Source organism: Vibrio sp. NC2, from assembly GCF_025195005.1.
Taxonomy (GTDB): Bacteria; Pseudomonadota; Gammaproteobacteria; order Enterobacterales; family Vibrionaceae; genus Vibrio; species Vibrio splendidus.
The window spans coordinates 57672-115342 of sequence record NZ_JANVFC010000002.1 but is presented as its reverse complement, the minus strand read 5'-3'; the positions used below and the strand labels follow the sequence as shown (position 1 = coordinate 115342).

Genomic DNA, 57671 nt, shown 5'->3' with positions numbered 1-57671 from the left:
CACACCTTGTTCCTTACGAACCACCACAAACGCGATTTCTCTATCAAAATCAATCTGAGTAAAATTCGCCAACGCCTCATGATTGAATTCTCCAACATCACTAAAGAAACGCTTATACAGATCCTCTTTAGAGACGCGATTAATAAAGTCAGCATGAAGCGGTTCATCTTCAGGAAGAATAGGGCGTAGCAACACTTCGGTGCCGTCCTTGAGTACTATATTCTCTTCAAGCTCGACCGGATAAGGGCGAATCGCAAGACGTTCTTGTGGATCGCCTTCGTACGCTTTCAAGATGATATCGGCATCTAATATCGTGAACTTGTCACCATTGGCCAGTACTGGATGGATATCCAAATCATGTATTTCAGGGCAATCGACTACCATTTGCGATATACGAACCAGCAACTCAGAGAGCCCTTCAATGTCGATTGGGTTAGGCAGTTTTTGCAGGCGAATCTTGCCACTTTTTATCGCCCTAATGATCAAGTAACGCGCCAGTGTCATGTTAAGCGGTGGGAAAGCAGCCGCGGCATCAATCGATTCATCCCACTCAGAGCCACCTTGGCCAAGTAAAATGATAGGGCCAAAGGTTTCGTCCGTTGTGACCTTAACTCGCAATTCTTGGCCGCCCGCAAGCTTAGCCATACCTTGAATCAACAAGCCATGGATATGAGCAGTAGGGAACGACAATTGAGATCGATCGAGAATTGCCTGAGCGGCATTCGCGACTTCACTACTGTTTCGTAAATTGAGCATCACACCTTGAACGTCCGACTTATGCGCAATGTCTGGCGAGCGAAGTTTTACGGCGACCGGGTAACCGATCGTTTCAGCAATGTGCACCGCTTCACTTGGGTCGGAAGCAATCCAAGTTGGCAACACATCAAGATTGAAGTGCTTGAAAAACTGACTATTTTGGTGAGTATCAAGACTAACTGTATCTTTATCCAGTAGTTGGCGTTCTATCCAACTTTTCGCATCTGCCAAGTCTTCAATGTGCACTTTTTCTGCCGTGGTCGGCGTTTCCATTAACTGACGTTGGTTGCGTCTGTACTCGACCAAGTGCATGAATGCAACCACTGAACTTTCAGGCGTTCGATAGGTTGGGAAACCCGCTTCAGTAAACAGCTTTCTCGCCGGCCTTGCGGTTAACTCCCCAGACCAATTCGTTAAGATATTAAAGCGCTTGTGGCGAGGATGCTTTTTAATCGCTTCAATAATTCGCTCTGCTGTTCTGGCTGAATGTGCGACTGCAGAAGGGCTGTGCATGATAAGAATCGCGTCCGCTTCGTCGCCATCGAGTAAGATGTTTATGGTGTCGATATAGCGTTGATCGCCGGCGTCGCCAACAATATCGATAGGGTTGCTATGAGACCAACTCGATGGCAAAACCTTACTGAGTTTATCGAGCGTATCTTCAGAGAATTCTGCGAGCTTGCCGCCGCGGTCAAATAGGGTGTCCACGGCCATAATTGCTGGGCCGCCACCATTGGTAACAATAGCCAAGCGCTCGCCACGCAAGGGCACTGAATGAGTCAGTGTCTCTACCGCAGCAAACAGTTCATGTAAGTTCTTAACTCGCAACATACCGCTGCGTCGGATCGCAGAGTCATAGATAATGTCTAAGGTATCGGCACCACCGGTATGTGCCATTGCCGCTGCTCGGCCTTTCGCTGTTCGTCCGCCTTTGAGCACTAGAATTCGTCGGTTGCGTGACGCTGCACGCGCTGCAGAGATAAAGCGCCTCGCATCAGTAATGCTATCGACATAAAGCAATATCGCTTCGGTGTGAGAATCGGTACTCAGATAATCCAAGAGTTCCGAGAATTCAATGTCACTGCCATTGCCTATTGAGATAAACGCTGAGAAGCCAATCTCTTTGTCGTTCGCCCAATCGAGAATCGTAGTACACACTGCAGCAGACTGAGAAACAAACGCGATTTTACCTGGCAGCGCAGTCACTGGAGAGAAAGAGGCGTTTAAATTTAACCATGGGACAATAATCCCCAAGCTATTGGAGCCAAGCACCCGAATGTTGTGTTTTTTAGCAATCGCTAGGCATCGTGCATCATACGTTTCGCCATTATCGCTTTGTTGCTGCATGTCGGAAGAAAGCACGATGACAGAGGCTATGCCTTTCTCGGCCAGCTCTTCAAAAATGGCCACATTAAGGGTCGCATTGGTACAGAGAATCGCAAGGTCAGGCACGATAGGCAGTGACAAAATGTTCTTGTATGAGAGTACGCCTGCCACCGAGTCATATTTTAGCGTAACGGGCATCACCGCACCTTTAAAATCCCCGTGCAACAAATTATTCATGACGATATATCCCGCGCGCGTTTCTCGTTGAGAAGCACCAACAACAGCGATTGAACGGGGTTTAAGGAGGGGATCAAGATGATTCATAGACATATCCTAGCAATGCACGTAAGTTCATCGTAACTTACTTTTCACTCACGGGTTGATGGCAAATTCACCGAATTCAGATGAATAAGCAAACACTGCATAAAGTTTGTGAAATAGGTCACCCACTAATGGTGTATAATCTCAAAGTTAACTTGATTCTAAACCGACGTATCGGCATGATTTATAGTAATTATTATTAAGGATATAGAGCTTTCCATGAAAAAATTTGCAATTGTGACTTTGCCACTGCTCTTGGCTGCATGTGTATCGGACGACTACGTTACAAATGTAACTTCAGATAGTTATCAAGAAGAGTACAAAACGGCAAAAGTTGAAGCTCCAGTTGTATCTCAATCTGAGCAAACAGGCGTTGTTGAAGAAAACGTTGTTAACGTGATCAGAACCGAACCTGTTGAGCAGAAAGTCACTCAAACGACTAAAGCTAAGCCAGTTGCAGTAGTGACAGGCCCAACGAAGAAACAACAAGATATGAACCAGCGCTTTGGTTACACGGTTCAAGTTGTTGCTGTTGGCAGCCAGAGTAAAGTCGATTCTTTCGTGAAAATGCTACCTACGACTTCTCAACCAGTTTGGGAAAACTACAAAATGGTTAACGGCACTAAGTGGTTCACAGTACTTTACGGTGATTACGCAACGCGCTTAGAAGCTAAAAAGGCAATCTCAACGCTGCCAACCACTTTCCAAAACTTGAAGCCGTTTGTTAAGAGCATTGATGACATCAAGAACTCTGAATACCCAACGCTTAACAAGTTGAACTAAGTTTTAATTCAGAAAGAGGGAGCAAATGCTCCTTCTTTTGTTTTAAGACCAGCAGTTTTGTTTAATAGTTAATCGCTCGATCTTTCGAACACAATTTTAACGTTCAAAACACTGTACCTATTTCGACTTTTGTTTATCATTGAAGTCAGTATTCCTAGTTTCAAGGACCGAATTTACCCATGAACACCATTAACATCCTTCTACTTTGTGGCGGTGGATCTTCAGAGCATGAAGTATCTTTAGTTTCAGCCAATTACCTTTTTGAACAACTGAATAGCGTTGCAGATTTTAACGTTGTCAGAGTTGAAATTAAAAACGAAGGCTGGTGTCTTGATTCAGGTGAATTGGTTTATCTAGATATCAATAATCAAACCTTACGTGGCGACAACCTAGAGTCTAAAGTCGATTTCATTGTGCCTTGTATTCACGGCTTCCCGGGTGAAACAGGTGACATTCAATCATTGTTTGAAATGGCTAAGATTCCGTACTTAGGCTGTGGCTCTGAAGCGAGCAACAACAGCTTCAACAAAATCACGTCAAAGCTTTGGTACGACGCACTTGGCATCCCAAATACACCGTATCTGTTTTTATCAGATAACAACGACCAAGCGCATTCACAAGCGACTCAAGCTTTTGAAAATTGGGGTAAAGTGTTCGTGAAGGCGGCTCGTCAAGGTTCTTCTGTAGGTTGTTACCAAGTTAACCAAGTGGAAGACTTAAGCGAAGCGATCAATAAGGCGTTTACCTTCTCTGATCAAGTGCTGGTTGAGAAATCAGTTGTGCCTAGAGAGCTAGAAATTGCCGCTTATGAAATCGATGGTGAGCTACACATCAGTAAACCGGGCGAGGTGATTGCACCTAACGGCGCATTTTACTCTTACGAAGAGAAATACAGCTCAGACAGCCACTCAATTACCGAAGTTGAAGCAAATAACTTAACAGACGAACAACTAGAGTTAATTGCAGACAGTGCTCGTAAAGTATTCACCCAAATGAAGCTTCGTCACTTGTCTCGTATCGATTTCTTCTTAACACAAGACAACGAGATCTACCTGAATGAAGTCAACACCTTCCCAGGTATGACACCAATTTCCATGTTCCCTAAAATGGTAGAACATGATGGCCACAAATTCAGCCAGTTCCTAGAGAACTGTGTGAGAACGAGCATTTCTTAGTTCTTCCAAAATATCTTAGCGAGTCTTACACTACTGGCTAAATAAAAAATAGCGCCTTGAGCTTACCCGCCAAGGCGCTATTTTTTTAAGAGTCCGAGCTTTTTTTAGAGTCAAAGATTTTTGTTTTTAAAGTCAGTCGTCTATTGATCACGCCGTTTTTTAGCTAGCAGTCTATTAAAAGCTAACTATTAACACGCGGTCTATAAACAAGCTAACTGTCAACAAAAAGGCCATCAGCTTACAGCCAAGGAACTATTGGTTTAATGCCAACAGATAGTCAGCTTATTGCCAAGGGATCAGTGCTTTAAACTTCATCTTCTCAGTCTCAGCAGTCCCCGAATAACCGACATATTGCGCAGGCATTGCAGGGCTGAGCCAACGACCAAAATCCTGAATCTCCCTTACCTTAAGGCCTTGTTTTGACAACTCTTGTGCGGCTCCCACACGAATCGAATTCCCTGAAAAATGGTGGCTTTCTGCGAGTTGAAGTAAGTCGCTTGCACTTCTTAATATCCTATAGATCGACGAATCATCTAAAGGTTGCAGACTGATATTCTCATGCTTGTCTATCGCACGAAACACCGGCAATTCGTCTTGAGTCCCAGTAAACGCAAACCAACGCTGAAGTGCAGCACTTGCTACTTGCGACAGCCGATACACTGAATCTTTTACTGTAATCTGGTAATCATTTTCAACGCACTCGACATTACCCATTGATAACGCCTTAAGTTCTGATCGTTTTAAAGCACACTCAAACATCACATTATAAATGGCGATATCTCTGATCTCTTTTAAGCTCGACTTCTCATTTGAAAGTAACGTGTTTAATTCAGCGAGGTGTGCAGATGTCATGGCATTGGTTTGTTTAGCGTCGCCGGCCATTTGAGCTTGCAAGTGGAGCAGGGCAAAACGAACTTGTCTATGCTTGATTGGGTTGGCAAAGCTCAACACAGTATGTAACAAACTAAGCGTTGCAGTGTAACGTTTTAAAGATGCGTATTTTCTGTCACTGGATTCAGTCTCAAGAAAACGACGAACAGCAGTAATAGAGGCTGGGAGTGTGTTGATACGGTTTTTAGTACAGAACGCATGGTAGCGATTCCAATCACTGTAGATACCCAGCAGTGAGTTACGAGAGTACTGGTATCCTGTTAACTCATCTATAATTTCAATTGTCGCGTGCCTGTTCAATTTTTCAACAAATGAATTAATTGTCACAGAGTCGGTTAAAATAGGGACTTTTTTTCGCAAATTACCGTACCTCGACAGGTGTTTTTACCATATTATGCTTGATATCATTATAAGTATACTTATGATTAATACAGTGAAAACAAAAAGATGATTAATAGATATGGCTAATTCAATTTACCGTAGCGTCCATCTGCAATCGATGGATGCGAATAACACCATTTGGCGTGCTAAGTTAAAAAACAATGTGATTCAGGGCAACCTAGCTGCCGTGAAGAAGAGTATTGATTGGTGGATTGACACCGCGTCTATTATTGACCCTAAAGAGTTCACTGCATTAAATAAGTCGAGAGGAACTGGTGGCCTAACTGAAAACTTCAACGGCTATCAGATCAAGAATGACACCGGTGAGCCTAACGCGTGGTATTGCATGTTTAACGGGCGTCTTATCAAAGGCGGCAAGATTGCAATCCAACGTCATATAGAAGCTTACTTACTCGCAAAACAAAAAGCAGAGCAACAAAAGAAGTAATTTATGAGCCTAGTATATTCAACAGAAACAGGTCGCATTAAACCTGAAGAAGAGAAAGTCCAACGTCCTAAAGGCGATGGTATCGTTCGAATCCAAAAAGAAACCAAAGGCCGTAAAGGCAAAGGCGTTTCTATCGTAACGGGCTTAGACCTAGATGACGCACCATTAAAACTAATGGCAGCGGAACTCAAAAAAGTGTGTGGCTGCGGCGGCTCAGTAAAAGATGGCAACATCGAGATTCAAGGCGACGCTCGTGACAAGCTCAAAGCGCATCTTGAAAAGAAAGGCTACAAAGTTAAATTTGCTGGCGGTTAAGCTCTAACTAATGCCAGGGGTAAAATCGAAGATTATTATCACTGGTTATTAGGTATTTTATGGTAAATAGCCAATATGGTTAAATACACAGTATAAATCAGAGAATATCGACACCAAATAAAGGCAGGGCATCACATAAAGATACCTGCCTTATAAACGCCAAAACCAATTTAACATAACGTACATAATACGCACTTAGTATGTAAGCCCCAGATAGTAATGTCACTATTTTCTAAAGCTATTCTTTTCATCGTTTCCCCTTAAAACCCTTATTACAACTGGTGTCTCAAGCATATTGAGTTCACCAGCATTCTCTAAACGCTCTTTTAACCCAATGGCCAACATCTACATGATTCGTTTGCATAAAGCCGATCAACGTGAACATTTGTTCCATCTGTCTGACTTACATCTTCTTGTACTCATGATTCAGCGCGCTGTGTGTAAACCTTGTGGGCATTGCTGTCGTTTCTTTTTCAGATTTCACACACGCCACCGTGTTTCTTGTTCGCTACACACGTTGAATTCTGTTTTGTGTTATCCACTAAGCCAGTTAAGTTTTCTCACACGAGCTCGTCTGTAAGTTTCCATGCTGAATTTTTTTAACTCAACTTACAACTCGCAACAAAGCTTGTGTTTGTTGGTTAGATTATTGGATTACTCTGTGTTCTTCAGATCTACGTAATGTCACGAACAGACATGTTCACATCGGTTAAGTCACTTTACCGAAACTCACAAATATTCACGCTCGCGGTTATTTGCCCTTAGATCATCGTTGGAACGGATTTCGAATTAACGTTTATCGCGCGATCCTCATTACCTCTGAAGATCGGGAATTCAATCCCAAGGAATTGCTCAGTTTTGCGTACTGGCGTGACGAGCACCGGCAACTGGTTGAACGACACGGCAAAATTGAGTCCCCGAAATACTATCCAGCTAAGGAGCATCCCTTGCCATTTCGTGGTGGTCGTCGTATGCCGCCTAAGCCCTGGATCCCAGCCAAATTCAAATAATAATCAAGATAAATAGGATTAGCGATGAAAGTGAGTGTCTATATCGATCAAGCGCTGTTCAACCAAGCACTCAAAGCCGCCAAAGGCTCTGGAATGACGCCGTCCCAAAAAATCGCCCATTGGGCAGAAATGGGTCAATTCATGGAAACCAAATCCCTTGGCTCACTAAGGCTGATACAAAGTGGTCGTAAAAAGACATGACTCGCCTACCCGCTTTCATTGATTTAGCGCAAGCACGGAGATTTACATAAAAGTATGGATGTGAACTCAATCTTTAGCAGTCGAGATTAAAAGTTTTAGCACCAATGGAGAGCGACAATATGGCAGCACAACTTCCTCACTCTACAAACCGCACAGCGCCGGCACCAAACGCGCCAAAGCGACACCTGAGCGCATGAAAGCAATACTCGAAGCGTTACGAAAAAACAGACGGAAAAATAAGAAGAAACCGCCTAATTTTGATAAACAATACTTAGAACTAGTAACTTTGAGGTATGCTTTTGATCTGAAAGCACTTATTATAGGCGGAAAGCAAAAACCCGAGAGGGACTATCTTGTAGTCTGTCTCGGGTTTTCATATAGATTGCTGCAGGCGCTTGAATAATCAGTGGGGCCTAACAACTGCTATAAAAAGGATTATAGGTAATAATGGCGGAAAGTCAAGAAGCATACCCATACAAAGACATTATCGTAAATACAACAAAAAGTAGAGCTGAACAGATAGAAGTAGATCTATCTAACGAAAGACTATTGCCATACTTTAATGACGGTAAACACGATTGGCATATCGCTTTCAACCTGTACCTATATAATGCACGGTTATCAAAAGCGTTCTTGTACCCACTTCATATATTAGAAGTGGCTTTGAGGAATAAGTTACATGAACTATTTTGCTCAGTTTTCAATGATAACTGGCCTAATGATCCTGCTTTTCAAGCTATGTTAAATCAACATAGTTCGAACTCATTGAACAAAGCAAGGCAAAAAGTAAACAATCGAAGTACCGAGGACATAGTAGCTGCTCTTTCGTTTGATTTTTGGTCTAACTTCCTTTTTAGATCTAATTACGAAGCGTTTTGGCGTAGTAATTACTCTAAGCTAAATATTAATGGACCTAAATTCCGACAATTTAAAACTAGAATTAATGAAGCAAATGACTTGAGAAACCGTATTGCTCACCATGAACCTATTTTAAGATTAGACTGTTCAAGTATCCATACAGAGATTTTAACTGCCATTCAGTGGCTTTCTTTTGAAATATATAGATGGACTAAAGAACACACTACTGTACCAGTGATTCTTCGTACTAAACCGGCCCCTACAGGAAACCCTCAACCATTACTAGGCGCCAAAGCTGATGATGATTTTGCTTCAGTTTCAAGTACCTTAACATTAGATTTATTACCCAATGAGACTTTTATTATTTGTGAAGATAAAGGAATCATCATTACAATGACAGATATAGGAAAGTACCTATTATCAAAAAAAGATAACCAAGATTTAATGCTTGAGTTACAAGATCACACTCTAGATATGGTGATAAGAACTAACCAACTAAATAAGAATTACATTGAGTGCAGCGAACACGAAAGTTACGCACATACAAAGAAAATCTTCAACAAGAAAAGGAATAAGTTTATAGTTGTCAAAGAATCAAAGATGGCGACGCTTGGTGTAATCCAGCAACCCCACAGACAGTTGTAAAAGTCAGAAGCTCGATGTTAAGCGACGATGTATGTAGGATCCAGATAACGCCAAAAGTTAAACTCTTGACGCTATGATCTCATGCTTAGCAGAATGACTTTCTTTGCGGTCTAGTCTGCCATAAAAGTAGCTTTACTATGTGCGTCAGCGTCTGCTTGAGCTTGGCAACTTTCACAGTAACCACCTTGCTCTTGATAGTATTCAACTAAGTCATCATCATCTAAAACATTATCGCATTCACTATGATACTCTTCTAATTCATGTGTATAACCAGAGCATTGAACATCTTCGATTAAATGACGAATAGAGTTTTCAAAATGGTACTTCTGGTTTGATGATAATGCATCGTACCCATTACCGATAGCAAATCTAGCAATTCCTAAAACAACACCTTCATCTGCGTTGTTATCACGAGCTGATTGCTCAAGGATTTCTGGACTATTTGTGATGATTTCGTCTAAAGCACTTAGATTCATTTTTACCTACTTATTTTTTCTAACGTTGATTTTTGATATTACTGAACGCTCTTTAAGGTTTTAGCCTTGTGCCCCCTATCCACTAAGCCAACCTACGGTAAGAGCACCAAGGTATTGGGAATCAATAGTAAACAGTTGTTAACTTTTATTGCGCGGTCAATAAAAGGGTCTGGACATGGGCTAGTGCAGCCTGATCTCTCTTTCCAAAATACTTAGGTGCTTGAACTGGTAACCAAATTTCATTGAAATGTCTTCGAAAATCCTGATATAGTTCAATAGGGTATAGTTTGGCAGGAACTATACGCCCATCAGGGTACTTATGTTGATACATATCGAAATCATTCGGCTCAATTCCCTTGTTGTCTCTCAGCCATTTACAAAACATTCTACCTTCAGATATATCAGGAACCATATTCTCAGGAAGAGTGTAGCCAGCTTGCTCAAGAGGAGCGATGAGGTTCAAGGTCAACTCATTTAACATAGAAAATCGGTCATAAGGTACTTTACTTCGATTTTGAATATACCGATCAATATGAGCAGGCATTACTGCCTTTGCTCCCCCTTGTTGCCACTCCGTTACCCATTGTGAAACTTTAACCGCGAATTTTGCAGAGAGCCACTGACCTAAATTTATAGCTAAATAAGGATGAACCCATGTCCCCTGAGATTTAGGATCGCCCCCGCGAATCACATGAATTAATTGCTCTTCACTTAATTTAGTTTGTGCTGACAACTCATTAATAAATTCTTGTGTACCTTTTAGAGTTCGGTAATCAGTGAATCGCTTCCCTACTGATTGACATAGAGCTGTCGCGCTAATATAACCATCAGCTAGTCTTTGAGGAATGATCTCTCCTTCCTCAACTCGAGGAATTAATGCTAATTGTTCCAACTTACATCTCCTAATTGTAAAAAGTTATTGATTTGTTAACCACTACGACACCAAACTAAAACCACCAACTTTGAGTGGTTTGCTTGAAACATTATATTCTTGTGCCTTTAAAGCCTTTTTCTAGCTTCTGGCCAAGAGAAATGATCAGCGCGCGCTTTGGTTTTAGGTCACCGGACTTTGTATCACGCCCATATACAATCGTAATGTTAGCTTTATAATTTCGGTCAAGAGCAATTTGTTCAAGGTTCTCATCTGAGTTAAAGCTAATTGGAATCCTTTTGCTCTCTGAAATTGAGGGGATATGAGCTGCCCAACCTGTTTTATGACGTTCTAAGTCCATACTAGTAATATAAACATCGACGTTATTTTTAGGGATTGTTACATCACCTTCGTTGAAGTCATAACTTGGCAAAGCCTCTACTAACTCGGTATCAAAAGTAACTATTGGAGTATCAGATTTATTTGCACCTGAGAAAAACTTAACTTCAGCTCCCTGCTCCAATTTAGCTGGTGCAATGATTTTTCTTGCTTCTCTAGCTACTTTTTTTTGCCCATGGACTTCGATTGCATGGGCAATTGCAGACTGAATAGCATCTGGAGTTGTACTGTATGCCTCTGCACCTATATTGATGAATATATTATTATTGGCTTGAATTGTTGCAGTACTCTCATCTCGACCACCAAGCAACTTTTTCATATGATCAAGAGCCATCGAAGCTCCTGTTACGGCTAGTATTGCTACCAGAACGATCAATCCCTTACGAATATTTTTGTTAGTGATTCCAGCATTCATAAGCTTTTCATGGGTCCATTCGTTTACACCGGTTAAATGGCAGTCTAACGATTGCTGACTACCAAAAGCTAAACCAATTACTAAAACTTCCCAAAGACTTCCTTTGCTGACTTCATCAACGAAAACCTTAATGTCTTCGATCACAAGGTTATCATCAAGATGTTCAAGTACAGTTGGGAGCATTTTGATTAGCTCGGAATACCCTTGTAATGATCCAATAACATCATCTAATGGTATTGGCTCTTTATTGCTATAGTAAATTTTTTCTTGTGACTCAATATACATTGTGACCCTCAGAGCCTAACCATATAGCGCCATCAGACGGGAAATTTTACACTTAGAAAAAGGACTTTTCTGTCTGAGTTGATTTTAGGAAGTGATTATACCCATTAACCCTAGTTATAACAGTGATTTAAATCATTAGCTCTAAAACTAGGTGCTGATAGCTCAGTCTCTTATAGAGAGGATAAAAAAGGAGCCACTTTTATAACAAAGTGGCTCTTTGGATTGGTCTGTCTTATCGGTGATTCTTGTAGCGCTGCGTGTAGTATTCGCCCTCACCACGCGCCCGTTCTTGACCGTGTATCCTTTCTTAAGTTGGCCGTTTGGTCGGCGGCCTTTGCACTTGTTTCCTTTCATTCGGTATCTCCAGTTTTCGTATCCGTTGCTCTTGGTCTTGTTGCACTCGCTTTATCCAATTGATGTCCGTTTTCAAAGCTGCAATCGTGCCAAGGCTTGAGACTCCACCGTTAATCAATGCAATGATTAACGCCTCAAGAAACGCCATCACTTCGTTTTCCATCTAGATGCGCAGTATTCAAGTAGGTATCGCACCATAGCGCGCATACCTAGCGTATCGACCACAACGGCTCCTACGACAAACCAGTAAGGATTTGGGATGTTCTGTAGTGCATTGAACCCTTGTTCGACATATGACGCGTAATTGGGAATGAAAGACAAGATGAGTGCTACGAAAGATTAAATAGCTAACAAAGTGTTTCGATAAAACTGAGCCCCAAAAAGTGACACTGCAACATAACTGCCCCCACTTTAATTGATGAACAGTAAACAGTGGCCTCGTGTCTCGTCATGAAGCTCGCACACACCGCTCTGATTACACAAACCGAGCCACTTTAAATTTAACTGTATAAATATACAGTTAAATTATTCCCCCCGTAAAAACCGCACTTATTGAGCAAATAACATTCAGAATCAAGGGTCTGCGTTCAATATTTAAACTTGAATTTGGTCTAATGGTGCGCTTTCCTGTATAACCGTCAGTTCTGGATCAGTTTTGGGTATAGCTCTTTTATCAATGCTAATACTCTAATCTCTGATTGCGCCAACTCTAAGGCATTGCGCATTACATTCGAATCACGTGTACGGGTTAGTATCATGAGCGACAAAGCATTCCGAAAACTCAACATATTCCTTTCGATTTTTTGCCTAGCAATCACGCTAGTGTCGTTGATCTCTTTTAATACGCTCATGAATAAAAGCTACGTTATTACACCCGACAAATACCCTACACGCGTTAACACAGACAGAGACCACGATGGTGGCACCGTAGGCTCGTTACACAGATCAAAAGATGGCATTGAGTTACAGTGTGACTTTGAACGGACCTATAGCTTACCCTTCTGTGAAATTGAATTCGTTATATCGACACAAGATAAAGGGCTCGATCTCTCTACGTTCGATTCGGTCACCATTAATATGGATTACCAAGGCCAAGAAGACCCAAGGTTTCGCTTCTACATTCGTAATTACAACAAGAATTACAGCGTGAAAGGCGATGCTATGTCGAACAAGTTCAATCGCTTAGACTTCTCGCTACCAGATAAAAACCACATCGACTTAAACTACTTCAACGTCCCGTTTTGGTGGATTGACCATTACAACCAACCTATTACTAGTAGCGCGGTAGACATTACAAACGCGGTGTCTGTTGAGCTCGGGCTTGGATCCAGCACGCTCGATGGGCACCATTCACTTAAGATCTCGAGCATTGTTTTCCACGGTAAAGTCATCAGCAAAGCTTTGTTAGCTGAGCTTTTGGTTGGATTATGGGTGACGTATGCCATCTATTATATAGGTTGCGCATTACATATCGCACAGCGAAGCAAAACGCGTGCAGCAGAGCAACAACGCTATTTAACCCAAGAAATTGAAGAGTTAAAGGTAAAGGCAACAACCGATCCGTTGACCGGATGTAGAAACCGAACCGAAGCGTTAGATACCTTCTATGATTTCGAATGGCTGGTGCAACAAGGAAAAACCATTCACATCGCGTTGTTTGATTTAGACTATTTTAAGCAGATCAATGATCAACATGGCCATGAAGTGGGTGACAAAGTACTTATTCAGTTTGTCGCAACGGCGAACGAGAGCCTTGGTGAGCAGTACTTGCTTTATCGCTGGGGTGGTGAGGAGTTTCTACTCGTTTGCCTGGAACAAACTGCGCTACGGTGTAACGAATCTATCGATGATTTTTACCTAGCAATGGACCAAAGCCCTTGGCCTAAAGCGCTTAAAGTAACGGCTTCGACCGGAGTAACGCAGCTTAAGGAGCATGAATCGATACGTACTGCCATCAAACGTGCAGACAAAGCGCTCTACAAAGCTAAAGACAACGGACGAAACCAAGTCGTTACGTTTTATTAAGCCTCGCTAGACTGGACTGCAGTTACACATTCAACTCTCGGCCAGTACTCAATCACACGCCATTAATGCCCTGTCGATATCTACTCTCCACTTAAGCACCCGTTAAATTTTTAACCGCAGACCAAACAACCTCATAAGCTTTAGTGTCTCATCAGCATTCTAATCGATTCGTATGCCTATAAGCGCGCTCTCGCCATCTGCTATAACACCATCTGTAATAACACCGTTTGCTATAACACCATCGATAGCATTCTCAGGTTGATACTTATCGTTCCTGAATCGCTCTATAAACAGCTCTTCTGTACGCCTCTAGCTTCCTAAGCACTTGTTTTAAAATGCACAAATTTGGCTAGTAAAGCGCGCTCTAACCAGTGGTTAATCACTCGCGGTATCGGTTTTAAACATTACCGTCGTTATTTATCTCGCACTGTTTTTAGATGAAATCCTCATTTGTCTGCTTCTGAACATTCATACACTCGTATCCGCTAAAAATAGAAGTCACAACGTCACTAGCCTTAAAAAACTCCATATATTTAACCACTTAGACGTGGTGACACAAATGCTGACAGCTAAAATGGCGATTGTTTTACTTTCAGATCTTGCTGTAATTTAATTACAAACCAAAGCCAAGGAAAGCTTGAAAAGTGGATTACTCCGACGTAACTTACTGAATAAACGGAATTTAAGGGGTTTGGGTAGGTTGGGATTTAGGGTAGCTAAAGAGTTGGTATGTACGAGATAATATACTAGATGGTAATATATTTAGTTATAGTGCACTATGGTGTTAAAAAAGAAGGGCTGATGCCCTACTCTTCTTTATTACTCATTTCTTCACGAATTTGCTCAGCAACAATTTTGATCGCTTGTCCTGTGCTGATACCCTGAGTCATCATTTCTTGAATTCGTTCAACAGCTTTCTGTTGTTCTTCGTGAGAAAGGGTTGGTAAGTCGTTTAGCATGCTCTGCTCCTTTATTTAGGAGCAGCACTATATAAGGACTGTTAGTAACTAGCAAGGAAATTGATTGAAGCACCCATTGCATTTTCGTTTGTGTAGTTTGCACTTAGATCCAACTGGAACAAGTTGAGTGGCGAGATACCAATACCGGCTGTGACTGTTCCTTCTGAATCAGAGTAAGCCAGGTTCTTGTAGTACCCTCCCCTTAACTTAAGCTGACGCAGAAGATCGACTTCAGTACCAACACGAATCATCTGTTCGTTATCAGCAAACGAAGTAAACTTCTCAGTCTCGTTTAGGTCGTAATCAACACTGAAAGAAAAGTAATCCGATACAATGCCGGCACCCACTGTGTATACCGGTTCAAGTTGGTAAGTGTATTTACCGCCAACTTGGTGTGTCGCACTACTTGTGCTGCTGTTTAGCGTTCTCGTCGTATCTTTGGTTTCGATGTCTCGAGAGATTAAGTTAGTTGCTGCAACACCCACTCGGAATGGGCCGAAGAACCAAAGCGCACCTGCATCCATGTTAAATGCCGTTTCACCGTCACTGTTTTCTCTTACATCAGATAAATCGTAATCATCAACCGATGCAACATAGTTGTACGTGTAAATACGTTGGATTTTAGGTGTGATACCAAATGAGATGTGTTGGCCCATAAAGGTTTGGTATTTTGCTAAAGATAGGCCGACTTCTGCGACACCGATTGAAACAGCTTCAACGGTAGACAGTTCCACTTTATCTGCATCTGAACCTGTCGTGTAAACGTTAGGTGTCGCAAATGATTCTGTGTAGGCTTTAGCGAAAAGGTTTGCCGCGACAAATTGATTAGGAAGTGCGAAGGCGACTACACCACCCAGTTCAACATTGGCTTGGTTGCCATCCAATTTGTTCAGCGCCGCATCGAGTTCTGCGGTGTTTGATGCATCAACAACACTATCGATGTTCGATTTCATGTCGTTGGGGTCGTTATAGCTACCACCAAAACTTGGCGTGATCATACCCATATCATCGTTACGACGATAAATGGCAACAAGTGCTGGGTTATAGAATGGAGCGGTTAGGAAGTTTGCTGAAACAACACCAACACCACCCATCGCATCACCACGAGCTTCAATGGCGTAGTTTGCTGCTGAAAGAGGAAGACTGGCGAATGCAATTGATGCTGCGAGTAGTTTAGTCGTATTTTTCATGCCGTTTATCTTTGTTAGATCCCTTACATAGTTAACGGCTCAATTCTAAATTACTTTAACTCTTCTTCGCTAGAAATATCATAAGTTTTACTGATAGTTTGTGCTTGTTCTATCGCTATGTCACCTTGCCAGCGTGAATGCACCATTGAAACCGCTAAAACGTAGCGATCATTGGGAAGTTCTTCGCCAGTGAGGTTCATTGGATAATCAGATTCATAGCTCTTACCCCACACCTGCTCATAGTGTTCATCGACGTAATCGTACAAACCAATTTCGAGCTTAGGAAGCGGACAATAAGGATTCAGCAGTTCTTTTTTATCGATGCGCCACGTGTCTTTTGATGCCCAACGAACTTGCTGGCGAAAAGCAACGTCACCAAGAATAATCCAAGTACTCCATGAATTACCGCCATCACCTTTCACACTTAAACGATACAGGCCTGATTCAAGTTGAGATGCTAAATTGTAACGCTTGCGGTATAGGCTCACCGATGCGTTGTTTACCACTTCACTGTCTTTGGTTAGCTCACTGTCCGATGAAACGATCTTATCGACCCACTTCTCGAAGGTAATATCTTGAATGTTGTTTTCGGATTCAACATCAATCGATACGCGAAAAGTATCTCGGCCAGGGCTTTGAATAATGTGTCTTTTAACGACGACTGAACTGATCCAATCTGGGAGTGTTTTTCTGGTGAGGGTTTTACCACAATCTTTGTTCAATGCTTGATCGAACAGCTCATTGAGGTGGTCTTCTCGTGATTGAGAAGAGTTGATTTGCCAAACTTCCACTAGTGAATCAAACATCTGAGGTAAGTCATTATCCAACAGGTGTTTATGAACTTGAGTTAGAGTATCGCTACTCTTAAACCAATCTGCAGCTTGCGCGGTATTCACCACGCAAGACAACAATAATAGTGGAAGTAAGGCTTTTTTCATTACGCTTTCATCTTGTAACCAACGCCACGTAGCGTTTCGATTTCTAGACCCGGCAGTTTCTGTCTTAGTTGCAGAACGTGCGTGTCTACCGTACGTGTTGTTGGGAAATGGTTGTAACCCCATACATGGTCAAGCAGCTCATCACGTGTGAAAACACGGCCAAGGTTGCTTGCTAAAAATAGCAGTAGGTCAAACTCAGTACGCGTTAGGGTGACTTCCAGTTCATTGAAAAACACTTCACGTGTCGCTTTATCGATAACTAGATTTTGAGCCATCACTTTTGATGCGTCTTGATCTTCAGCATCAGGCAGGCGTAACTGCGCGCGAATTCGAGCAAACAATTCAGCTTCAGCGAAAGGCTTAGTTAGGTAGTCGTTTGCACCTGAGTCTAGGCCCGCAACTTTGTCTTTTACTGTGACGAGAGCCGTTAGCAAAATAACTGGGATGTCTTTCTTTTTCTTCCAACCTGGAAGTGAATCTACTGAGTCACCATCAGGAAGTTGACGGTCTAGAATCACTAGGTCCGCTTGTTCCCAGTAGCCTTCAACTTCAGAGATCAGTTCTGCATGCAAACATTCATATCCAGCTTGCTCAAGGCTAACTAATAAACCGTCAGCTAAATTTTTATCATCTTCAACGAGAAGCAATGTCTGTTTCACAAGGTATCTCCAAAATAAATGTTGTTGGGGGGCCGATAAGCGTCATGTGACCGCCCATTTTTCCGACCATAGATTCCACTATCGTCAGGCCTAAACCGAGTCCACTCTTACTTACGAATGGCTTTCTTAGTTGCCCCCAATCTTTGCGAGACAAGTCTCCATTATCTATAACTTTGAATGTCAGCTTCTTGTCAGAAGTATTCAGTTCTAGTATCACTGGTGCGACACCGTATTTAACGGCGTTTCTGATCAGGTTGTCGATGCACGTTCCTAACCAATATACGTTTATTTTTGCAGCAATGTCTTTGTTTACACGGAGTTCAATACCCGGGGCAAATTCTTCTTCAACTTTGTATTGAAGCCACTCTTCAACGCTTGGTACCCACTCTGTTGCGAGCGGTTGGTTGTCTGATTGCAAATAGTCTTTACTTGCTTCTGCCAACTGTCTTAAACGGCGAGTATCTTCACACAGCCTACGAAACTCATCATATACCGATTCTGGTAAGTGTTCGAACTCGCGTCTGAACCCTTCAACCGTCAATGACAAACTTGCAATCGGCGTTCTTAATTCGTGCGTTAGAATTTGAAGCACCAGCATGCGGCTCTTCATCTCTTGTTTCTTACTGTTCCAACGGTAAACTGCCCACCCCAAAACAAGCATGATGTTGGCGAGCACCAAGATAAACATGGCGACTTGCAGAAGCTCTGAATGATCTTCTATTTCCCAACATACATTACCGCGCTGAACAAAACAGCTTTTGCCTTCTGAAGACAAACTGAACGATAATCCAGCAAGTGTCGCGTTTTCATTCCAGTCTGATTCTTTGTACAGGTAATATCTGTCGCCGCGTTTTACCCACATTTCGTCAAGCTCGACAAACATGCTCGAACCGGCTAGTAGTGCCGTGATGGCCTCACTGTCCATGTTTTGTAAACGAGATAACAGTTCATCATGCTCAGTGTTTGGACGCTCTTGAATATGCATAAAGCGTTTCAAAGAGTCGAACTTGTCCGGGTACTTCTCTACGTATCGCGCCGCATAGGAACCACCGCCAGGGTGAATTAGGCCACTACGGCTGAACCAACGATCAGAAAGCTTGGTTCCTTTACACATTGCACGAGTAAAGACCAAAGGCTCGGTGATCAACGGGCTTAACGGTAATTTCCCGCTACAGGTTTTTGATAACTGGTATAAACGCTGTATGTCTTTTAATGGGTACTCTGCGGTTTGTGGCAGCATAGAAGACGGCATGATCAAACGTGTTGGATAATCAGCCTGCAACAATCGAATATCATAAGATTCGATTGCGGTTTCATGATCAAAGAGTTTGGTGAAATTATCGATACGCTCAGGTAAAGAGTCAGCAAGTGCGTTTGCAGACACAGATAACGTAGCGATAAGAAGAGTAAATGTTCTTTTGATGATCACAAACCAACGCAAATTCATATAGATCAAACAAATATATACCATTCGCTATCAAAGATAAATTTTTAACCGCATGAAAAACAGTGGGAATGGTGAGTTATAGCGATAAATTCCATCATATTAGGATTGTGTTGCACAGGCGTACTCGCTAGCTGATTGATGAATCCAGCCATCATTCGAATGGGTTTTGCTTTGGTTTCTTTACCCCATTCGTTGTGGGTTTGGGTTAAGACACGTTCTGAGGATCAAAAAAAGGAGCTCAAATGAGCTCCTTATCGAGAGTTATTACAGATTTCTTAGAGGTGATCTCTATAGATGCTCTAAGATGCTTAGACAGCTCTTTTTAGCATCACCAAACAGCATCTGCGTATTCTCTTTGAAGAACAGTGGGTTTTGCACACCAGCGTAACCTGTGTTCATCGAACGTTTGAATACGATAACATTCTGAGCATTCCAAACTTCAAGTACTGGCATACCAGCAATTGGGCTGTTTGGATCTTCAAGTGCTGCAGGGTTCACGGTGTCATTTGCACCAATAACCAATACAGTATCTGTCTCATCGAAGTCGTCATTGATTTCGTCCATTTCAAGAACGATATCGTAAGGCACTTTTGCTTCAGCAAGCAGTACATTCATGTGACCCGGTAACCTACCAGCCACTGGGTGGATACCAAATCGAACTTTGATGCCCTGCTCTCTTAGCTTGTCCGTGATTTCATGCACTGGGTATTGAGCTTGAGCTACTGCCATGCCGTACCCTGGAGTGATGATGACTGACTTTGAGTTTTTCAGCATGTCTGCCACATCTTCAGCTGATGTTTCGCGGTGTTCACCCTGCTCTTCATCGCCGTCAGACACAACGACGTCTTGGCCGAATCCACCAGCGATAACACTAATGAACGAACGGTTCATCGCCTTACACATGATGTAAGACAGAATCGCACCTGATGAACCTACCAACGCACCCGTTACGATAAGCAGATCGTTCGCAAGCATGAAACCTGCTGCCGCTGCTGCCCAACCAGAGTACGAGTTCAGCATAGAAACAACCACTGGCATATCTGCGCCGCCAATCGATGCCACTAGGTGGTAACCGAATGCGAATGCGATAAGAGTCATCACCATTAATGCGAACATGCTGCCGTCAGCTTTAACGAACATGATCATGAGCAATGTAGAAGCAACGATAGCCGCTAGGTTCCACTTATGCTTATGAGGGATGTTCAGTGCTGACGAAGAGATAACGCCGCGAAGTTTACCAAATGCAACAATAGAACCGGTGAAGGTTACCGCACCGATAAACACGCCTAGGAACACTTCCACTAAGTGGATAACGTGCTCTGCATGCGTTGCCGCTTCTGGTGCATCAATGTAGCTGTTGTAACCAACAAGTACCGCCGCCATACCTACGAAGCTGTGCAGAATTGCCACCAGCTCTGGCATTTCTGTCATTTCTACTTTCTTCGCGAAGTGGATACCAATACCACCACCGATCACCATAGCAATGATGATCCACACAATTCCAGCAGAATGAGGGCCAAAGATCGTCGCGATCAGCGCGATTGCCATACCAGTGATACCGTAATAGTTACCTGCACGTGCAGATTCCTGTTTCGATAACCCGGCCAAGCTCATTATAAAGAATACAGCAGCAACAATATAAGCTGCTTGTACTAATCCTTCAGACATCTGTTACTCCTTAGTCTTTACGGAACATTTCAAGCATACGTTTGGTCACGGTAAAGCCACCAAAGATATTGATACTTGCAATTAATACGGCAATAAATGATAAGAATGTGACGACGCCACTTCCTTGTCCTATCTGTAACAGTGCACCTACTACAATGATCCCTGAAATCGCGTTAGTTACGGACATCAGAGGTGTATGCAGTGAATGGCTTACATTCCAAACTACGTAATAACCCACCACACAAGCGAGAACAAAAACGGTAAAGTGAGATAAGAACGCAGCAGGAGCAACCGAAGCTATCCAAGCGAAAGCACCTACAGCAACTGCCATACCCGCCGCTTTCTTAATTGGAGAGACAGGTTCTTGAACTTTTGGTTCAGGTCTCACCGCTTTAGGCTTAGCTTGTTGTTGTGGTTGAGCAGAAACTTGAATTGGTGGAGCTGGCCAAGTCACTTCGCCCTCTTTAACCACCGTTACGCCACGTAAGACGACATCTTCAAAGTCGATATTGATGTTGCCATCTTTCTCTTTGCAAAGCAGTTTCAGCAGGTTAACTAAGTTAGTCGCATATAGCTGAGATGATTGAGTCGGCAGTCGACCAACCATATCGGTGTAACCAACCACTTTCACACCATTAGCGGTTGTGATCACTTGATCTGCAACCGTGTATTCACAGTTACCGCCATTCGCAGCGGCAAGATCCACAATGACGCTACCTGCACTCATGCTGTCTACCATCTCTTTGGTAATCAGCTTAGGTGCCGGGCGACCTGGGATAAGTGCCGTTGTAATAATGATATCGACGTCTTTTGCTTGAGCCGCATAAAGCTCTTCCGCTTTCTTGTTGAATGCTTCAGACATCTCTTTTGCGTAGCCATCACCCGCGCTGGTATCTTCCTTGAAATCGACTTCCAAGAATTCAGCGCCCATAGATTCGACTTGCTCTTTTACTTCAGGACGAACATCGAATGAACGAACGATCGCACCCAAGCTACCTGCAGCGCCAATCGCCGCTAGGCCAGCAACACCCGCACCAGCAACCAATACTTTCGCTGGTGGAACTTTACCTGCCGCCGTAATTTGACCCGTGAAGAATCGACCAAACTCATGCGCGGCTTCAACAACGGCACGATAACCGGCAATGTTTGCCATAGAACTCAATGCATCTAGCGCCTGAGCTCTCGAAATTCGTGGAACAGAATCCATCGCCATCACGTTGATGCTACGAGTAGACAATTGTTCCATTAATTCAGGATTTTGAGCAGGCCAAATAAAGCTGACCAATGTTGCGCCATCTTTAAGTAGATCGATTTCGTTTTTAGACTCGTCAACGATCGGAGCGTTAACTTTAAAGATAATATCGGATTTCCAAGCTTCATCTGCGGTAACAACTTTTGCTCCAGCTTGTTCATAAGCTGCATCTTCAAAACTTGCTAACGCACCTGCTTGTGATTCAACACAAACTTCAAACCCTAATTTTAGAAGCTGTTCTACCGATTTCGGCGAAGCAGCGACTCGCGTTTCACCTGCGAGTGTTTCTCTTGGTACACCAATTTGCATAGCTATTCCTTGACTATTGGCACGAATGACTTATTCGTTTGTATCTAACGACAACTAATACTTCAAGCGTTTTGTTCAAAGAACAGGAAAAGTTATTACTTATAACGATTTGGATGGAATTTGAGCGCTTCATTTGAAGAAATGACGACCGTCTCGAACTAAGAGGTCAAACCACTTGCAAATAATCCTTTAAATAACAACTTACTAGCTGTTCTTTGTCCCTAAAACTAAAAAGAGCTTTCAGCATATACACTGAAAGCTCTCTAAATTATGACCAACATCAATTCTAACCCTATTTGGTTAGCTAAATATATTGTCGCCCATTTGGTCGATGAACATCTGCGATTTTTTTAGCATCAATTCATCGGCATCTTGTTTGTTTGAAACAACATCTGAACGAATAAAACGATGAGTTTTGATTTCACCGTCGAATTCTTTCTCGATTCGCCCAGCAACACGGTATTGACCAGATTCTGCAATGGCATCTTGATAGATATTGAAACCTTTATATTCGACTGGCTCAATCTCTACTTTTTGTTCGGTTTTTTCTTTGCCACCAAATAATCTAGAAAAGAATCCCACGTTTTTTACTCCTTAAATGACCGTATTAACCCTAAACTATCACGACTGTTTACGGTTCAACAATGGCTTTTCATACCATTGCAATTCTACGTCATCATCAAAATTGTGTTGACTAAATATAACGGGCACATTGTCGTCACGTTCGCGTCTTCTATCGTCAATAATCATACTTTCAGCATTCTTGACCGCGATCTCACTATTTCGTTTATAGAGTACCAATTTGTCTTCTGGCAATGCCGAAAGAAAATCGATATCGAAACGAATATAGATGGGCTTAAGTTGACCTAAAGCCAAACACGCGAGATCAGCCAACTGTTCGTTGTTATAACTAGACACATATTCCTCGGTAGCCAAAACCTGACCCACCAGAGTTTCCATATAGTTGTGAACATCAACACTAATTTGCATACCACACCTCCATTTGTAGCTATCACGACAGATCGAGTTCTAACCTGATTGGCAACGACCTACATATTGTTACCTTACTATACCCTACTCATTACTACAGATTTACTAACTGCATGTTAACTAACTATAACGACTAATTAATTTCTCATATATACTGTGTAGTTGGTTCTATGGTTAATAGCAACTCAAATACATATAAAAATGGTTGCATCATTAGCGACCTATGACTATGTTTTTGCTCTGATTTAAGCAAAAAGCTTGGCATTCGCTTGTTTAACCGTATCCTACGTATAAAATTAAATTACAAGATCATCAGTATAATTAGGCTCACCACGTAAATGGCATCTTCTTTTGTAACGTCGAGCATGTTTCGATTTTGCTTCCCTCTATTTTTATTGGCAATTTTATTCGCTGGTATGAACAACGTCATTCTCGTGACGGATTCAAACCTAGGGTTTGCTAGCAACCTTCCATATATCTTATTGAGCGTTGCCGTTTTGCTATGCCATACATTCAGACAAGGACGCATGGCCATGGTGTCATTAACCATGCTAGTAGCCTACCTGATCATCCAAGTTCGCTTGCAAACCCCTTTGAACACTGGAACCACCTTATTAGAGCTGTCGTTACTTGCGGCATTAGTACCGGTCACTTGCTTATTGGTGTATGCCTTCCCGGATAACGGTGTCAATTCAAAGTCGATGCTTCTCTACGCCATCGTTCTCGTGCTGTTTATGGTTTGGGCGCAATTGATCGTTTCTCATTTCCATGCTGGCGGTTTTGAATCATGGAGTGAAGGCCTACTGTTCATTGTTAGAGACTTCTCCAAACTGCCTTTTGTTTTGGTGTTGTATAGCCTTTGCTTGCTTGGCCTTACAGCCATCCTAGTGCTGGTGTACAACCGTTCTATTGATGTTGTCGTTTATAGCACTATCTTGCTGTCCTCTTGTACGTTCATCTTCTTTGACGTGCAGTACATCTCTAGCACTATGTTCTCCTTATCAGGCACGCTGATCATCGTCTATGTGATGTCTGCTAGCCACGATATGGCTTTTAATGACCAACTGACTAACATCCCAGGTCGACACGCCTTAGAAGTCGATATGAAGCACTTAGGCCGTAAATATTCGATGGCGATGGTTGATATCGACCACTTCAAGACATTTAACGATACCTATGGCCATGACATTGGCGACGATGTGCTGAAACTGGTGGCTCGTATTCTTAGAGAAACCACCGGTGGTGCGAAAGCGTATCGCTATGGTGGAGAAGAGTTCACGATTATTTTTAAAGGCAAATACAAGGAACAGGCTAAAGAGCACCTTCAAGTTCTGATTTCAGAGATCCAAAACTACGACATGACCATTCGTAATAGCCACGAGCGTCCTGATGACCATGAAGTGGGTATCAAAAATCGTGGTCAGAACGGCAAACCATCGGAAGTGGTGAATGTGACGGTGAGTATTGGGCTGTCTGATAGCACAACCACCAAGCATCCTGAAGAAGTATTGAAGCTTGCTGACAAGGCACTCTACAAAGCGAAAGAAACCGGCCGAAACAAGCTGTGTGTTGATAGCTAAACGTAAGTGTCGATAGCTTAAGTGTCGATAACTCGACTAGAGGGAGCTTAATCTTGGTTAAAGAAAATAACTAAGCTCCCGCCTTTCAAACTGCTTCCGTAATTGATCGTAAACCCTATTCCCACATTATCGACCCAGTCATTAAACAGATTTGGGTTAAGCAACCAACCTACGCTGCCCTCGTAGTAAGATGTTGTCCCCATAGAAGCCACGGTGTCACCACCTATATCAATTCTTCTTATACTCGAGTACATCGATGTGATGTTTTTATCCCAACGAACTAGATCATAGAAAATCTTGGCTTCATTGGCGATATACCAACCTTCAGGGTGACCAATATCGCCGTTATTGGCTTCTCCCCATCCGAAGCCATTAAAGTAATGCCAACTGGTACTGAGTTTGTATCTTCCCCAATCATTTTTGTCTTCAAAGGTCAGCTTGATCTTGGGCTCAATTATGTATGCCCATGCATCGGTATTGTAATAGACCCCGTCCAACTGTTCTTGAATAGGCTCAAGTAATGGAGATCGATATTCGAAGTCATTGCGGTAATAAGAAATATGATTACCAATTGCAGAGCTGAAACTCCAATATTCGTCTAACTGAGATACATTCGCGAATTCCACGTAGCCAGACACTACCGACTCTTTTTGCAAATCAGATTTTGTTGTTGAAGCATATTCAACATCTTTCTCGATCCGTAATGCCGACAACCGTAGAGTGACTTCTTGATGGTTATCTTCAATATATTCAGGAAGCTCGAATGTGTACGGAAGGCTGATTGAAGCAATATCTTTTCTTCGACTCACCGAATCGTTCGAACCAATCTCTTCATTATCTAAACGAAAAACTTTGTTTGGGTCAAAGTTATTAATACCAAACGTAAACACGTCAGTATCATTGAGCAGAACGCTTGTTGCGAAGGTTTGCTCTAGTTCCTTTCTGAAAAGATCAGACACGGAGTTGGCATTAGCGGTGGTTGGCACTACCGTTAAAAATAGAGGAGCCGCGGTTAAAAATAGAGGAACCGCTAGCGTCCAGCATGTTTTAGTCACATAAAATGACTTTGAATCTGGCATTTCTCTTATCACTTAAAGTACTTCCTAGCTAAAACGCCAGTAAAGTATAAATTCAAATATTTCAAAGAGCTCACCAACTAACGAGCAAGCTCCAAAATGTTGCGTTGTATGAAGGTATTTCTGCCACTTTGTTTCGCTTGGTAAAGCGCTTGATCGACCTTTTCGTAAATAGAGGCGGTAGATTCTCCCCCATCAGGCACGAATGAGAGCACACCTTGTGACGCTGTCACTCTATCGGAAGCCGTTGAGTGATCATGGGCGTAATTCATTTCATGTAGAGCTTCTTTGACTCGAGTCGCATGTACCTTAGCGGCTTCACTGTCTGTATCGCTAAGAATCAAAACAAACTCTTCACCGCCATAGCGACCGACAAACTCTCCCGCACGCACAAAAAGCTGCTTCAAGGTACTGGCAAGCCCTTGCAAACACTTATCCCCTTGAATATGACCGTAATTATCGTTGTAAGGCTTAAAGAAGTCTACATCAAGAAGTATGACAGTCATGGGTATATTACGTCTTCCGTGCCACGCAATGCTCTCTTCAAGTTTAGTATCCATATATCGACGGTTATACAATTTAGTCAGACCATCTTCATTGGCTTGTTGCTGCAGGAGAATATTCAGTTCTTCGAGCTTGGCGGTACTCTGTTTTAGCTCTCGTCTCATGTGCGCAATACGCTGCATCGCAATCAACTTAGAGTTCAAAACAACTTTGTTTACCGGTTTGATTAGATAATCATCACCACCAGCATCAATCGCTTTCGCAATCATCTCCGGTTCTTCATGACCACTCAAAAAGATGATGGGAACCCATTCTGGGAATTGGCCACGAACCTCATTAGCCACTTCAAATCCATCCATGTCTGGCATGCTAATATCAAGTAACACGAGTTCAGGATCAAAATCAGAATAAACATTCAGGGCTTCTTTTCCGCTACCAACAGCTTCTACAACATGACCCAATTGCTTGAGTCGAATAGCGAGTTGCATCCTGTCTAGTTGAACGTCATCAACCAGCAATATGCGCATCGAAGATCCCTTTTCTATCATCACATCACCTTTATCTAGTGTTGAATATTCAAAGTAGCTCAAATTTGGGCTTAAATCATGCCCTAATCTCTATATTATATTGACTTTTTTACAGATCTTTTTAGCATTGTTTCTTTTTAAAGAGAAATACTATGTCAGACGCTACAAACAACGAAGTACAAGAAATCGATTTAACCACTATCTCACCAGAGCTTCGCCAAGTTATCGAATTTGATGAAGTGCCTAAAGAGATGCACAACATGGTTACTTCTATTCATGAGGTGTCTGAAGAAGCAGTGCGTGAAACTTGGAGCAGTCTTCCAGCAAGCGCACAAAATGTTTTGGACAACTTTGAGCAATTCCACGCTCTAATCTCTGTTAGCCAAGCTTTCGCTGGCGTAAACATGATGGAGGAGTTCCCTACTCTTAAACTTCCAGAAGGCATGTCTGATGAAGAAAAAGAAGAGTACCGAGCTCAACTGCTTGACCAAATTTTACATAACTGTGTAAAAGACATGGCTAAGCAAATCAAGAAAGCGCGCCGTGATGCTATCTTGAAGCGTGATTTCAAAGAAGTTTTCATCCGCTAAGCTATTCATCGCACCTAAATTTAGGTTGAATGCTTAACGAAAAATTAATGATTAAGCCGTATGTTATTTAAAACATGCGGCTTTTTTGTACCTGCAGCTTTTTCTGTTCGTTGCTTGAGAGCTTCGCTCACCATATGTTTGTGTTTTTGCCACTGAAGCTCTTGTCAGTGTCGCTTTTGACATTCGACAAATAAGCAATATGCCTTAACACTCATACAGTGTGGCGCAAAACTGGCAGTTATACCGTAAAAAAATGACGCATGTATCCATTCATGGAATCAAGATCAATATTCATATCGCGGACAAGTATTCATATTGCAGACAAGCATCACACTCGCTCGCAAGCAGCAAGCATCAAGCATCAAGCATCAAGCATCACTGACAAACGTTAGACTCGCTGACAAGCAGTAAGCATCACTGAAAAGCAATAAACATAGAAAAGACAATGATCGAATTTATTTCACTCATTGCCTCAAAGGTCGTGCTCGAATCAGTGCGTGACGGCAATATCTCGCTGAGCGACACTCACGCCTTTAATTTGAGCGTAGACTTGCTGACCGATTTCCAAACTCAACTCGTCCAGAGCCCACAAGGTTATAGTGGCCCACAAGTAACAACCAGGCTCTAGCTCCAGTTCTACTGCAACACTCTGCTTGTTTGAGCCTTGCTGGTGCGTCTCTACGCTTTTAATGGTCACAGGGAGGATATTACGTATAGAAGTGCCTTGCGGCTGTTCTAGCGTGATAGAGACATCATTTGCCCTAACTTGTAACCTTACCGCAGCTCCAATGTCGCTCGACACCTTCTGAACCCATAACGATGTCGATTTACCAAGCTTCAGTCGAGATAACGCGTAATCGTCATTGTGCTCAGCCAACGTCCCCTCAAACAATGAACTTTGTTCTGAGAATGATTGCCACGGTTGCATAGCTCTCGAAGCCCACACTTCTTCCGTCACACCCGACGAAATGACTTTACCTTGCTCTATGATCACAAGGTGATTCGCTAAGCGTAGGATCTCATTAAGGCTGTGCGTCACGTAGATGATTGGAATATTCACTGTTTCAGAGAGGTTTTCCAGAAACGGCATCACTTCACGCTTACGAGGTAAGTCGAGAGAGGCCAATGGCTCATCCATCAACAAAATACTCGGCTTAGACAACAAAGCACGTCCAATTGCCACACGTTGCTTCTCACCGCCAGACAGGCGAGCTGGATAGCGATCAAGCAATGAGCCCAAAGACAACAGCGAGACTATTTGCTCAAAGTGCGCTTTGTCAGCACCTTTCATGCCGTACTTAAGATTCGCCGCGACTTTCATGTGCGGGAACAATCGCGATTCTTGGAACACATAACCAACGTTGCGTTTGTGGGTTGGCAAATTAATGCCATTACGACTATCAAACAGAATGGTTCCAGAAACGCTGATCAAGCCTTTGTCTGGCTGTTTAAGGCCACTAATCGCATTGATAAGAGAAGTTTTCCCCGCACCAGAACGACCAAAAATCGCTGTAATTCCGCTGCTAGGGAGTTCTAAGTCGATATCGAAAAAGGTTTCACCCAACTGTTGCTGATATTGGAGGATCAAAGCACTCATGCATTTCCTCCCAAGCGTTTTGCTGACTTTTTGTTGAGCCACTCAGATAGCATTAATGAACCAAGCGCTATCACAATTGAAATGACACACAAACGCGCCGCTTCCATCTCCGCGCCAGGGGTTTCGATAAAGGTATACATGGCCAATGGAATGGTTTGAGTTTCACCGGGAATATTTGAAACAAAACTGATGGTCGCACCAAACTCACCTAGGCTTCTTGCGAATGAAAGCATGGTGCCGGTAATGATCCCAGGGATCATCAAAGGTAAAGTGATGGTGAAAAACACACGAAGAGGTGAAGCGCCCAATGTGGCTGCGGCCTCTTCCAGTTTACTGTCTACGGTTTCTAGGCTCAGGCGAATAGAGCGAACCATCAATGGCAGCGCGACAGCAACACACGCGAGTGCCGCGCCCTTCCAGCTAAAACTGAATACGATACCAAACACGTCATTAAGCCAAGAGCCAATAACGCCTTGTCTGCCCATCATCACTAGCAACAAGTAACCGATGACCACAGGTGGAAGCACCAAAGGCAAATGGACAATACTTTCTACAATGCTTTTGCCCACAAATTGTTTCTTAGCAAGCAACCATGCCAAGCCGATGCCGATAGGAATAAGCCACAATATGGCAAACCCAGCGACTTTCAAGCTCAGCATTAAGGCTTGGTATTCGTATTCCGATAAATACATCATTTAACGCACTTCAAATCCAAAACTGTTCAAGGTGTCCTTCGCTTTTTCGCTATTTAGGAAAGTATAAAACTCTTCTGCGACGACTTTATCGCTCAACTTCGCTACAGGGTAACGTATTGGCGTATGTAAATTTGATGGGAACGTCGACACGAGGTTCACTTCTTTAGAAAGCAACGCATCTGTTTTGTAAACAATGCCAAGCTTAGCTTCACTACGTTCTACCAAAGCCAATGCCATACGAACATTGTTACTTGGTGCCAATCGAGTCTTCACATCGTCCCAGACACCTAACGTTTCTAGCGCTTCTTTCGCATAGATACCCGCAGGAACCGACATGGTGTTGCCAACCGCAAGTCTTTCATTCGTTAGCAGTTTAGCCCATTGGTCACCGTTTGAGAGATCTAAAGATATTGGCGACTCTTTCGGGGAAATCAACACCAGTTCGTTTTCGCACAAGTTTGTGACATTGTCACTAGAAACCAATTGACGATCGACTAAATGCGTCATCCATTTTTCGTTTGCCGAGATAAAGATGTCTGCTGGCGCGCCTCTTTCGATTTGGCGTACCAAAGATGACGTGCTCGCATAGACTGGAATAACATCGACAGAATGATCTTTCTCAAACTCTTTGACCAACAAGTTAACCGCATTCGTCATCGACGATGCAGCGTAAACTCGTAGCTTTTCCGCAGCCAAAAGATGACTAGAACTCAATGCCGATGTTAAGGCGATGGTTAAAAGGATGACTCGCTTTTTCATTGTGATCACTTATCTATTATTCGTTTCAGTTCTTGAGATCGCTTTTAAGTCAGACTCAACGGTTTAACGAAAGCTAAAGCTATTAACTCAGCTAAAGCTTTTAAATTCAGACCTAAATGGTTAATTCAGGCCAAAGCAAGTCAAGATTTAAATACTCTTCGATGGCATCAGCGATTCGATTGATACCCAGCTCTTTAAGCTGTTCATGGTCAATCGCTGTTACATCGTTGGCTCCTGCCCATTCGCAAATAAGCGACAACGCATCGCTGTTATCGAATACGCCATGCAGGTAAGTACCAAAAATCGAGTTATCTTGATTCACAGCGCCATCAAGGCAGCCTGATTCTAACTGAACCGGTAATGCTATTTCTTTGACATCAGTCCTACCTACGTGGATCTCATACCCTTTTACTTGTGCTGTTTTACCATCAAGTGTCATGGTGCCGCGCACGTTTGTTAAGGTTTTCTGTTGTGTTAGCGTCGTTTCAGTATCCAGATATCCTAAACCTTCGCTGCTTCCTGGCTCACCTTCAACGCCATCTGGATCGTGGATGATATTTCCTAGCATCTGGTAACCACCACAAATACCCATCACTTTGCCGCCCAAGCGTAAATGACGCTGAATATCTTTATCCCAGCCTTGTTGTTTTAGGTAATCCAAATCTGCTCTTACCGATTTTGTACCCGGCAAGATAATCAAATCTGCATTGTTTACACGTTCACCTTTACCGACATAACGTAAATCAATGGAAGGATTAAGTCTTAACGCGTCGAAGTCCGTATGGTTGCTGATTCGGGTTAGCACTGGCACCACGACTTTAAGTTTAGCTTCTCCGTCAGACTCTTGGGCTGAGGTAATGGCATCTTCCGCTTCTAGGTTAAAACCATGCAGATATGGCAATACACCAATCACAGGCTTGCCGGTTTTCTCTTCTAACCAATCAAGTCCAGATTCAAGCAGCGCGATATCGCCTCTAAAGCGGTTTATCACAAAGCCTTTTACGCGAGCTTGTTCAGATTCAGATAACAACTCTAATGTGCCGTAGAGGTGCGCAAAAACGCCACCACGGTCAATATCGGCAACGATGATCACTGGGATGTCCGCTTTCTCGGCAAATCCCATGTTAGCGATATCATTTTCGCGAAGATTGATTTCGGCTGGGCTACCCGCACCTTCAATCATCACGCTTTCATATTCTTCAGAAAGTCGGTCAAACGAATCAATAACCGTATCCATCGCCACTTTCTTGTAATCATGATAGCCCGTAGCTTCCATATTACTGATCGCTCGGCCTTGCAGAATAACTTGTGCGCCAGTATCTGAATTGGGTTTTAGCAATACCGGATTCATGTGAACAGTGGGTTCAATGTTACAAGCTTGCGCCTGAACGGCTTGAGCGCGGCCAATTTCGCCGCCATCTTTTGTCACCGCACTGTTTAACGCCATGTTTTGTGGCTTAAAAGGTGCCACTTTGATTCCTTTCCTTGCCAAAACACGGCATAAACCTGCCACCAAAACACTTTTTCCGGCATCTGACGTTGTTCCTTGAACCATAAGGGCGTTTAACGGTGATCGCATCTGTACTTAAATCCTTAATTTCTTAATTTCTTAATTTCTTAATTTTCAATTTATAGCTGTAGGCAATATTTCTCTGCCTCCATCTTAACGTCATTGCCGAGTAGATGCTCAATAAAATGAATGGAAAATGAATGTGTTACTCACTCTGGATTCAACCCCAGTGTTGTTTAATAGCTCCATCGAAACGAAGCTTATGAACGATAAGCAGCGCATCAACAAATAAAACGTACTAACGAAAAGAAACGTTTCAAATTCAGAAAAACGTTTCTACTAAAAACAACATTAAGGGATTCACCATGAAAAAAACTGTATTAGCTATCGCATCTACTATTATCCTTGCCCCTACTTTCGCAATGGCTAGTGACCACCACAGCAACAACAGCAATAGCAATAGCAAGCACGAGAGCGCTATCGCTTACACAGGGCCGATTGAAACCGTTTCTGTTGCGACACTACTTGCAGACACAAGCATGTTCGCAGAGCAAGAAGCGATTGTAGATGGCAAGATTGTTCGTCAGCTAAAGAATGATACATTTGTCTTCTCTGATGGACAGAGTGAAATTCAAATCGAATTGGATGATGATATCCGCCTAGCACAACCGCTAACTGCTGATACTAAAGTACGTATCTTCGGCGAATACGAAGGCGGCAAGACACCGGAAATCGAAGTGGATCATATCCAAGTTCTATAAGCGATAAATATAAAACATACTGACTTCAAATAATTGGCCTGCATATTGCAGGCTTTTTTGTATTATACTGCCGAAAAATACAATTTATATGGAGTCACCATGCTAGGTTGCACGAATAAGACTGTCCTTTTAGGACTAGCTGCACTGTGTTCATTCTCTGCGTCTGCAAACAACTTTAACTACAACACATTCGAGCTACGCATGGGGGCTAGCCCTAGTACGTTTGGTGGTGAGTTCACAACACTATTTACTCAAAATGCTCATTTTATCGGTCGTATTGATAGTGGTTTCGAAAGTGACTGGGATGCTGCAGCTGGTGTTGGCTTTAATGGTCCGATTGGACAGTTTGCCGATATCTATGGCCAGATGCTGTTACACAACATCGAGCGAAACGATGAAAACGACATTAAAACGGAAGTAAACATCGGCGTAAAAGCCTGGATCATTGCAAATGTTGAAGTCAACGCACGCCTTGGTCAACTGATTGATAACGATAACAGCAACTCAATTGTTGGTTTTGGTGCTCGTTTTCACTCAACCGATCAACTTTCTGTTGGTGTAGATCTGCGAAACAACGGTACTTATGGCCATCAAATCTTAATGTCTGCTCGATTCGGCTTCTAAACTGAATTAGCTGCCTAGGTGTTATTGATAAGCTAAGGTTTCGTCACTAAGTAATAAATAGCTGTACAAATTACATAGAAAAGCCCCGAACACATTAATGTTCGGGGCTTTTTTGTTTGTTAGTTTCGCTGGCTTTTAGTCGTTCACGCCCTAAGCCAGCGACTTACTTTATAAATTAACCATCAGCATCTTTTTCTGATGATCTAAGTACTCTTCATAAGTACCTTGGAAACTAACCAATTGCTTGTCTTTCACATCAATAACGTGTGTCGCCAAAGAAGAAACGAACTCACGGTCATGGCTTACGAAGATAAGTGTGCCAGTGTAAACCTTCAACGCATCGTTAAGCGCTTGAATTGCTTCCATGTCCATGTGGTTCGTTGGTTCGTCCATTACCAGCACGTTGATGTCTTGCATCATTAGCTTGCCGAATAACAGACGGTTCTTCTCACCACCTGAACAGTTACGCGCTTTCTTGTTCGCGTCATCAGCAGTAAACAATAGACGACCTAGAATGCCACGTACCATAAGGTCATCGTGCTTCACTGTGCGCCATTGAGAGATCCAATCGAAGATGCTCAGGTCGTTGTCAAAGTCAGTCGTGCTATCTTGTGGGCAGTAGCCTACCGATGCGTTTTCAGACCATTTAACGATACCTTCGTTTTGCTCTAGTTCTTGAACTAGGCAACGTAGCAGCGTGGTTTTACCCACACCGTTCTCACCGATAACAGCAAGACGTGTGCCCGCTTCAAGCAGCAAGTTGCCACCAGCAAACAGTGTTTCGCCATCGAAGCCGTGACTAAGCTCTTTAAGTTCAAGCGCTTGACGGTGCAATTTCTTGCCTTCACCAAAATCAATTGATGGGCTCATACGGCTCGATGATTTCACTTCATCAAGCGTGATTTTGTCCATTTTCTTAGCACGTGAACTTGCTTGCTTCGCTTTAGATGCGTTTGCACCAAAACGGTTAACGAAATCTTGAAGTTCGCTAATTTCAGCCGCTTTCTTAGCGTTGTTTGCTAGAAGTTGGTCACGAATCAAACCAGAAGCTTCTAGGAAGTACTCGTAGTTACCAGGGTAAACACGTAGCTCACCGTAGTCGATATCAGCCATGTGCGTACACACAGAGTTCAGGAAGTGTCTATCATGCGAAATGATGATCATTGTACATTTACGCTGGTTTAGCTCTTCAGCAAGCCAGTTGATCGTGTGAATGTCCAAGTTGTTGGTTGGTTCATCAAGAAGCAGAATATCTGGGTTTGCAAATAGAGCTTGCGCCAGAAGCACACGCAGTTTCCAACCTGGAGCAACTTGCTGCATTAGGCCGAAATGGAACTCTTCTTCGATACCCGCTTGAATTAGGATATCACCTGCACGGCTTTCAGCTGTGTAGCCATCCATTTCAGCGAATTCACTTTCAAGTTCAGCGACTTTCATACCATCGTCTTCGCTCATTTCTGGCAAAGAGTAAATACGGTCACGTTCTTGTTTTACTTCCCACAGTTTTCTGTCACCCATGATCACAACGTCGATAACGCTGTATTGTTCAAAAGCGAACTGATCTTGGCTTAGCACACCCAGCTTTTCTCCTGGAGTGATAGAAACGTTGCCTGAGCTTGGCGTTAATGCACCACTTAGGATTTTCATGAACGTTGACTTGCCGCAACCATTGGCGCCGATCAAACCATAGCGGTTGCCGTTACCAAATTTAGCAGAGATGTTTTCAAACAGCGGCTCTGCGCCAAATTGCATTGTGATGTTCGCGGTAGATATCAAAGAACTAATTCCTAAGCGTGTACTGACAGATAATTATTAGGCTATTTCAAGAACCTAAATAAGAAGTACGAAAGTATGGATTAAACAAAAATCGAAGCGCGGATTATATAGAGATCTCGATCACGTTGTCGAGGCCAAACCGTAAACGAATCGTAAACATAGACCATTTAGATGCTTTTCATACGTTATTAACGTGTAAATAGAAAAATCCCCACCAGTTGAACTGACAGGGATTCAATTTATCGATACTAAAAATGTTCTAATCTGATCGCTTTTAAAGCTATCTCTCTTCAAGACTAAAAGGCTTGAGGAAGAGATGTATCGTTATTTAGTAATTTTCTTTTGAACGTACTTTTGGCTTACATCCACTACCGCAACATCTCTAAAGAAGCTTCTACCCAATAGAATAGGGAAAGAAAGATGCGTTCGGTCTGCTAACGTAAACTCAGTTTTGTCTTTCAGATCGCCGATTTGAATTGAAGCTACGACAACAGCACGTCGTTGTGTGCCTTCCGCGCTCGACTGCTTGATCTTAACCCAACGCTCTACCGGTAAACTGATCTCTTTGGTTGTGATACCGTCATGTTCAATTTTAAACTTAACCCAGTCTTTTCCGTCACGCTCAAAATCAACGATATCTACAGCACTGATCGAAGATGTTGTTGCGCCTGTATCAATACGAGCTTTAAATGCTTCTTTCAAACCAGGAACAAACACCCACTCTTCTTCACCAAGAATCAGTTTTCCATCATCCGTTTTTAACGGTTTTGCTGGTGGCTTTTCAACTGGCTCAGGTTTAACTTCTGGCTCAGTGGGTTTTACTTCTTCAGGCTTCTCTGTAGGTTCCGTTACTTTCTCGCCTTCAGTTGCGTCAGTCTTTGGAGAGTCATCCACAACAGGTTGTTCTACTTGAGGCTTTTGCTCTGGCTCGACAGGAACTTGAGTCGTCGTCGAACAAGCAAACAGGCCACCACTTAGCATTAAAACTACAATCGCTTTCCAATTATACATTCAGTCACCTTTTATTTCGAAACGTTAGCTATCGCTTTAGCTACATAAGGAATATGGGATTCAGAAAGGCCTGCGATATTGATGCGTCCGTCACCAACACCATAGACTCCATATTCCTCACGTAATTGATTCATTTGAGTTTCTTTAAAGCCTAGTACACTAAACATACCTTTATGGCTTTCAATGAAGTCAAAGTGTGACGTGTTGTAAGTATTTCGCAATTCATCACATAAACTTTGGCGCAGATTTAACAAACGTTGCTGCATTTCACTCAATTCTTGCTTCCAAATCGATGTTAGCTCTTGATTCTGAAGAATTGTTTTAACCAACGCGGCACCGTGATCAGGCGGCATCGTGTAAGTTGAACGAGCAAGCGTTAGAAGCTTACCTTTTGCGTTACCAACGTGTTCGCTGTTCTTACCAATCACAATCGCTGCACCCGTTCTTTCACGGTACAAACCGAAGTTTTTTGAACAAGACGTAGTAATCAGCATCTCTTCTACGTTGTTAGCCATATGTTGAAGACCTTTCGCGTCTTCTTCTAGGCCATCGCCAAAGCCTTGGTAGGCAATATCAACGAACGGTAAGAAACCATTCTTCTGAGATAACTTGGTGATTTCCTGCCACGCTTCAAAGTTGATATCCGCACCCGTTGGGTTATGGCAGCAACCATGCAGTAGTACCACGTCTGATGGACCCGCTTTTGAAAGGTCATCCAACATTCTTGCAGTATCAACTTGCTTCGTTTCAGGACTGAAGTAATTGTAGTACCGAACTTTTAAGCCCGCTGCTTCCATCACCGGTTTATGGTTAACGTAGCTTGGGTTTGAGATCCAAACGGTGGTGTCTGGTTGAGAGACTTTCATTAAGTCGCCCAACATACGAAGTGCACCACTTGCACCTGGTGTTTGAATCGCAGCAACGCGATCCATTGCTGAAGTCCCTTTAAGCAGCAGATCAACCATGCTCTGGTTAAACTCTTCACAGCCTGCTAGGCCAACGTAAGCTTTGGTTTTCTGAGTATCGACAACAATGTCTTGAGCCATAGAAACGGCTTTCATGATCGGTGTTTCGCCTTGGTCGTTTTTGTAAACGCCAATGCCTAAATCGACTTTGTCAGTACGAGGATCGCCGCGGTAAGCGACAGAAAGAGATAAAATTGGATCTAAAGTTGGTTTTGGTAGATGTGAAAACATGAAAGTCACAACCCTTTGAAATTCAAGTAATGACCTCCAAGTTATCATTTTATTTACAATTTAAGAAACAGAAATTCATCAAAGTTTTGATTTTTAGGAGATAACTCTAGTTGAATCCAGTGCATCCTAGCAATCCCTACTCCAGATAGTTCAATATTCCATCAATTTACAAATTTAACTACGTCATAAAATAAAAAAGCCTCAGCAGAGGGGCTGAGGCTAACTATTTGTACTAATGTAGTATGTCGTAAATTTACGTTAGTCCACTAAAGCTGGAACCGATGAATGATTTGGTTTGAGCTACCACGCCAATCTAACATTGGATCCGCTTTATCTTGTTCGAAGCGACCATCAATCAAAGTATCTACGTATTCAAGCACTTGCTTCTGTTTATCATCGAGTTCGTCGAGTTCGTAGCCAGTCCACATCCAGATGTCTTTACCTTCACACTCTGCTTTCACACGCTGAACAAGCTTAAGCACTTCAGACACGTTTGCAGGATGCAGAGGATCGCCACCAGAAAGCGATAAACCACGACGCTTGATTCGCGGATCATTGAGATCAGCGATAATTTGGTCTTGCAGTTCTTGAGTAAACAAATGCCCAGAGTCCAATCGTTGCGTCGACTGGTTATAACACCCGCGACACTGGTGCACACAACCCGACACAAACAAAGTGCAGCGTGTTCCTGGGCCATTTACAACGTCGATTGGGTGATATTGATGATAATTCATAAGGCAGTATTGAAACTCATTATTGCTTAATAGTTTGAAGCGAAATGCTGTAAGAACTGAAACAAAAGAATTGGTATCGACATAGCGCCGATACCAATCTTATTTCTTGAAACGTAGCTCTTCTAAGTTAACTCGCTAAAGATCGCAGATCTTAACTAAGATCCTTCGTTAGCTCAAAGGTGCTTCACGCGACGTTTAACTTCTTCTTGCTTACCGAAGTTAAATGGTCGTGCATCTGGGCTACCAAGGTAACCACAAACACGGCGCGTTACCGATACTTTGGTTGAGTCATGGTTGCCACACTTAGGACACGTAAAGCCCTTACTTGTACAGTCGAACTCACCGTTGTAACCACATTCGTAACACTCATCAATCGGCGTGTTGGTGCCGTAGTAAGGAACACGTGTGTAGCTGTAATCCCATACGTTTTCTAGCGCTTCGATGTTCTTCTGCATGTTCGGGAATTCGCCGTAACAGATGAAACCACCGCTAGAGATTTCTGGATAAGGCATCTCGAAATCGATCTTGTCGTATGGGTTCACTTTCTTCTGTACGTCTAAGTGGAAGCTGTTGGTGTAGTAACCACGGTCTGTTACGCCATCAATCACACCAAACTCTTTGGTATCAATGCTGCAGAAACGACTACATAGGTTTTCACTTGGTGTGCCGTATAGGCTGAATGCGTAACCTGTCTCTTTCGTCCAAGATTCCACTTCACGCTTCATGTATTCCACTAACTCAAGCGCTTTAGCACGCATTTCGCCGTCGTCATACAAGTGAACGTCTGTGCCGTAAAGCGCAGTCATTGCTTCGTGGATACCAATGTAGCCAAGAGAAACAGAAGCACGGCCGTTCTTGAATATATCGGCAATAGAGTCGTCTGCTTTCAAACGAACGCCACACGCGCCTTCCATGTATAGGATTGGCGCAACACGCGCTTTCACGTTTTCTAGACGAGAAATACGAGTTTCTAGAGCACGACGAGCCAGCTTCAATTTTTCATCAAGCAGTTCGTAAAACTTAACCATATCTTGCTTCGCGTTAATCGCGATACGTGGCAAGTTCAAGCTAACAACACCTAAGTTGTTACGTCCTTCATGAATCAACTCACCATTTTCTTCATAAGTATTCAAGAAGCTACGGCAACCCATAGGCGTTTTAAATGACCCTGTCACTTCTACTACTTTGTCGTAGTTAAGAATGTCTGGGTACATACGCTTAGACGCACACTCAAGTGCCAATTGCTTGATGTCGTAGTTTGGATCTTGCTTCTGGTGGTTCAAACCATCTTTGATTGCAAACACCAGTTTAGGGAATACCGCTGTTTTGCGGTTCTTACCCAAACCTGCGATACGGTTTTTCAAGATAGATTGCTGAATCAGTTTTGAACCCCAGCTTTCGCCTAGACCAAAACCAAACGTAACGAATGGTGTTTGACCGTTAGCCGTGTGTAGCGTGTTTACTTCGTACTCCAAAGACTGGAACGCGTCGTAACACTCTTTCTCGGTACGAGAGATAGCAAAAGCTTCTGGGCTATGAATGTCCCACTCTTTCGCTAAAGATAAATGCTTCTCGTAGCTCGTCATTACGTAAGGCTCTAGAACCTCATCGATACGGTTAATCGTAGTACCGCCATAGATGTGGCTCGCGACTTGCGCGATGATCTGTGCTGTTACTGCTGTTGCTGTAGAAATAGACTTAGGCGTGTCGATCTCCGCGTTACCCATCTTGAAGCCATGCGTTAACATGCCTTTCAAGTCGATAAGCATACAGTTAAACATTGGGAAGAACGGTGCGTAGTCTAGATCGTGGTAATGAATGTCACCACACTCGTGAGCTTGTACGATGTCACGCGGCAAAATGTGAGTTTTTGCATAGTGTTTAGCCACGATACCCGCCAGCAAGTCACGCTGAGTTGGGATAACTTTACCGTCTTTGTTGGCGTTCTCATTGATCAGATCAACATTGCTCTCTTCGATCAAACCTTCGATCTCACGCGTTAAAGCGCTTTGCTTTTCACGTGCGATGTCGCGGTCATGACGATATTCAATGTAGGCACGAGCCAGAGACTTATAAGGTCCCTGCATTAGCTCGTTCTCGACCAAAGTCTGAATTTCAGAAATATGAACTTCATCGTAGTCTTCGAGCTTCAACTCAACTGCTAATGCCACATTCAGAGCATAAATAGCAATTTCCTTATCGGCTTTGTCTGATGCTGCTTCCACTGCAGCTTGGATACGATCTCTACTGAATGGAGCTCTTGAGCCATCACGCTTGATTACGATTGATTTCACCACTTCTCCTTACTCTTGAGGTATTCACAGACTTATCCACAAACACACTATATAGAGCGATTTATCGTTTAACTAACACTAGATATTGTGGCGTATTTAACGAGAACCACCAACTTTGAGTATTGATTTGGATCAATAAAACGCGCTCGCTGAACAAGATAAATCCAATATTATTACGTGAGTTCTCAAGTCGAAAAGAAACAATGTAACAATAAAAAAACTGCTAAAAAGAGTTGAATTTTTGGTAAGTGTTGTAGGATAACGGCTCAACTATATTGGACACCAAAATTAGGGATATTTGGGATGAAACGACTTCAAAAGTGGGTAATGTTAGCTTGCTTACTCAGTAGCCAGACATTTGCTGAACCTTTGACCATATCCAGTTGGAATATCGAATGGTTATCAACCAACGAGGCTGTGAATAAGTTTTCTTCCAAACGAAACCAAGCAGATTTCGATAAACTCGAACAGTATTTCCAATCCTTAAATGCGGATGTGGTCGCTTTTCAAGAAATCGATGACGTCAATGCCATTCAACGCATCGCTGGCGATCAATACAAAATCTTGATGTCTGATCGTTCATTGCCCAAAAACAGTAACCGACAATTCAAAGAAGTGAACCAATATACGGGCTTCGCGGTTCGTAAAGAAATCACACTCACCGACTACGCTGACTTTCCTCTGGAAACGAGTGCTAACAGCAAGCTCAGATTTGCCAGTTATATGGTTGTGGAAACGGATTCAAATCCAATTCACATGTTGTCAGTGCACTTAAAGGCCGGATGCAGCGGCGCTTACAAGTCGAACCGTGACTGTTCAAGGCTCAAAGACCAAGCTCAACAACTGAATAAGTGGATACAGCAAAGAGAACGTAAAGGCGAAGACTACGCGATTCTGGGCGACTTTAACCATAACCTCTCCTATTCACGAGATTGGATGTGGAAAGATATGGCGCAAAATACCGATGCTCAGTTGGCAACAAGAAAAACTCGAGCAGATTGTAAGGTGCGCTCAAACCGCAACAATCACCGTACACATCAATTTCGTTCGGTGATTGACCATATTGTTGTGAGCAAGTCCTTGGATGCCTCTCCTGCGAAACAAAAGGTATTTGAAACGCAAGATGTTCTGGACTACAAACTCAGTGATCACTGTCCAGTTTCAACAACGATCAAACAGTAAGTTATAGATAACTGCAGATTGTAGATAAGTGCAAATAATAGAAAACAGTAGATATAGAAAGAGGCTGACTAGCTTTTACTGAAAGCGGGTCAGCCTCTCTGTTTGGTCAGATAAGATCGAATCCTCTCAGCCATGCAATAAATGGTAGGCGTACTGTTAGCAGCTCTTATTGGTTCGACCTGCCAGCCACATCCCCACCAGCATACTTAAGACGAACAGCCATACCGTAGGGTTACCGCCACTAAGGCTGGTTACTGCAGGCCCCGGGCAAAAGCCTGCAATCCCCCAACCTAAACCAAAGGCAGTTGAACCTAGAATCAGCTTTCTGTCGATTAGTGGATTGTTACTGCTATCTAAATGTTCGCCATTGATGGCTTTAGCACGCTTTTTAATGACCAGATGATAAAACGGGGCGAAGATCAATAGCGCGCCACCCATAACGAATGCCAAACTGATGTCCCAGTTACCGGTAATGTCTAAGAAGCCGAGTACCTTGTTAGGATCAACCATGCCTGAAATGATCATGCCAGAGCCAAACAGAATACCTGCGAGCAAGCCAATAACGATAGTAAATGAAGAGTTTTTCATTATGCCCCCAAGCCAATCAGGTTTTGAACCAACACTGTTGCCATCGCGACACCCATAAATACACAGGTTGCGACAATTGAACGTTTAGACAAACGAGCCATTCCGACAATGCCATGACCGCTAGTACAACCGTTCGCCATCTTGGTACCGAAGCCCACCAATAGTCCGGCGATGATAACCACTGCGAAGTTGATCTCTTCTAATTGCGGAAGTTGGTAGCTCGTTGGAATCAATAACCAACCGCTCGCGACCATTCCGGCAACAAAAGCAAGTCGCCAATGTTTTTCGGTTTTCTCTGTGTTGGTGTCCGATCTGGATTCAGATCCTGATTCTAATCTTTTGTTGTTTCTAGACGGCAATAAGCGGCTAACGATTCCGCTGATCCCCGCAACTCGCCCGATCCCCAACATCAGAACAATTGCCGACGCGCCTAGTAGCATGCCACCGAAAAATGCATCCCAAGGTATTAAACTCATCACCGACCTCTCCCATCCACAAACTTAAATTTAACTCGTCGCAACTTTAAATTAGGTCTTACTAATAAACTTAGATTAGAGTTTACTAATAAATATAAATTAGTCAATGCTAATGTAATGGCGTTATGTTTCGATTTGTAAGTTTGGAATTTAAAAGCGTCCCCCATGAAAAAAGCCCCTAGGCGTTAACCTAAGGGCTTATGATTTGATTCGGTTTATTGTGTCAGTTACTTAGTCTTGTTCTTTTCAGCTATCCACTGCGACATGTACTTGGTACTCGCCATGCTGTGGTGCTTGAGCATCGAACCAAAGAAGTTATCCAGTCGATGAGATTCAAGTTCAGACTCTAACGCAGTTAATCGCTCAATCAATGTGTCACCCAGTTGATTCTGCTCGTAGTGCGCTTCAAGGATCGAATGACATTGGCTTTGTGCCTTCAGCCACTTCTCTTCATCTTTATAAAGAGCAACAGCTTGTTCAACAAACTCGTCGATATCGTCTGCAACTGCGCCAGGCCATTGCAACTCACCTTGCGGTAACATGCCTTCACTACCAATTTCGCTCGTCACATTCGGAGTTTGTAGCTTCATCGCATCAAGCAATTTACCTTTAATGCCCGCGCCAAATCGCAGTGGTGCAACACACACACGAGCTTGCTCCATCACTTCTTGAGCGTCTTTAGCCCAACCTTTGATATGGAAACCGGTTTTAGGGTTATGCAAAGCCGTGGCTTTCGGTGGCGGATACGATCCATAAATATGAAGTTCAGTGTCAGGCAGCTGCTTGCGGATCTTCGGCCAAATCTTCTGTAACTGAAGCACGGCATCCCAGTTCGGTGCGTGTCTAAAGTTGCCTATCGTCATGAAATGCTTACGTTCTTCAAAGCTTTTCGTGCTTTCAGGAAGCGTATTAAGATCAACCATGAACGGCAAGTGATGAAGCAGTTTTGGATCGACATTGAACTCAGATTGAAGCAATTCCATTTCATAGCTAGAAATGATCAACGAAAGATCACAGCGTAAAATCGCAGCAATTTCACGTTTAGCCAAGTCACTGTATAAATGCGCTTTGGTCAGTTCCGTCTCTTTCTTAACGGCTTCGTGGCGTGCATTACGTAGAAACTGCAAGTCTTCGGTATCCAATAACTTAAATGCATTCGGACATACCTTCTCCACGCGCCAGCCAAACTGCTCTTCCATCATAAAACGGTCGAACATCACGACATCGGGTTGCAGCTCTTCAATGTACTGGTCAAAGCTGTCGCAATTCAACTGTATAGATTTGCTCGTGATGCCCTCTTCAGAGAGATCAATCATGTGCTCAGTTTCTTGAGCTGGCGTTGCAAATTCAACTGACCAACCTTGCCTCTTAAATAGACGTAAAAGAGACATCATGTGGCAGCCAGCCGCCGATGAATTCGGTTCTGGCCAAACGTAGCCAATTGCTAAAACTTTCTTCAAAACACTTCCTAAGAAATAACAAAAGGGGCGATAGAAGCCCCTAATTAAACGTTAATCGATTTATATCACTGATTATAATGGGTTCTAAGAACTCAGCGATCAGATTCGCTCACCTACATTGCGAGCTATCATAAGCACTTCATCAGCAGAATACAGGTTTGAAATCGTGGTTTCGACTTCAGCGCCTAATGTCGACTGATACAGTTTTTGTGCAAAATTGTCTGCTCTAGTGGTAACCAGAACATGCTTTAGTGCCGAACCTTGCTGCGCTAGCTGCTGCTTCACTTGCGGCAGAGAGTCAAGAATCAGCTTTCTACCCAATCCTTGACCTTGAGCGCTTGGCAAAACAGCAAGTTGTTCTAGTTCTAAAACAGCTTCCGGTCTAAAGCCACTTTTCTGAACCCAAATAATGTAGCCAACAATTTCACCTTCATTTTCTACAACAAAGTTAAGAAAGCGCGGCGCGGCATTTAAGTTACATTGTAACCATTCTTTTGAGTTTTGCTGCCGAACAAAGGCTGCTTGATGAACCGAAGCCGCCCCATCGAGGTCGGCTTTCTTCATAAGACGCACTTTACTCAAAACACTTTACCCATAATACGTCGTTCATTAGCGTTATTCAGTCGCTGAGTTTGGGTGCGTTTTACAGTGTAAAATGGCTCTTTCTAGAAGCTCCAAAGCAGATTTATCGGCCTCAGGAAGTTTAGCGTCCGATTGACCTAGCGGTTCAACGCGGCTGCCCCATTTAATATGGCCAGCACCCCAAGTTAAACCAGCGCCAAATGCCGCAACAAGAATGTTGTTGTTAGGCTTAACGAAACCTTGCTCTAGCGACTCACATAATGCAATTGGCACAGTAGCGGCCGATGTGTTGCCGTAGTTTTGGATGTTAACAAACGCTTTCTCGCGATCAATACCCGCCATATCACACAGAGTTTGGATGATTCGGATGTTGGCTTGGTGCGGGATCACAACGTCGATATTGTCGGTTGAGATACCTGTGCGGCTCAAGACTGTGTGTGCCGCTGCGCCCATGCCTTTCACTGCGCGTTTGAAGATCTCTTTACCAACGAAATCGAAGTCCCAGTAACCGTTGTCAGCCGCAAAGCGGTCCATAGAAGTACCGAATTTTGGTACCGCTAGAATATCGCGGCCTTCGGCGTCACAACCGATTTGAGCTTCTTGTAAACCCACTTGCTCTTCAGTACGTGATAGAACCACAGCGCCAGCGCCGTCACCGAAAAGAACCGCAGTGTCACGCTTGGTCCAATCAATGAAGAATGACAGACGCTCAGCACCCACAACGATGGCGTTGCGGTAATTACCAGCCTGAATCAATCGAGTTGCCGTTTCAACGCCGTAGATGAAGCCAGTACACGCTGCGTTAAGGTCGAAAGCCGCTGCACTCTTAATGCCTAAGTTCTGTTGAACCTTAGATGCGGTATTTGGAATAAGGGAATCTGGGCTGCACGTCGCGATGATCACGAGATCGATATCTTCGGCTGTTAGGCCAGCACACGCCATGGCATGTTTCGCTGCAACAGTCGCTAGCTCAGAGGTATTTACATGACTGATACGACGGTTTTCGATACCAGTTCGAGTTCGAATCCACTCGTCAGACGTATCAATGAAAGTGCTTAGATCATCATTGGACAGCACGGCTGGTGGTAGACACTTTCCCCAGCCAGTAATTTCGGCGTAAAATTTTGTCATCATTTACCTGTTTATTGTTTGTTTTTATTTAAGTATCGTATTCTAGTTTTAAACAGTATAAGCGCTCCGTGCGTGATTCGTAAATCGCGTTAGCAACGGAGTTACAATAAAAAGAGAAAGTTATGTCTACATTCAACACACGATGCCCTTCTTGTAATGGCGTAAACCGAGTTCCTTCAGAAAGAATTTCAGAAAGCCCAACTTGTGGTAAATGCAAAACAGCATTGCTCGATGGCGCTCCCATCGAGGGAACGTCACTTAATTTCCAATCTATCTTGAACAGTTCACAGCCTGTGGTTGTCGATTTCTGGGCGACATGGTGCAACCCATGTGTGGGTTTTGCGCCAGTGTTCAGTGACGTTGCTAAAGAGCGTTCGGGAGATGTTCGATTCGTTAAGATTGATACTGAAGCTCAGCAGCAGCTTGCAGCAATGTATCAAATCAGAAGCATTCCGACCGTGATGGTGTTTAAAGATGGTAAACGTGTCGATACGATTAACGGTGCGTTACCAAAAGGCCAATTTGATCAATGGCTTAATCAAGCTCTAACCAAGTAACACTATTATTTAAGCTATTGGTTAAGCTATTGTTTAAGCTATTGTTTAAGCGATTGATTAAGCGATTTAATTGGCTTTGGCTTTATTCTAAGTAAGCACACAAAAATAGGTTAGAGAGTCTTATCAAATCAAGACTATCTAACCTACTGTTTTATTTATGGTTATCACTTAACTTCTTGAATTAAACCACAGCTTCGCCTTTCGCTTGAATACTAGGTGCTTGCTTACCTAACCCGTATTCCTCTTTGATTTGATCTGCGACTTTTTCAGCAATCATAATGGTTGGCGCGTTGGTGTTTGCCCCAATCAATGTCGGCATCACAGAAGCATCAATGACTCTCAAGTTATCCAATCCATAAACTTTAAGATCGTTATCTACCACAGCTAATAAATCACTGTTAGGGCCCATTTTACAGGTCCCGACCGGGTGATACTGAGTGTCTGCACGATTGCGAATATCTTGCTCGATAGCCTTGTCATCACTGGCGTCCACTGGGTAGAAAGCATTGCCACGGATGTCATCAAACGCCGAACTCTCTAACATTTGATACTGCTTCTTCCAGCCCTTAATCATGATCTCCATATCTTCAGGATGACTGAAAAACGCAGGATCGATCTTGGGAGGATCATATGGATCATTGCTATTGAGCGTTACGCTGCCGTTGCTTTTCGGACGCAACAAGGTGACATGAGAGGTAAAACCATGACTGGTATGGATTTTTCTTGCATGGTCATCGACAACAGCGACCACAAATACAAACTCTAAATCCGGCACGGCGATATGATCTTCGGAACAAAGAAAACCAATCCCCTCTGCAAAATTACTGCTCATCTTGCCACGGCGTTCTTTGTGCCATAGCGGCAGAGCTTTGGTCATTTCAGAGGCCATTTGCAGCGAGATGCCGAAGGTTTCGCGCTTTTCGCTGCATTTGTACGAATGCACTAAGTCGATATGATCTTGCAGGTTCTTGCCCACTCCAGGCAACTCATGAACCTGTTCGATGTCATGCGCCTCCAAATCGTCTTTAGCACCGACACCAGACAGTAATAACAACTGGGGAGAACCAAATGCACCAGCAGATAGAATCACCTCTTTGTTGGATCTGATCTGATAACGCTGTCCGTCCGAACCATATTCAACGCCAACCGCTTTCTTACCTTCAAACAAGACCTTATGCGTGGTGGCTTTAGTAACGACCGTGAGATTCGATCGTGAAAGGTTTGGCGTTAAGTAAGCCTTGGCAGCGCTGCATCGTTCACCATTCAGCTGAGTGACCTGGGTCGGCATCGCCCCAAACTGAGCAGCACCGTTAATGTCCTCGTTACGAGGCACACCTATAGACTCACACGCCGTTAAATAACGTTCCAGCATAGGGCTTGGCGATCTAAGGTTTGCCACATTAAGAGGACCACCTTGACCATGAAACTCATCTTGATGAACTTCGTTGTTTTCGGCTTTCTTGAAGTAAGGCAGACACGAATCATAGCTCCAACCTGTGTTGCCCAAGCTTTCCCATGTATCGTAGTCATAGCGGTGCCCACGAGCGTACATCATGGCATTGATAGAGCTAGACCCACCCAATGTCTTACCTCTCGGCTGATAGCCTCTACGACCATTTAAACCCGGCTGTTCAACGGTTTCGAAAGCCCAATTATTGAGTTTGGTTGGCATCATAGCCACCACGCCAACGGGTGTATGAATGAATGGACTCGTGTCTTTACCGCCCGCTTCTAACAAGCAAACAGTAACATTAGGATCTTCCGACAGCCGAGAAGCCATGACACACCCCGCTGAACCACCGCCAACAACAATAAAATCATAACTATCCATTAGTCATCTCCGCTATTTCTAGTGGGTGCAATTCGCGCTTCAATATTTTGCCGGTTGCTGTCATGGGTAAGGCTTTGCGAATGAAGACCTTACGCGGATATTTGTAATCGGCCAATTGCTCACGACACCATGTAATCAGAGCTGCACTATCACATTGTGTATGTTCGTGAAGCACCACATGAGCGTGAATTTCTTCGCCTAGGCGATCATGATGTTCACCCACAACCGCGACCATTTCGACATCAGGATGACACATCAATACTTCTTCGATTTCGCGCGGATACACGTTGTAACCCCCACGGATGATCATGTCTTTAACGCGGTCAACAATGAACAAGTTGCCGTGCTCATCGGTGCGTCCAATATCTCCTGTTAGGAACCAACCGTCTCTTATCGCTTCTGCTGTCGCCTCTGGCCTTTGATAGTAGCCTTTCATGACACTTGGACTCTTGATGCAGACTTCACCCAATTCACCCATTGCAACAGAGTTGCCTTGTATATCAGTGATCTTGATAAGGTGACCACACAAAGGTTGCCCCACACTGCCAGACAATCGGTCACCATCAATATGATTAAAGGTCGCAACTGGCGCTGTTTCTGATAAACCATAGCCTTCTAATACTGGAAGCTCAAAGCGAGACTCAAACTGTCGAATAACCTCAAGTGGCATAGAAGCACCGCCAGAAACACCCAACCTCAAGCTGTGTTTAACCTGTTCAGAGCGTTTGCTTATTTCTAAACTACTAGAGGACTCTTCTCCCGCCTTTAATAGCGCGATATACATGGTTGGAACGCCCGCAAACACGCTTACTTTATGGTTAATGATCTGTTCGATCACCAGTGACGGTTCGAAACGCGGAATCAACACCATGGTCGACCCTGTTAGCACACTTGCGTTCATCATCACCGTCTGGCCGAAGCTATGGAATAAAGGCAGTGTGGCCATTGTGGTATCGCTGTACTCCAATCGCATTAGATACTGTGACGACATCGCATTGGTTTGCATATTGGTGTGAGAAAGCTCTGCTCCTTTTGGCTGACCTGTCGTACCTGAAGTATAAAGAATCACAGCGGTATCATCACCATGGCAAGCCACAGACTCAAAAGGAATCAAAGGTTGTGCTAACCAGTCAGCGATTGATTCATGCTGCTCGTTTCTTTCTGAAGTCGTTTCTGCGCCGGCTGGGATGGGCATCTCGACAAAGTGTTCACAATGGTTTGCCTGTTCGAAACCTTGTAAGCCATAGCGACCGATGGGCAGCTCTTCACTGCCCTCAAAGCATAAATAGGCTTTAGCGTCCGAATCATTAAGGTGGTAAGCGATCTCTCTTGCTTTAAATAACACGTTCAAAGGCACCACGACGCAGCCTGCTTTTAGAATCCCATAATAGGCAATCGGGAAATACGTGACATTCGGACACGACAACGCGACCTTATCTCCTTTCTTGAGCCCCAGCCTCTTTAAATTAGCGGCGACGTTTCCAGAAAGTTGTTCCAACTGAGAAAAGCTGACTTCATCCGTCCCCATTCGCAGAGCGACTTTATTTCGGAAAAGCGAAGCGCTGCGCTCCAAGTTAACAGCAAGATTGTGCATCCATGATCTCCTTATTCGGCTTAGACCTATTAATCACGGTCACCGTAGACGTTGTTGTATTTTGTTTCGAATATGTTTTTAACCTATGTTCATTTGCTCTTTGCTTTCGTTTCTAATCTATTGTTATTTCGACCCTATGCACACGTGTCCGTGTACGGCTTATTAAATTACAACATTTTGATAACATTCTGCAAAGGTTGCAAAAAGACAAAAAACGGTGATATTCGGACATAATTGCAACACAGCCGACGAAAAGATGTTCGTGGTTAAGATAGAATAAGAACACTCAACAAGAGGCATATTATGGAATACACCGCAGTTTACGAACCGGATATGCAGGCATTTGGTATTCTTGATCTTCAACTATTGTCTCGATATTTTTCATCATCCTTGACGGTCGATACGTTATTGAAAGGCAGTAACATCGATGAGTTCCAGCTCAATACGCCAGATACTCACATCACGCTCGCACAAAAATTAGCGGTGTTCAGTAACGCGCTTGAGAGCTCCAACGTAGAGGGGTTAGGACTAAAAGTTGGACAGGAAGCCCGATTCAGTGATTTTGGTGTATTGGGTTACGCAGTGTTCAGCAGTGAGACACTGTTAGACGCTCTTTTAATGGGCTTCAAATATCTTCGTCTTGCGGGCCCTGTTCTCAAGAAGACCATGTCCGTTGAACATAAAACCGGATACTTTCGCGCAGAACAACTTATCGAGCTCGATTTTTTGTTGCCTTTCTGTTGTGAGTATTGGTTTTCCGCGATTCAAAGTTTGTGTGAAGAAGTGCTGCAACAGCCCTTTCCCTCTCTTGTGATCCGCTTCCCTTACCCTAAACCTTCCTATGGCGATCTCTATCAGGAGATTTTCCGTTGCCGTGTAGAGTTTGATTGCGAGCAGCTTGAGTGGCAGTTCGATGCAACACGCCTATATTCACCTTTACCAACGGCTAACCCAATCACGTTACAAATGTGTTTGAAATCTTGTGACGACATGTTGGCTAGAGTGAGCGCGCCCACCAGCCTTAAAGAGAAGATCTCACAAATGTTTATTGAAAGGCCTGGCTGTTATCCTTCCATTGAGGCGCTATCCACAGAATTAGGAATGTCTTCTAGAACACTACGTAGACACCTTAAAGCTGCAGACACGAGCTATCAGAAAATATTGGATCACGTGCGATTTCACCTCTCTAGGCACTATCTTTCATCGACGCATATGAGTATTGAAGAGATATCTGAGCGCGTTGGGTTTTCGGACAGTGCGAACTTTCGGCACGCCTTTCGTAAGTGGAGCGGAAGCTCTCCAAGGCAATACCGTAAAGAAGTGGTCTAACACGATTAAACGCCCTAAGTTAAAATCTGATGAATACAACGAATCTCTCTCCGTCTTTCAAATTAAATAGTCGTTTGAACAACGCTTTATCGGCTATTTAACCGCAGAAAACATCGCGAAAACATGAAATATCACAACGGTATTTTAGCCAACAAACACGATAAATTTCTTTTATCTTAACGACCATTTTTATTCGTTTTACCCAATTCAGTTTCTCCCCCATAGTCGCGGAAAATTCATCGTTTCTTTTACTATTTAGAGGCTCCTGCATTGGACAACATCCAACCAACAACTCGCATAACTGTTCCTGTTATTGCATTGTCTTTTTACGCGATCGCTTCAGGCTACTTAATGAGTTCATTACCATTAATGCTGTCTGAATATGGCTTAGACAGCAATCTATCGAGTTGGTTGGCGAGTGCCTTTTATGCAGGTCTTTTAGCGGGTACGTTATTGATTGAGCGTGCGATCGCTCGCGTTGGTCACAAAGACGCGTTCGTCATTGCACTTAGCGTATTTATCGCCACGATTCTTGTATTACCGTTGGCGCCACATCAATCAGTTTGGTTGTTGGCTCGTTTCGTCGCGGGTGTCTCAGTCGCTGGGATCTTTGTGATTGTGGAATCTTGGCTAATGAGCGGTGAAGAATCTCAACGTGCGAAACGTTTAGGGGTTTACATGTGTTCGTTATATGGCGGTTCGGCCGTTGGTCAACTTGGCATCGGATACCTTGGTATTACGGGTGGCGTGCCTTTCATTGCAATGTTCACCCTGCTGTTTGGAGCAATCATTGTATTGATGTACGGACAAGCAACAGCACCACAAATTCACGATGCGCAGTCTTTATCACTGAAACAAATCAGTAAGCTAAGCCACAGCGCTTTGATTGGCTGTATTGTATCCGGGTTAACACTTGGGTCTATTTATGGCTTGATGCCTGTAGAACTCGCTCAGCGCAACATCGCACACCAAGACATTGGCGGTTTGATGGCGTTAGTGATTATGGGTGGTATGGCCGTTCAACCGATGGTGACGTGGTTATCTCATCACATAGGACAAGTGTTATTAATGGCTCTGTTCTGCCTACTAGGGGTTGCAAGCATTGGTGTGCTCACTATCAACCATGATTTTTACGTTCTTGGTATGAGCTTGTTTGTGTTAGGTATGGCGACATTTGCACTTTACCCAATTGCGATTAACTTGGGTTGTCGCAATTTAGACCCGAGCTACTTAGTTTCAGTGACTCAAGTTATGTTGTTGTGTTACAGCATCGGCTCTGTAGCAGGGCCATTGGTTGCGGATAGCTTTATGGATTCACAAGCAGGATTATTCACTTACCTGTTCGCGTCTCTACTCGCTACAACCATCTACATGCTAATTGCTAGCCTAAAGCGTTCTCCTCTACAGATTGCAGGCGAGTAAATCAAATAGGCAGGCACAAGAACGGTATCACTAGGGCTCTTAGTTATGACTTCCCGTCTAAATTAAGAGCCCTTTTTGTTTTATGTCGTCTGGAGGAAAGAGCGACAAAAAACCAATAACAAATAGCAATAACAAATAGCAATAAAATCTATTATTTCAAATGGTTAAGGTTGAAATACGTAACCTTCACCAGTAATCGTGATGATTAATCCGTCTCCGAATAGTGATCTTATTTCAGATATCGCAACAATCACAGATGAGTTGGTCACTTTCTCACTTTCCCAGCCAATCTTCTTTAATTGGCCAACACTGAACAATTCACCTCGATGTCGATTCATAAATAAAATGATCTTTCGGTACGCTAAAGGCATGGTAGCCAGTACGTAACCATTTTCAACATTGCGAATGAGTTTGGTGTTGAGTTCAACAATTTTACCGTTTAGTTCAAGTACTACGTTGTTTTCAGAGTGGTTCGTTTCTATTGCAGGATAAGAGTCCATTTTTATATCATTCCCTTACTATATAGCCAGCGACAAAGTCAGATTCATTCATATTTATATAACGTCGCTTATAAGTGGACGTTTTAGAATTGACGATAATCAATGGAACTCGTACGGTAAAGAGATTAAATTTTTATTATTAATATATTAACAGGATATCAATAGAAGATTATTTATTACTCCATGACATACCCTTCGTTGGAAACAGTTTGTATACAACGGCAGTCAAGAATCCTCCTTATCTCGTAAATAGCAACCAACACAGATGCAGATGTCACCGTTTTACCTGCCCAGCCTACACGCTTCAAAATTTGCTTGCTCACCACTTGGCCTCTGTTCAAGTAAAGATAGAAAAGTACTTTACGATGAGGCTCAGCAAGCGTTCCTATTATTGAACCACAACCCTGCTTGCGTACGATTTTAGTGCCTGATTGAAACTCTTTATTGTTTAAAATGAGCTTCGACGGAAGAGCTAAATCATCCGTCTCACTGATAACTTGGTGCATTAATTCCTCGTGTTGCATAAGCAGTCGTCTCTGAGATATTTCCAATACTATCGAATAGAGCAAAAATACTAAATTGATAGATAGCTCAATACAGTAATATTACTGCAAAGCTTGATCTTGCGTAATTGATCGAGGAAATAAGCAAGGCTAACCAAGAAGTCGATGGCTTTTTCGATACTGGCTGGGTGACAGACCAAAATGCTTTTTGAAACGATGTGAAAAGTTATAAGGATCTTTGTAGCCCAATCGATTAGCAATCATAGAGACTGACCAATCTTGATATTTCAGCAAACTGGTGGCTTTATCCATGCGTAATTGAATCAATTTACTGCGTGGTGAGAGGTTGAATAGCGTCTTGGTGACTCTATTTAGCTGCTCTTCACTGATGAACACCCTTTCGGCCATCCCTGCCACTGTCCATGGCTGGTGCAGACTGCTTTCAATCTCGTTATAGAGCGCTTGAACACGTGCGGTGGTGCTGGTCGATTTGGGTTCAAACCCCGTCAACGTTCGGATGATTTCACTCAAAAGCAACTTACGGTAACTGGCTCTACCGCCTATCTCAAAGTAAACCAAGTTCATTAATGACCAGATCTGCTCACACTCTCCGAACGGCACTATCCCCTGACCTAAACTTGCTATGTGCTGCCATTGCTGCGTATCAGGCGTCAGCATCCACGCCATTTTCCAATAATTATATTGAGGATCGAGTTCAAAACGAAATGGGGTTTCGGCAGGAAGAACCACCAGCGTATAAGGCGTAATCGCTTGTACCGAGGTTGAAGTGGTTAGAATTCCACCCCCTTCTTGAGTAAAAATCAACGTATGAACATTGACGGATTCTCGCTCAACCCAATAACCATCGTATAGCTTTGCCATACCGCCCATATAGACACCAAAGCTTTTCATCTCTGGGATATCTTCAACGGTCAAAAAACGTTCTTTGCACTGTTCGGCAAGAAAAACGTCATCGTGCCAAGTGGATTTTGGCTTCATTGATTCAATGACGGATTCGCACAGGTTTTGTTGTTTTTTAAACATGTTGTTACTTCGCTCAAAACACTATAGTTCTGCCATAAATCGGAGAGCTTATGACAACTAACATCAACCCTAACTCATCTATGAATAACAAGCCAGAGAGCATCTTACCTCGTATCGTTAAACTTGGTTTACCTGTTGCTTTGCAAAGTGCGCTTGTCGCTATTCTTGCCCTTGCTGACGTATTAATGGTCAGTGATTATGGTATGGAAGCAGCTGCAGCTGTGGGAATTGCGTCAAAATGGCACTTCGTTGCTATTATGATTATGGCAGGGTTGGCCTCAGCAAACGGTACATTAGTCGCTCAATACTGGGGAAAGAATGACCGAAAAAGCGCACGAACAGTATCCTCGATTGCGATGATATTTGGCTTAAAAGTTCTGTTGCCTGTTACTGCAATCATCACTCTTGGTTCTCAGTTTTTAATGATGTTGCAAACCAGCGATCAAACCGTGATTGAACTTGGCGCGACTTACCTATGGTATGGCTTCCCTGTTCTACTTCTGACTCACATTGTTGTCGTGGTAGAAGCAAGCATGCGCTCGTCAGGTGACACCGTAACTCCGCTATTATTAGGCGGCGTTACCATCGCACTCAACATAGCGCTTAACTTCATTCTTATTAAAGGTGCTTTCGGCATTCCAGCAATGGGCGTAGCAGGTGCGGCATTGGCAACAACCTTAGCGCGATTGATTCAAGTGGGCTTGATGTATAGCTACATGCGTATGCGTAAACATTGGCTATTAACGACGCCGAGTTCACCACATCGCCCGTCATTGTGGTTGTCTTACCGTCGCATTGCTTTGCCGTTGACGATGAATGCTGTGTTGTGGGCAATGGGTACCATGGCATATCAAATGATTTTCGGTCACATGGGCACGACTGAGCTTGCGGTGTTTTCGATGCTCGCACCATTTGAATCGCTGTGTTACTCGATCTTCTTTGGTATCTCAGTGGCGTGTTCTGTTTTGTTAGGGCATTCATTAGGCCGTGATGAATTTGATGACGCGATGAGCATGGGTCTAACATTCATTAAAGCCGTCGTTGGGTTTGGCGCGGTCGTTGGGTTGCTACTGTTTATGGGTAAAGAACATGTTCTATCATGGCTAAACCTTTCTACCGATGCATTGTACCCACTCGCTGCACCTGCAATGACTATTATGTGTTTTGCAGTAGTCATTCGTATGCTCAACATGGTGATCATTAACGGTATTATTCGCGCTGGTGGTGATAACGCTTTTTGCCTGCGAATGGATTTCATCGCGATGTGGATGGTGGGTATTCCAGTATGTGTTTACGGTGCGTTTGTCGCTGGATGGGATTTCAAATACATCTATGGTTTGATGTTGGTAGAAGAAGTGGTGAAGTTAGCTATATGCTCGCACCGATACTTGAGCCGACGCTGGATCAACAACCTTACAGTGACCTACGACGAGCCTCAAGCGGCATAAGTTACCGGTCTACCTAGCGAACCTACTAGCTACCTAGCTGCATTCAAGCTTAGATAGAAGTGTATCTACATCAAAAAGGTCTGAGTAATCAGACCTTTTTTGCTTCGATTACTTTCACATTACACATACTTTCACACAGTAAACAATGTGTTACTTCTTATTCATTCGGATATGGCGGTTCGACACATTCGGCAATGGCTTCTCTGGCACTTTCCGCTTCTCATGTATCAAATGTCGTATCGCTAAAATCGGATGCTTGAGTAGCATTCTTGGCCCAGCATATCGCATCACTAAACGCATCTGCTCTTTAGGGTCAGGCTTATAGCAATGAATCGGACACTTATTGCAGGTTGGCTTCGCCTCGCCATAAGGACAGCGATCAAGTCTTGTTTCAGCATAACGCAACAGTTGCTCGCACTCTTCACATAACGCGTTGTCCAAACGAACAGCACCGTGATGATCTTTGCAATAGATGTGCACCATAGCAATAACAGTTTTGTACTCGGTTGCGAGTTCGCCTTGAAGAATGTTGTTATGTTGAAACATGATTAATTACTCAGTGATAGACCGTACAGGTTGAGATTGACGCTTTCATTGATCGCCTCTTCAACTCGCTCAAACACAAAACCCAACTTAGTCAGCAGTGCGATGCTTCGAATATTATCAGAGGTCGTGATGGCAACTATATGATCGATATCAGCATTATGTTGAGCTTGTTCAATTATCGCTTGTGCCGCTTCCTTTGCATAACCTTGGCCATAGACTTCAGGTACAAAACCATAACCAATATCATGCGCCTCTAGTGTGTCTCTTTTAATCAAACCACAGACACCGATTGGCGTTGAAGACTCTTTAATCTCGACCATCAGTAAACACACACCCTTCTCTCTATACATCTTAAGAATGTTATTTTCGATGTATTCAATAGCCTTGCCAGTATCTGTGATTTCCTTGTCTCCGATGTAACGTAAGAAATCTTCTGAGCTATATAATCGCTGAATAAACGCCGCATCTTGAGGTGCGATCATTCTTAATCGTAAGCGTGCGGTTTCGACTGCCTGCATAGTGATATTTTCCTTGCTGGATAGCATGTAAATATTGAGTTCTAGATCTAAAATGATTATCCTCCACCGCATAAACTAAATACAAGGCTATGCAGCAATGAACCGTAAGAAAAAAATCAATCAAATTCTAAAGAAAAGACAGAAACAGGCGACGTCTAAACTGCATGGTAGCAACAAGCCTCGCTATATTTCTAAAGCTGACCGCGCAAAAATGGAAGCTGAAGAGCAAGCGAAAGCCGCTCAAGAGCAAGCTGAAGGGACAGTTGAAGGCACAGTTGAAGCTTCTGTTGAATCGGAAGAAGCGGGTATCGAAACTAAAGAGACAAAAGCTGCAGAGTAAATTTTAGCTCGCAGCACTCTTGCCCAGCACTCTGAACCA

Annotated in this window: 55 protein-coding genes and 2 pseudogenes (1 of these 57 only partly in view); 18 read left to right on the top strand and 39 right to left on the bottom strand. The window is 43.3% G+C overall.

Going from position 1 to position 57671, the window contains the following annotated elements:
- Positions 1–2406, bottom strand: the 5' portion of a protein-coding gene (locus NX845_RS04265) for a bifunctional acetate--CoA ligase family protein/GNAT family N-acetyltransferase (RefSeq protein ID WP_065681477.1). 276 nt of this gene lie to the left of the window's left edge; only the first 2406 of its 2682 coding nucleotides appear in the window; the start codon lies at positions 2404–2406; its stop codon lies beyond the left edge, outside the window.
- Positions 2407–2622: 216 nt separating this feature from the next.
- Here NX845_RS04265 and NX845_RS04260 point away from each other — a divergent pair, with 216 nt between their 5' ends.
- Entirely contained in the window at positions 2623–3186 is a 564-nt protein-coding gene (locus tag NX845_RS04260) for an SPOR domain-containing protein (protein ID WP_004730988.1), read from the top strand.
- Positions 3187–3365: 179 nt separating this feature from the next.
- Complete coding sequence (locus NX845_RS04255; RefSeq protein ID WP_065681478.1) at positions 3366–4361, top strand: D-alanine--D-alanine ligase; 996 nt, start codon at positions 3366–3368, stop codon at positions 4359–4361.
- Positions 4362–4643: 282 nt separating this feature from the next.
- Here NX845_RS04255 and NX845_RS04250 read toward each other — a convergent pair whose 3' ends face one another.
- Complete coding sequence (locus NX845_RS04250; protein ID WP_065681479.1) at positions 4644–5612, bottom strand: tyrosine-type recombinase/integrase; 969 nt, start codon at positions 5610–5612, stop codon at positions 4644–4646.
- 100 nt (positions 5613–5712) lie between these two features.
- Here NX845_RS04250 and NX845_RS04245 point away from each other — a divergent pair, with 100 nt between their 5' ends.
- The 5 genes and pseudogenes from NX845_RS04245 (at position 5713) to NX845_RS04225 (ending at position 9110) form a co-directional block, all read left to right on the top strand.
- Complete coding sequence (locus tag NX845_RS04245) at positions 5713–6081, top strand: DUF3319 domain-containing protein (RefSeq protein ID WP_004730993.1); 369 nt, start codon at positions 5713–5715, stop codon at positions 6079–6081.
- 3 nt (positions 6082–6084) lie between these two features.
- A complete protein-coding gene (yciH, locus tag NX845_RS04240; protein WP_009845368.1) occupies positions 6085–6396 on the top strand; it encodes a stress response translation initiation inhibitor YciH in 312 nt (103 codons plus the stop codon).
- Between the two features lie 725 nt (positions 6397–7121).
- Positions 7122–7406: pseudogene (locus tag NX845_RS04235) on the top strand (DUF3653 domain-containing protein); the annotation flags it as partial.
- A 24-nt stretch (positions 7407–7430) separates the two neighbouring features.
- Complete coding sequence (locus NX845_RS04230; RefSeq protein ID WP_167855760.1) at positions 7431–7607, top strand: hypothetical protein; 177 nt, start codon at positions 7431–7433, stop codon at positions 7605–7607.
- A gap of 447 nt (positions 7608–8054) precedes the next feature.
- Entirely contained in the window at positions 8055–9110 is a 1056-nt protein-coding gene (locus NX845_RS04225) for an Abi family protein (protein ID WP_102249588.1), read from the top strand.
- 110 nt (positions 9111–9220) lie between these two features.
- On the opposite strand, the gene NX845_RS04220 is transcribed toward NX845_RS04225, so the two are convergent.
- From NX845_RS04220 to NX845_RS23405, 5 genes and pseudogenes are all read right to left on the bottom strand, one after another.
- Positions 9221–9586: a hypothetical protein gene (locus tag NX845_RS04220; protein WP_260256566.1), complete on the bottom strand. Its 366-nt coding sequence runs from the start codon at positions 9584–9586 to the stop codon at positions 9221–9223.
- Between the two features lie 145 nt (positions 9587–9731).
- Positions 9732–10478 (bottom strand): KilA-N domain-containing protein, encoded by a 747-nt coding sequence (locus NX845_RS04215; RefSeq protein WP_260256565.1) that lies wholly within the window; start codon positions 10476–10478, stop codon positions 9732–9734.
- 91 nt (positions 10479–10569) lie between these two features.
- A complete protein-coding gene (locus NX845_RS04210; protein ID WP_102249591.1) occupies positions 10570–11556 on the bottom strand; it encodes a hypothetical protein in 987 nt (328 codons plus the stop codon).
- 307 nt (positions 11557–11863) lie between these two features.
- The gene (locus NX845_RS04205; protein WP_260256564.1) at positions 11864–12058 is read right to left on the bottom strand and encodes a hypothetical protein; all 195 of its coding nucleotides are present in this window, start codon (positions 12056–12058) and stop codon (positions 11864–11866) included.
- Positions 12058–12246: pseudogene (locus tag NX845_RS23405) on the bottom strand (hypothetical protein); the annotation flags it as partial. The pseudogene NX845_RS23405 and the gene NX845_RS04205, both read right to left, overlap by 1 nt.
- A 381-nt stretch (positions 12247–12627) precedes the next feature.
- On the opposite strand from NX845_RS23405, the gene NX845_RS04200 reads away from it, so the two are divergent.
- The gene (locus NX845_RS04200; RefSeq protein WP_260256563.1) at positions 12628–13935 is read left to right on the top strand and encodes a GGDEF domain-containing protein; all 1308 of its coding nucleotides are present in this window, start codon (positions 12628–12630) and stop codon (positions 13933–13935) included.
- Between the two features lie 806 nt (positions 13936–14741).
- On the opposite strand, the gene NX845_RS04195 is transcribed toward NX845_RS04200, so the two are convergent.
- The 9 genes from NX845_RS04195 to NX845_RS04155 all read right to left on the bottom strand — a co-directional run bounded on the left by NX845_RS04195 (position 14742) and on the right by NX845_RS04155 (position 23347).
- Positions 14742–14894, bottom strand: a complete 153-nt coding sequence (locus NX845_RS04195) for a YoaH family protein (RefSeq protein WP_017073513.1) — start codon at positions 14892–14894, stop codon at positions 14742–14744.
- 41 nt (positions 14895–14935) lie between these two features.
- Positions 14936–16084, bottom strand: a complete 1149-nt coding sequence (locus tag NX845_RS04190; RefSeq protein ID WP_017095722.1) for a conjugal transfer protein TraF — start codon at positions 16082–16084, stop codon at positions 14936–14938.
- Between the two features lie 50 nt (positions 16085–16134).
- Positions 16135–17022 carry a DUF2861 family protein gene (locus tag NX845_RS04185; protein ID WP_108109482.1) on the bottom strand — a complete coding sequence of 296 codons (888 nt, stop codon included), beginning with the start codon at positions 17020–17022 and terminating at the stop codon, positions 16135–16137.
- A complete protein-coding gene (vxrB, locus tag NX845_RS04180; protein ID WP_009845363.1) occupies positions 17022–17681 on the bottom strand; it encodes a response regulator transcription factor VxrB in 660 nt (219 codons plus the stop codon). Before vxrB ends, NX845_RS04185 begins: the two co-directional genes overlap by 1 nt.
- The gene (gene vxrA / locus NX845_RS04175; RefSeq protein WP_102462008.1) at positions 17656–19128 is read right to left on the bottom strand and encodes a sensor histidine kinase VxrA; all 1473 of its coding nucleotides are present in this window, start codon (positions 19126–19128) and stop codon (positions 17656–17658) included. The genes vxrB and vxrA overlap by 26 nt, the downstream gene beginning before the upstream one ends.
- A gap of 288 nt (positions 19129–19416) precedes the next feature.
- Complete coding sequence (gene pntB / locus NX845_RS04170) at positions 19417–20796, bottom strand: Re/Si-specific NAD(P)(+) transhydrogenase subunit beta (RefSeq protein ID WP_260256561.1); 1380 nt, start codon at positions 20794–20796, stop codon at positions 19417–19419.
- 10 nt (positions 20797–20806) lie between these two features.
- Positions 20807–22357: a Re/Si-specific NAD(P)(+) transhydrogenase subunit alpha gene (pntA, locus tag NX845_RS04165; protein WP_004731020.1), complete on the bottom strand. Its 1551-nt coding sequence runs from the start codon at positions 22355–22357 to the stop codon at positions 20807–20809.
- A 300-nt stretch (positions 22358–22657) separates the two neighbouring features.
- Entirely contained in the window at positions 22658–22939 is a 282-nt protein-coding gene (locus NX845_RS04160) for an HlyU family transcriptional regulator (protein WP_004731023.1), read from the bottom strand.
- 39 nt (positions 22940–22978) lie between these two features.
- Positions 22979–23347, bottom strand: a complete 369-nt coding sequence (locus tag NX845_RS04155; protein WP_004731025.1) for a late competence development ComFB family protein — start codon at positions 23345–23347, stop codon at positions 22979–22981.
- Between the two features lie 338 nt (positions 23348–23685).
- Here NX845_RS04155 and NX845_RS04150 point away from each other — a divergent pair, with 338 nt between their 5' ends.
- Positions 23686–24927: a GGDEF domain-containing protein gene (locus NX845_RS04150; RefSeq protein WP_061022865.1), complete on the top strand. Its 1242-nt coding sequence runs from the start codon at positions 23686–23688 to the stop codon at positions 24925–24927.
- Between the two features lie 47 nt (positions 24928–24974).
- Here the strand turns inward: NX845_RS04150 and NX845_RS04145 are convergent, their stop codons facing one another.
- Positions 24975–26006, bottom strand: coding sequence for a Solitary outer membrane autotransporter beta-barrel domain (locus tag NX845_RS04145; RefSeq protein ID WP_065681486.1), 1032 nt, complete (start codon positions 26004–26006; stop codon positions 24975–24977).
- A gap of 77 nt (positions 26007–26083) precedes the next feature.
- Positions 26084–27034 carry a diguanylate cyclase domain-containing protein gene (locus tag NX845_RS04140; protein ID WP_029222227.1) on the bottom strand — a complete coding sequence of 317 codons (951 nt, stop codon included), beginning with the start codon at positions 27032–27034 and terminating at the stop codon, positions 26084–26086.
- Positions 27035–27186: 152 nt separating this feature from the next.
- Between NX845_RS04140 and NX845_RS04135 the strand changes: the two genes are divergently transcribed.
- On the top strand, positions 27187–27624 hold the full coding sequence (locus NX845_RS04135) for a DUF3069 domain-containing protein (RefSeq protein ID WP_004731036.1): 438 nt from the start codon (positions 27187–27189) through the stop codon (positions 27622–27624).
- Positions 27625–28114: 490 nt separating this feature from the next.
- Here the strand turns inward: NX845_RS04135 and modC are convergent, their stop codons facing one another.
- The 4 genes from modC to NX845_RS04115 all read right to left on the bottom strand — a co-directional run bounded on the left by modC (position 28115) and on the right by NX845_RS04115 (position 32254).
- A complete protein-coding gene (gene modC / locus NX845_RS04130) occupies positions 28115–29221 on the bottom strand; it encodes a molybdenum ABC transporter ATP-binding protein ModC (protein ID WP_260256559.1) in 1107 nt (368 codons plus the stop codon).
- On the bottom strand, positions 29218–29916 hold the full coding sequence (gene modB, locus NX845_RS04125; RefSeq protein ID WP_017082173.1) for a molybdate ABC transporter permease subunit: 699 nt from the start codon (positions 29914–29916) through the stop codon (positions 29218–29220). Before modB ends, modC begins: the two co-directional genes overlap by 4 nt.
- Positions 29917–30675, bottom strand: a complete 759-nt coding sequence (modA, locus tag NX845_RS04120; protein WP_017095727.1) for a molybdate ABC transporter substrate-binding protein — start codon at positions 30673–30675, stop codon at positions 29917–29919.
- A gap of 112 nt (positions 30676–30787) precedes the next feature.
- Entirely contained in the window at positions 30788–32254 is a 1467-nt protein-coding gene (locus NX845_RS04115; RefSeq protein WP_260256558.1) for a cobyric acid synthase, read from the bottom strand.
- A gap of 296 nt (positions 32255–32550) precedes the next feature.
- On the opposite strand from NX845_RS04115, the gene NX845_RS04110 reads away from it, so the two are divergent.
- Together NX845_RS04110 and NX845_RS04105 are read left to right on the top strand one after the other, a co-directional pair.
- Positions 32551–32946, top strand: a complete 396-nt coding sequence (locus NX845_RS04110; protein ID WP_102494958.1) for a YgiW/YdeI family stress tolerance OB fold protein — start codon at positions 32551–32553, stop codon at positions 32944–32946.
- Positions 32947–33045: 99 nt separating this feature from the next.
- Positions 33046–33570 carry a hypothetical protein gene (locus tag NX845_RS04105; protein WP_017087055.1) on the top strand — a complete coding sequence of 175 codons (525 nt, stop codon included), beginning with the start codon at positions 33046–33048 and terminating at the stop codon, positions 33568–33570.
- Between the two features lie 168 nt (positions 33571–33738).
- Here NX845_RS04105 and NX845_RS04100 read toward each other — a convergent pair whose 3' ends face one another.
- The 5 genes from NX845_RS04100 to nrdD form a co-directional block, all read right to left on the bottom strand.
- Positions 33739–35346 carry an ABC-F family ATPase gene (locus tag NX845_RS04100; RefSeq protein WP_076648427.1) on the bottom strand — a complete coding sequence of 536 codons (1608 nt, stop codon included), beginning with the start codon at positions 35344–35346 and terminating at the stop codon, positions 33739–33741.
- Positions 35347–35670: 324 nt separating this feature from the next.
- On the bottom strand, positions 35671–36357 hold the full coding sequence (locus NX845_RS04095; RefSeq protein WP_260256557.1) for a RimK/LysX family protein: 687 nt from the start codon (positions 36355–36357) through the stop codon (positions 35671–35673).
- A gap of 11 nt (positions 36358–36368) precedes the next feature.
- Positions 36369–37553 (bottom strand): amino acid aminotransferase, encoded by a 1185-nt coding sequence (locus NX845_RS04090; RefSeq protein WP_004731055.1) that lies wholly within the window; start codon positions 37551–37553, stop codon positions 36369–36371.
- Between the two features lie 266 nt (positions 37554–37819).
- Positions 37820–38287: an anaerobic ribonucleoside-triphosphate reductase-activating protein gene (gene nrdG, locus NX845_RS04085; protein WP_102445858.1), complete on the bottom strand. Its 468-nt coding sequence runs from the start codon at positions 38285–38287 to the stop codon at positions 37820–37822.
- A 173-nt stretch (positions 38288–38460) separates the two neighbouring features.
- Positions 38461–40581 carry an anaerobic ribonucleoside-triphosphate reductase gene (nrdD, locus tag NX845_RS04080; RefSeq protein ID WP_065682513.1) on the bottom strand — a complete coding sequence of 707 codons (2121 nt, stop codon included), beginning with the start codon at positions 40579–40581 and terminating at the stop codon, positions 38461–38463.
- A gap of 303 nt (positions 40582–40884) precedes the next feature.
- Between nrdD and NX845_RS04075 the strand changes: the two genes are divergently transcribed.
- Positions 40885–41763 carry an endonuclease/exonuclease/phosphatase family protein gene (locus NX845_RS04075; RefSeq protein WP_108189733.1) on the top strand — a complete coding sequence of 293 codons (879 nt, stop codon included), beginning with the start codon at positions 40885–40887 and terminating at the stop codon, positions 41761–41763.
- A gap of 156 nt (positions 41764–41919) precedes the next feature.
- On the opposite strand, the gene NX845_RS04070 is transcribed toward NX845_RS04075, so the two are convergent.
- The 5 genes from NX845_RS04070 to NX845_RS04050 all read right to left on the bottom strand — a co-directional run bounded on the left by NX845_RS04070 (position 41920) and on the right by NX845_RS04050 (position 46000).
- Positions 41920–42351, bottom strand: coding sequence for a YeeE/YedE family protein (locus NX845_RS04070; protein ID WP_017090406.1), 432 nt, complete (start codon positions 42349–42351; stop codon positions 41920–41922).
- Positions 42351–42827 carry a YeeE/YedE family protein gene (locus NX845_RS04065; RefSeq protein WP_260256556.1) on the bottom strand — a complete coding sequence of 159 codons (477 nt, stop codon included), beginning with the start codon at positions 42825–42827 and terminating at the stop codon, positions 42351–42353. Before NX845_RS04065 ends, NX845_RS04070 begins: the two co-directional genes overlap by 1 nt.
- 227 nt (positions 42828–43054) lie before the next feature.
- On the bottom strand, positions 43055–44287 hold the full coding sequence (locus tag NX845_RS04060; protein ID WP_260256555.1) for a glycosyltransferase family 4 protein: 1233 nt from the start codon (positions 44285–44287) through the stop codon (positions 43055–43057).
- A gap of 99 nt (positions 44288–44386) precedes the next feature.
- The gene (locus tag NX845_RS04055) at positions 44387–44851 is read right to left on the bottom strand and encodes a GNAT family N-acetyltransferase (protein WP_065682508.1); all 465 of its coding nucleotides are present in this window, start codon (positions 44849–44851) and stop codon (positions 44387–44389) included.
- A gap of 51 nt (positions 44852–44902) precedes the next feature.
- A complete protein-coding gene (locus tag NX845_RS04050) occupies positions 44903–46000 on the bottom strand; it encodes a ketoacyl-ACP synthase III (protein WP_017082164.1) in 1098 nt (365 codons plus the stop codon).
- A gap of 122 nt (positions 46001–46122) precedes the next feature.
- Here NX845_RS04050 and trxC point away from each other — a divergent pair, with 122 nt between their 5' ends.
- Positions 46123–46557, top strand: coding sequence for a thioredoxin TrxC (trxC, locus tag NX845_RS04045; protein ID WP_004731082.1), 435 nt, complete (start codon positions 46123–46125; stop codon positions 46555–46557).
- 181 nt (positions 46558–46738) lie between these two features.
- On the opposite strand, the gene NX845_RS04040 is transcribed toward trxC, so the two are convergent.
- Positions 46739–48388 carry a GMC family oxidoreductase gene (locus tag NX845_RS04040; RefSeq protein ID WP_215514895.1) on the bottom strand — a complete coding sequence of 550 codons (1650 nt, stop codon included), beginning with the start codon at positions 48386–48388 and terminating at the stop codon, positions 46739–46741.
- Positions 48381–49982: a long-chain fatty acid--CoA ligase gene (locus NX845_RS04035; protein ID WP_215514894.1), complete on the bottom strand. Its 1602-nt coding sequence runs from the start codon at positions 49980–49982 to the stop codon at positions 48381–48383. The genes NX845_RS04040 and NX845_RS04035 overlap by 8 nt, the downstream gene beginning before the upstream one ends.
- Positions 49983–50285: 303 nt before the next feature.
- Between NX845_RS04035 and NX845_RS04030 the strand changes: the two genes are divergently transcribed.
- Positions 50286–51311: an AraC family transcriptional regulator gene (locus NX845_RS04030; protein ID WP_260256554.1), complete on the top strand. Its 1026-nt coding sequence runs from the start codon at positions 50286–50288 to the stop codon at positions 51309–51311.
- A gap of 270 nt (positions 51312–51581) precedes the next feature.
- Complete coding sequence (locus NX845_RS04025; RefSeq protein WP_017079268.1) at positions 51582–52733, top strand: MFS transporter; 1152 nt, start codon at positions 51582–51584, stop codon at positions 52731–52733.
- Positions 52734–52897: 164 nt separating this feature from the next.
- On the opposite strand, the gene NX845_RS04020 is transcribed toward NX845_RS04025, so the two are convergent.
- The 3 genes from NX845_RS04020 to NX845_RS04010 all read right to left on the bottom strand — a co-directional run bounded on the left by NX845_RS04020 (position 52898) and on the right by NX845_RS04010 (position 54780).
- Complete coding sequence (locus tag NX845_RS04020) at positions 52898–53233, bottom strand: winged helix-turn-helix domain-containing protein (protein ID WP_017079269.1); 336 nt, start codon at positions 53231–53233, stop codon at positions 52898–52900.
- Between the two features lie 176 nt (positions 53234–53409).
- A complete protein-coding gene (locus NX845_RS04015; RefSeq protein ID WP_029406053.1) occupies positions 53410–53757 on the bottom strand; it encodes a winged helix-turn-helix domain-containing protein in 348 nt (115 codons plus the stop codon).
- A 129-nt stretch (positions 53758–53886) separates the two neighbouring features.
- Positions 53887–54780, bottom strand: coding sequence for a helix-turn-helix transcriptional regulator (locus NX845_RS04010; RefSeq protein ID WP_017079271.1), 894 nt, complete (start codon positions 54778–54780; stop codon positions 53887–53889).
- Between the two features lie 50 nt (positions 54781–54830).
- On the opposite strand from NX845_RS04010, the gene NX845_RS04005 reads away from it, so the two are divergent.
- Positions 54831–56228, top strand: coding sequence for an MATE family efflux transporter (locus tag NX845_RS04005; RefSeq protein ID WP_017079272.1), 1398 nt, complete (start codon positions 54831–54833; stop codon positions 56226–56228).
- A gap of 150 nt (positions 56229–56378) precedes the next feature.
- On the opposite strand, the gene NX845_RS04000 is transcribed toward NX845_RS04005, so the two are convergent.
- Together NX845_RS04000 and NX845_RS03995 are read right to left on the bottom strand one after the other, a co-directional pair.
- A complete protein-coding gene (locus tag NX845_RS04000) occupies positions 56379–56774 on the bottom strand; it encodes a nitrous oxide-stimulated promoter family protein (protein WP_017079273.1) in 396 nt (131 codons plus the stop codon).
- Between the two features lie 2 nt (positions 56775–56776).
- A complete protein-coding gene (locus tag NX845_RS03995) occupies positions 56777–57292 on the bottom strand; it encodes a GNAT family N-acetyltransferase (RefSeq protein WP_065682503.1) in 516 nt (171 codons plus the stop codon).
- Between the two features lie 97 nt (positions 57293–57389).
- Here NX845_RS03995 and NX845_RS03990 point away from each other — a divergent pair, with 97 nt between their 5' ends.
- Positions 57390–57632, top strand: coding sequence for a DUF2986 domain-containing protein (locus NX845_RS03990; protein WP_065682502.1), 243 nt, complete (start codon positions 57390–57392; stop codon positions 57630–57632).
- Positions 57633–57671: the final 39 nt, after the last annotated feature.

Excerpts from the sequence above, each read along its gene's own strand:
- NX845_RS04000 (WP_017079273.1), bottom strand. The coding sequence starts at position 56,774 with ATGTTTCAACATAACAACATTCTTCAAGGCGAACTCGCAACCGAGTAC.
- yciH (WP_009845368.1), top strand. The coding sequence starts at position 6,085 with ATGAGCCTAGTATATTCAACAGAAACAGGTCGCATTAAACCTGAAGAA.
- NX845_RS04185 (WP_108109482.1), bottom strand. The coding sequence starts at position 17,022 with ATGAAAAAAGCCTTACTTCCACTATTATTGTTGTCTTGCGTGGTGAAT.
- NX845_RS04260 (WP_004730988.1), top strand. The coding sequence starts at position 2,623 with ATGAAAAAATTTGCAATTGTGACTTTGCCACTGCTCTTGGCTGCATGT.
- NX845_RS04010 (WP_017079271.1), bottom strand. The coding sequence starts at position 54,780 with ATGTTTAAAAAACAACAAAACCTGTGCGAATCCGTCATTGAATCAATG.
- modB (WP_017082173.1), bottom strand. The coding sequence starts at position 29,916 with ATGATGTATTTATCGGAATACGAATACCAAGCCTTAATGCTGAGCTTG.
- NX845_RS04090 (WP_004731055.1), bottom strand. The coding sequence starts at position 37,553 with ATGTTTTCACATCTACCAAAACCAACTTTAGATCCAATTTTATCTCTT.
- NX845_RS04255 (WP_065681478.1), top strand. The coding sequence starts at position 3,366 with ATGAACACCATTAACATCCTTCTACTTTGTGGCGGTGGATCTTCAGAG.
- NX845_RS04225 (WP_102249588.1), top strand. The coding sequence starts at position 8,055 with ATGGCGGAAAGTCAAGAAGCATACCCATACAAAGACATTATCGTAAAT.
- NX845_RS04145 (WP_065681486.1), bottom strand. The coding sequence starts at position 26,006 with ATGCCAGATTCAAAGTCATTTTATGTGACTAAAACATGCTGGACGCTA.
- trxC (WP_004731082.1), top strand. The coding sequence starts at position 46,123 with ATGTCTACATTCAACACACGATGCCCTTCTTGTAATGGCGTAAACCGA.
- NX845_RS04245 (WP_004730993.1), top strand. The coding sequence starts at position 5,713 with ATGGCTAATTCAATTTACCGTAGCGTCCATCTGCAATCGATGGATGCG.
- NX845_RS04190 (WP_017095722.1), bottom strand. The coding sequence starts at position 16,084 with ATGAAAAATACGACTAAACTACTCGCAGCATCAATTGCATTCGCCAGT.
- NX845_RS04035 (WP_215514894.1), bottom strand. The coding sequence starts at position 49,982 with ATGCACAATCTTGCTGTTAACTTGGAGCGCAGCGCTTCGCTTTTCCGA.
- NX845_RS04020 (WP_017079269.1), bottom strand. The coding sequence starts at position 53,233 with ATGGACTCTTATCCTGCAATAGAAACGAACCACTCTGAAAACAACGTA.
- NX845_RS04095 (WP_260256557.1), bottom strand. The coding sequence starts at position 36,357 with ATGTATAATTGGAAAGCGATTGTAGTTTTAATGCTAAGTGGTGGCCTG.
- NX845_RS04040 (WP_215514895.1), bottom strand. The coding sequence starts at position 48,388 with ATGGATAGTTATGATTTTATTGTTGTTGGCGGTGGTTCAGCGGGGTGT.
- NX845_RS04230 (WP_167855760.1), top strand. The coding sequence starts at position 7,431 with ATGAAAGTGAGTGTCTATATCGATCAAGCGCTGTTCAACCAAGCACTC.
- modA (WP_017095727.1), bottom strand. The coding sequence starts at position 30,675 with ATGAAAAAGCGAGTCATCCTTTTAACCATCGCCTTAACATCGGCATTG.
- pntB (WP_260256561.1), bottom strand. The coding sequence starts at position 20,796 with ATGTCTGAAGGATTAGTACAAGCAGCTTATATTGTTGCTGCTGTATTC.
- modC (WP_260256559.1), bottom strand. The coding sequence starts at position 29,221 with ATGAGTGCTTTGATCCTCCAATATCAGCAACAGTTGGGTGAAACCTTT.
- pntA (WP_004731020.1), bottom strand. The coding sequence starts at position 22,357 with ATGCAAATTGGTGTACCAAGAGAAACACTCGCAGGTGAAACGCGAGTC.
- NX845_RS04055 (WP_065682508.1), bottom strand. The coding sequence starts at position 44,851 with ATGAAGAAAGCCGACCTCGATGGGGCGGCTTCGGTTCATCAAGCAGCC.
- NX845_RS03990 (WP_065682502.1), top strand. The coding sequence starts at position 57,390 with ATGAACCGTAAGAAAAAAATCAATCAAATTCTAAAGAAAAGACAGAAA.
- NX845_RS04075 (WP_108189733.1), top strand. The coding sequence starts at position 40,885 with ATGAAACGACTTCAAAAGTGGGTAATGTTAGCTTGCTTACTCAGTAGC.
- NX845_RS04210 (WP_102249591.1), bottom strand. The coding sequence starts at position 11,556 with ATGTATATTGAGTCACAAGAAAAAATTTACTATAGCAATAAAGAGCCA.
- NX845_RS03995 (WP_065682503.1), bottom strand. The coding sequence starts at position 57,292 with ATGCAGGCAGTCGAAACCGCACGCTTACGATTAAGAATGATCGCACCT.
- NX845_RS04105 (WP_017087055.1), top strand. The coding sequence starts at position 33,046 with ATGCTAGGTTGCACGAATAAGACTGTCCTTTTAGGACTAGCTGCACTG.
- NX845_RS04205 (WP_260256564.1), bottom strand. The coding sequence starts at position 12,058 with ATGGCGTTTCTTGAGGCGTTAATCATTGCATTGATTAACGGTGGAGTC.
- NX845_RS04135 (WP_004731036.1), top strand. The coding sequence starts at position 27,187 with ATGTCAGACGCTACAAACAACGAAGTACAAGAAATCGATTTAACCACT.
- NX845_RS04030 (WP_260256554.1), top strand. The coding sequence starts at position 50,286 with ATGGAATACACCGCAGTTTACGAACCGGATATGCAGGCATTTGGTATT.
- NX845_RS04110 (WP_102494958.1), top strand. The coding sequence starts at position 32,551 with ATGAAAAAAACTGTATTAGCTATCGCATCTACTATTATCCTTGCCCCT.
- NX845_RS04115 (WP_260256558.1), bottom strand. The coding sequence starts at position 32,254 with ATGCGATCACCGTTAAACGCCCTTATGGTTCAAGGAACAACGTCAGAT.
- NX845_RS04155 (WP_004731025.1), bottom strand. The coding sequence starts at position 23,347 with ATGCAAATTAGTGTTGATGTTCACAACTATATGGAAACTCTGGTGGGT.
- NX845_RS04140 (WP_029222227.1), bottom strand. The coding sequence starts at position 27,034 with ATGCGCATATTGCTGGTTGATGACGTTCAACTAGACAGGATGCAACTC.
- NX845_RS04050 (WP_017082164.1), bottom strand. The coding sequence starts at position 46,000 with ATGACAAAATTTTACGCCGAAATTACTGGCTGGGGAAAGTGTCTACCA.
- NX845_RS04150 (WP_061022865.1), top strand. The coding sequence starts at position 23,686 with ATGGCATCTTCTTTTGTAACGTCGAGCATGTTTCGATTTTGCTTCCCT.
- NX845_RS04015 (WP_029406053.1), bottom strand. The coding sequence starts at position 53,757 with ATGCAACACGAGGAATTAATGCACCAAGTTATCAGTGAGACGGATGAT.
- NX845_RS04065 (WP_260256556.1), bottom strand. The coding sequence starts at position 42,827 with ATGAGTTTAATACCTTGGGATGCATTTTTCGGTGGCATGCTACTAGGC.
- NX845_RS04220 (WP_260256566.1), bottom strand. The coding sequence starts at position 9,586 with ATGAATCTAAGTGCTTTAGACGAAATCATCACAAATAGTCCAGAAATC.
- nrdG (WP_102445858.1), bottom strand. The coding sequence starts at position 38,287 with ATGAATTATCATCAATATCACCCAATCGACGTTGTAAATGGCCCAGGA.
- vxrA (WP_102462008.1), bottom strand. The coding sequence starts at position 19,128 with ATGAATTTGCGTTGGTTTGTGATCATCAAAAGAACATTTACTCTTCTT.
- NX845_RS04005 (WP_017079272.1), top strand. The coding sequence starts at position 54,831 with ATGACAACTAACATCAACCCTAACTCATCTATGAATAACAAGCCAGAG.
- NX845_RS04070 (WP_017090406.1), bottom strand. The coding sequence starts at position 42,351 with ATGAAAAACTCTTCATTTACTATCGTTATTGGCTTGCTCGCAGGTATT.
- NX845_RS04195 (WP_017073513.1), bottom strand. The coding sequence starts at position 14,894 with ATGCTAAACGACTTACCAACCCTTTCTCACGAAGAACAACAGAAAGCT.